The following is a 53531-nucleotide window of genomic DNA, read 5'->3' as shown; positions in this document are numbered from 1 at the left end:
CGGTCAGGGGCGAGATCGCATTCGAGGACGTGACCTTCCGCTATCCGGCGCGGCCCGAGGCTTCGGCGTTGAACGGCGTCAGCCTGCATGTCCGCCCCGGCGAGACGGTGGCGCTGGTCGGTCCTTCGGGCGCGGGCAAGACCACGATCCTGCAACTCCTGATGCGGTTCTACGATCCGCAGGCGGGCCGGATCACGCTGGACGGGCTGGCGCTGACCGATCTGGCGCGCGCCGACTTCCGCCAGTCCATCGCGCTGGTGCCGCAGGACCCGGTGATCTTCGCCACCTCGGCCCGCGAGAACATCCGTTTTGGCCGACTGGACGCGACCGATGCCGAGGTGGAGGCCGCCGCGAAGGCCGCTGCCGCGCATGACTTCCTGACGGGCTTGCCGCAGGGCTATGACAGCTATCTGGGCGAGCGCGGGGTGATGTTGTCAGGCGGGCAGAAGCAGCGGGTGGCGATTGCGCGGGCGATCCTGCGCGATGCGCCGATCCTGCTTCTGGACGAGGCGACTTCGGCGCTGGACGCGGAAAGCGAGCGGCTGGTGCAAGCGGCGGTGGAGAAGCTGGCCGAAACCCGGACGACGCTGGTCGTGGCGCATCGGCTGGCGACGGTCAAGCGCGCCGACCGGATCGTGGTCTTCGATCACGGCAAGATCGTCGCGCAGGGCACGCATGACGAGCTGGTCGCGGAAGATGGTCTTTATGCGCGCCTCGCCCGGCTTCAGTTCACCGAAGGCGCGGTCTGACGTCGCGTCCCGGCCGCCCTGGTCGGGAATAACCGGCTTCACAAACCCGTTTTCCACCCCCATCTTCGACGGAAGCCCGCGGCAACAGCGGGGCATGGGGGGAGGAACCGATGACCACTTTCGCAACCGCTGCGGACCTGAAGGCCATTGAAGCCGAGATGCTCTGGGCCGACCGGGGCCAGGCGCGGTCGATGTATGACTTCCTGACCCGGGCCAAGGCGGCGCATGGCGCGCGGCCTGCGGTCAGCTATCAGCTGCTGTCCGGGCCGGAGACGAAGAAGATCACGTTCACCTGGACCGAGTTGCACGGCAAGGTGACGCAGGCGGCTAACCTGTTTCGCAGCCTCGGCATCGGCGAGAAGGATGTGGTTGCCTTCATCCTGCCCAACGCGATGGAGACGGTGATCACGCTGCTGGCCGGGGCGGTGGCCGGGATCGTCAACCCGATCAACCCCTTGCTGGAACCCGACAAGATCAGCTCGATCCTGCGCGAAACCAATGCCAAGGTCGTCGTCACCCTGAAACCCTTTCCCAAGACCGACCTCGCGCAAAAGGTGGGCGAGGCGGTGCAATTCGCGCCGAACGTCAAGACCGTGCTGGAGGTCGATCTTGTGCCCTACCTTTCGGGGCTGAAGAAGCTGATCGTGCCCTTCGTCCGACCGAAGAACCCGGTGCGGCATACCGCCAATGTCAAGGACTTCAGGACCGAGATGGCGCGAATGCCCGCCGACAGGCTGACCTTCACCGATGGCCAGGACGACCGCGTTGCCGCCTATTTCCATACGGGCGGCACCACGGGAATGCCCAAGGTCGCCCAGCACAAGCTCAGCGGCATGGTCTACAACGGCTGGCTTGGTGCGACGCTGCTCTTCAGGCCGACCGACGTGGTGATCTGCCCGCTTCCGCTCTTCCATGTCTTCGCCTGCTATCCGATCCTGATGTCGATGATCGGCTCGGGCGCGCATGTCGTGTTCCCGACCCCGCAGGGCTATCGCGGCGAGGGGGTGTTCGACAATTTCTGGAAATTGGTCGAGCGTTACCGCGTCACCTACATGATCACCGTGCCAACGGCCCTTGCCGCCTTGATGCAGCGCCCGGTCAATGCCGACATTTCCAGCCTGAAGAACGCGTTCTCCGGGTCGTCCCCGCTGCCGGTCGAGCTGTACAACCGCTTCAAGAAAGAAACCGGGGTCGAGATCGTCGAGGGCTACGGGCTGACCGAAGCCACCTGCCTCGTCTCGGTCAACCCGCCCGACGGGGTGAAGAAGATCGGTTCGGTCGGCTTCATGTTCCCCTATTGCAACGTCCGCATCCTGACCCGGCAGGGGGCGACGGACTACCGCGAATGCGCGGTGGACGAGGTGGGCGAGATCTGCGTCTCGAACCCCGGCGTCTATGAGGGGTCGACCTATACCGAGGCCGACAAGAACCGCGAGCTCTTCGCCGATGGCCGCTTCCTGCGCACCGGCGACCTGGGGCGGATCGACGCGGAGGGCTATCTGTTCATCACCGGCCGCGCGAAGGACCTGATCATTCGCGGTGGCCACAACATCGACCCGGCGATCATCGAGGAGGCCCTGATGGGGCATGAGGCGGTGGGCTTCGTCGGCGCCATCGGCCAGCCCGATGCCCATGCGGGCGAATTGCCCTGCGCCTATGTCGAGCTGGTCAAGGGCGCGCAGGCCACGGTCGAGGAACTGATGGCCTATGCGGCCAAGCATATCAGCGAACGCGCGGCGGTGCCCAAGCATCTGGAAATCATGGCGGAACTGCCGAAGACGGCGGTGGGCAAGGTGTTCAAGCCCGACCTGCGGCGGATGGCGATCACCCGGACCTATGACGCGGCGCTGGCCGAGGCCGGCCTTCCCGTCCGGGTCGGCGCGGTGATCGAGGACAAGAAGCGCGGGCTGGTGGCGCAGGTGCAGAAATCGGCCACGGTCGAGGATGCGGCGGTGCAGGCGGTGCTGGGGCAGTTCTCGAACCCCTGGGAATGGGCACCCTGATCGCGCCACAGTCGCCGACTGTCGCTTGCGTGACAGCAAGTTTCATTTGCCTGAATCGCCCCGGGGCGCGAAAACCTTGTGAAAGGGCCTTGTTACGGGAAGGGACGATGAGCATTCGCATGGGGTTGGCCGCTGCATTGATCGCGGCATCGGCGGGGGTGGCAGGCGCGCAGGACTCGGAAGTCCTGTTCTCGCACAAGCATTGGCAGGTTTCGATTGTCGGCTGGGATGACGGCTCGGTCGGCTGCGTGGCCGAGGTGAAGGCGCCGGGAGAAAGCTTCAGTATCTGGACCTTCCCCGACGGCGCGGTGCAGTTGCAGTTCTATTCCACCGCCTGGGAATTCGGCGAAGGCCAGACCGCCGACCTGGGCGTACAGATCGACCGCCGCGCGCCGTGGAGCCTGACGGGGGCCGAGCTTTACCAGAATTCCGTGCTGTTCTACCTGCCCGACAGCCAGGCCGGGATCAACTTCGTCACCGAGGTCGCGCGCGGCAACCGGCTGTACCTGCGCGACAAGGACGGGGCGGACGTGCAGAACTATTCGCTGGCGGGGTCCAGCGCCTCGATCGGCGCGCTGGTCGACTGCGGCGACGTGATCACCAAGAAGACGCCGGGAAATCCGTTCAACTGATCAGGGCTGGTCGGTGTCCATCCAGATGGTCACGGGCCCGTCGTTCACCAGGCTGACCGCCATGTCGGCGCCGAACCGGCCAGTGGCGACCGGGACGCCTTCCTTTTCCAGCGACTGGGCGAAGTGGAGGTAAAGCCGCTCACCCTCGGCTGGCGGGGCGGCGGTGGAAAAGCCCGGCCGGTTGCCGCGCAGATCGGCGGCGAGGGTGAACTGGCTGACCACCAGCGCAGAACCGCCGATGTCGCGCACCGACAGGTTCATCTTGGCCTGATCGTCCTTGAAGACCCGCAGCTTGGCGACCTTGGCGGCAAGCTTTTCGGCCTGCACCTCGGTGTCGCCACCCATGGCGCAGACCAGGATCAGGAAGCCCTTGCCGGTCTCGCCGAGCAGCTCTCCATCCACCCGGACCTGCGCTTCGCTGACGCGCTGGAGGACCGCCCTCACAGCTCGTTCGCCCAGGGCGGGTTGGCCCCGGCGCGGCTGACGGTGACGGCGGCGGCGCGGGTGCCGAGCGAAAGCGCGGCGGTCAAAGTGGCATCGTCAAGCGCCGCTACCCCGGCCTTGGTCAGCGCGCCCGCCTGATGCAGCGCGGCCAGCACGCCCGCATTGAACGTGTCGCCCGCGCCGACGGTATCGACGACCGTGACCTTCTGCGCCGCAACGAAGATGTCCTGCGTCGCCGTCACCGCCCGCGCCCCCTTGGCGCCTTCGGTGATGAAGACGACCTTCGGTCCCTTGGCCAGGATGCCCCGCGCAAGCGCGGTCAGGTCGCCCTGCCCTTCCAGCCAGTGCAGGTCTTCATCCGACAGCTTCACGATGTCGGCCTTCGCCACCATCCGCTCGATCCGGGCGCGGTACTGGACTTCCTTCCCGGCGATGAAGCCTGGGCGGATGTTGGGGTCGACCATGGTGACGCGGGTTGCAGATTCGCGGGCCTGCAACGCCTCGTATGTGCTGGCCGCCGGGTCGTTGACCAGACTGATCCCGCCCAGGAAGAGCGTCGAGATGTCAGCGGGAAGCACCGGTAGGTCGGCGGTCGACAGCATCCGCCCCGCCGTCGCCTCGTCGTAGAAGGCATAGGTCGCCTGGCCGTTCACCAGCTTGACGAAGGCGACCGTGGTCGGCCGGTCCGACCGGGCCAGATACTGCGTGTCGACCTTCGAGGCGGTCAGGGTATCGGCCAGGATTTCCCCCAGCATGTCGTTGGAAACGCCCGAGAAGAACGCCGATGGCGCACCCAGCCGGCCAAGGGCGATGGCGGTGTTGAAGACGGCGCCCCCGGCATAGGGGGCAAAGCAGGCCTCGCCGTCGGTCGAAGTCCGCGGCAGCATGTCGATCAGCGCTTCGCCACAGCTGAGAATCATGGTCGTCCCCCCTTGGATTTCGTCACTGTTAGCGCAAACAGGTCAGGCCGTGAAGAACGGCGTCAGGTTGGTGCGGATGCGGTCAAGCACGGTGGCGCAGCTGGTATCCGGCACGAAGGTCTGCCCGGTGATCGCCTCGAAAGCGTCGATGTAGACCAGCGCGGTTTTCTCGATCATGTCCGGGGGGATATCCGGCACCTTGTCCTTGTAGGGATCGCAGCGCGCGACGACCCAGGAGCGAATGACATCCTTGTCGAAACTGGGGGGGCGGTCCCCGTTCTCGAAGGCCTTCGGGTAGCCCTCCGCGATCCAGTAGCGGCTGGAATCCGGAGTGTGGATTTCGTCGGCCAGCAGGATGTTGCCCTCGGCATCGGTGCCGAATTCGTACTTGGTGTCGGCGAGGATCAGGCCCCGCTCGGCCGCCATCTTTTGCCCCCTTGCGAACAGCGCCAGAGCCTTCTCGCTGACCTCGTCCCATTGCGCTTTCGTCAACAGGCCGGTGGCGATGATGTCCGCTGCCGTGAGCGGCTCGTCATGGCCACCGTCAAAGGCTTTTGACGTGGGCGTGATGATCGCTTGCGGCAGGGCCTGGTTGGGCTTCAAGCCGTCGGGAAGGGCATGGCCGTACATGCTGCGCGCGCCCTTGTTGTACTGCGTCAGGATCGAGGTCGAGGTGGTGCCCGCCAGGTAGCCGCGGACGACGATTTCGACGGGGAGGATGGTGAGCTTCTTTCCCAGGACGACATTCGGATCAGGGTAGGAGATGACGTGGTTCGGCGCGATATCCGATGTCTTTTCAAACCAGTAGCGGGCCAGCTGGGTCAGGACCTGTCCCTTCCAGGGGATCACCGCAAGGTTCAGGTCGAAAGCCGAGATCCGGTCGGAAGAGATCAGGAGCCGGGTGCCATCCGGCAGGTCGTAGCAGTCGCGGACCTTGCCGAAATAGGGGTCGGGAAGCTCGGGAATCCTGGCGTGCGGCAGGGTTCTGGAAAGGTCGATCTTCGGCATGGCAGGCCCCCGCGTTCGGTGCCTGCTTCTTGGCGTTTCAGGGGGCCAAGTCAAGCCGGGCAGTCGACCGACCCACGCATTTCGCCGCTGTCGCCTTGCAGGGTGTTCTCGCGCAAACGGCAGCCGGTGACGCGGGGGATCAGCTCGATCATCGTGGCGCGGATCTCCTGGTGCTCGCCGCGCCGGGCATAGCCGAGGCGGATGACTTCCACCCGCTCGCCCTTCTGGAAGACCGTGTAATCCCGGCCGTTCAGGGTGATGTCGGTGCGGGTGGCCCCCATGAATTCGGGGGCGGGAGAGGCACAGGCGGCGAGGAAGACAAGGGGGATGATGGCTTTCATGTGGTCAGCGTCGCAGGCATTGGTTAACGGCGGGTTAAGCCTCGTCCGTCGGTCTCTCTGCAGGGTGGCGCCTGCCCGGGGTGAATTCCATGCTGCAAGGCCCCGGAACGGGATGCGGTCTGGCGAGTTGGTGGAAACATACGCAACCAAGGACCTGACCCATGACCCGGACCCTAGCCCTTCTGGCCCTTCTGGGCATTTCCGGCTGTGAAACCATCGAAGGTGCCGGCCGCGACCTTGAGACCGCCGGAGAGGCGATCACCGAGGAAGCGCAGGAGACCCGGGCGGGGATGTAGGCAGACAACCGCCGGTTTCGCCGGTCTCCATGCGTGGAAGGCTGCCGAGCCGTCGGGGCGGGCCGCTTTGTCCGATGCGAAGGCCGCGGCGGGCGGGCAGGATCGGGTCCGTGAACCTGGAAGGATGACCGATGAAACTCGTGAAGCTGTCCGGCCTGATGGCCGTTGCCCTGGCCCTGTCGGGCTGCCTCGATACTGACACCGAACGCGGCCTTGCCGGAGCGGCAGGCGGCGCCGTGATCGCCGACGTGACCGGCGGGAACGCCGTGACCGGGGCGGTCGTCGGCGGGGCTGCCGGGGTGTTCTGCGACGACCTCGGGGTGTGCAAGTAGCACCTCTTGCGAGGAAGTCGGGGCGGGCCCCGACCTACGCGGGGCGGGAGACCGCCCCGTTTTTGCTGTACCGTTGATTTTTGTACGGATGTAACGCATGTTACATTTTGTACAAAACGGAGGCGGCGATGATCGAGGTCACCGTATCGGAGGCGCGGGAGCGGCTGGCGGACCTGCTGGGGCAGGTCGAGCATGCGCATGCGCAGGTGACGATCACCCGGCATGGCAAGCCCGTGGCGGCGATTGTCACGATGGAGGACCTCGCTTTCATGGAAAGCGCCGAGGATGCGTTCTGGCGCAAGCAACTGGATGAAGAGTATTCACGGCCGGACTATGACCCGAACGAGCGGTATTCGGCGGAAGAGGTGTTCGCGGAACTGGCCAAGGGTGAAGCCGCCGAATGACGCGGCGGACCGTGGAGTTCGACCGGCGGGGGAAGAAGGAGTTCCTCGCCATCAAGGACATGCGCCTGGCGCGGCGAATACGGGACGCGATCCTGCGACGAGCCGATGATCCGAGGCCGCCGGGATGCCGCAAGCTGGAAGGCCGGGAGAACGAATGGCGGGTCCGGGTCGGGACCTGGCGGGTGATCTACCAGATCGAGGAGGACCGGGTGGTGGTGCTGGTGGTGAGGGTCGCACCGAGGGGGGAGGTTTATTGGTAGGTCGAAAAAAAGGGTACGTACCCTACGCTTGCGGGTCGCCGCGTGCGGCATGCCATTCCGCGCGAAGACCGCAGTGGCGGTGGAGGAGGCGCACGAACGCGACGACGACGCGGACGGATTGCTTTGAGGGATGAAGGAGTTGGGTTGTAACCGACCCTGCGCTTGCTTCGAACGAACTACGGAGGCTCATTGGTTATGGCGTTCCAAAAACACCATAAATAAGACCCTGCGGTGAGCTACACTCACATTGCCATCCTACAGGCGCAGGAGAAGGGTACTGGCAATAACCAACCGGCGTGTAACAGGTGTAGCCGACATTCGACTGATTGCCACCGTTCATCGCTGCGGAGTTGACCGCGTTCGCCACAGTGCCGTTATTCTCAGTATTCCACTGGTAGGCTTCCGCTTCTAACGGATGTCCATTGTCTTGGCAGGCGCCACAGTCCAAATACTTACGTGTGTACTCACACTTGAAATTGTCTGTCCCTAAGTTACGATATTGCCTTACATGGATCATCTCGTGACCAAGAATTGTAGCAACTGAATATAAATCGTTGGAACCCAAGTAGTTCTCTGAAATGAATATTGTGTCCCTATCAGGGGCAATGCCCTCCGCAGTGATGCGTCCCCAACGAATCGATACACCATCAAATTCTCGTGCGCCAAAAAGTCCAGCTGCCACTAGCAGGCTCTTAGCATCATTCAAAAGGACTTCGCTTCCCGCAGCATAGCTGCCTTGAGATAAAATTACCGACTTTGTAATTACCTCAAACCCGGAAGCACAGGATGCGCGCAGGGCCTTTTCAACAAGCTCAATGGTATTCGGTGCGGCAACTGTTGGCAAAGCACCGCCTGAAAGCTTACAGGCGGACTTCGACGCCTCACAAGTGGTCTTGCACGCAGGCTCACAAACCGTATTCTTGTCCCATGGCGTAATCCTGATTGTTTGGCAGCACTCTGCATTGCAATCTTTTTCGCAGCTATCTGATGCAGCCATTTCTACAAAAGAAAAAAACAGAAAAAATCCTAGGACAGCCAATCGGATAGTCATAACGGACCTCTAACGATTGCTCTAGGCTAGTATACCTCCATTCCCAGAAACGCGCAAAGATTCTGTACTTGACGCCTCACCCATCCATCTTCAACGCCGCAATAAACGCCTCCTGCGGAATCTCCACCTTCCCGAACTGGCGCATCTTCTTCTTGCCCGCCTTCTGCTTCTCCAGGAGCTTCTTCTTCCGGGTCGCGTCGCCGCCGTAGCACTTCGCGGTCACGTCCTTGCGCATGGCGGAGAGGGTCTCGCGGGCGATCACGCGGCCGCCGATGGCCGCCTGGATCGGGATCTTGAACATGTGGCGGGGGATCAGGTCCTTCAGTTTCTCGACCATCGAACGCCCGCGCGCCTCGGCGCGGTCGCGGTGGACCATCATACTGAGAGCATCCACCGGTTCGTCGTTCACCAGGATCGACATCTTGACCAGGTTGTCCTCTCGGTATTCCGAGATGGAATAGTCGAAGCTGGCGTAGCCCTTCGTCACCGATTTCAGCCGGTCGTAGAAGTCGAAGACCACTTCGGCCAAGGGCAAGTCGTATTCGACCATCGCCCGCGACCCGGCATAGGTCAGGTTCAGCTGGATGCCGCGGCGGTCCTGGCAGAGTTTCAGGATGTCGCCGAGATAGTCGTCGGGGACCATGATCGTGGCCTTGATCCGCGGCTCCTGGATATGGTCGACGTAGGTGAGGTCGGGCATGTCGGCGGGGTTGTGCAGGTCGCGGACCTCGCCGTCCTTCATGTGCAGCTTGAAGACCACCGAAGGCGCGGTGGTGATCAGGTCGAGGTCGTATTCGCGTTCGAGGCGGTCGCGGACGACTTCCAGGTGGAGGAGGCCGAGGAAGCCCATGCGGAAGCCGAAGCCCAGGGCCGCGCTGGTCTCCATCTCGTAGGTGAAGCTGGCATCGTTCAGCGCCAGCTTCTCGATGGCGTCGCGGAGCGCCTCGAAATCGGCGGCGTCGACCGGGAAGAGGCCGCAGAAGACGACGGGGACCGAGGGTTTGAAGCCGGGGAGCGGTTCGGCGCAGGGCTTCTTCTCGTGGGTGATGGTATCGCCGACCTTGGTATCGCGGACCTGCTTGATCGAGGCAGTGAAGACGCCGATCTCGCCGGGGCCAAGCTCGGGGATGTCGACCATCTGGGGTTTCAGGACCGCCAGCTTGTCGATGCCGTAGACGGCGCCGGTCTGCATCATCTTGATACGGTCGCCCTTCTTCACCACGCCGTCGACGATGCGGATCATGACGACAACGCCGAGGTAGGCATCATACCAGCTGTCGACCAGCATCGCTTTCAACGGTGCATTGCGGTCGCCCTTGGGGGCGGGGAGGCGGTGGACGATGGCCTCCAGCACGTCGGGGATGCCGAGGCCGGTCTTGGCGCTGATCGGGATGGCGTCACTGGCGTCGAGACCGATCACGTCCTCGATGTTCTGCTTCACCCGCTCGGGTTCGGCGGCCGGAAGGTCGATCTTGTTGAGGACCGGGACGATCTCGTGCCCCGCGTCCAGCGCCTGGTAGACGTTGGCCAGCGTCTGCGCCTCGACCCCCTGCGAGGCGTCGACCACCAGCAGCGAGCCTTCGACGGCGCGCATCGAGCGGGAGACCTCATAGGCGAAGTCGACGTGGCCGGGGGTGTCGATCAGGTTCAGGATATAGGTCTTGCCGTCCTTGGCCGGATATTCGATGCGGACGGTGTTGGCCTTGATGGTGATGCCGCGTTCGCGCTCGATATCCATCGAGTCGAGCAGCTGGGCCTGCATGTCGCGTTCGGCGACCGTGCCCGTCGACTGGATCAGCCGGTCGGCCAGGGTGGATTTGCCGTGGTCGATATGCGCCACGATGGAGAAATTGCGGATGCGGTCGAGCGTGATCATGGGCTGGGCGTATAGCCTGCCCTGCAAGGCCGCGAAAGGGGCTCCTCGTTAGAGGTCACCTCCTCGTTGCGGGGCGCGAGGAATGACGACGTCATCGACGAGCCGAGGGGTCAGGATCAGCCGATGCTGTAGCCCTTGGCGTGATCGGGAACCGGCAGATCGGGGGCAAGGTCCGGGGCGGGCACGGGTTCGCCTACGATCAGGCGGATGGGGATGACCCCGGCCCAGACGGGCCAGGCGCAGTCCTCCGGCGGGTCGGTCGGAGGACCGGCGGAGATCTTGGCCGAGGCCTCGGTCAGGGGCAGCGAAAGGATTCGGGTAGCCTTCACCTCCTGCGCGGTGATCGGGCGAAGCTGGTCCCAGCGGCCGGGGAACATCTGGTCCATCATCGCGCGCAGATGGGCGGTCTTGGCCGCATCAGCCACCACCTCGGCCTGCCCGAAAACCATGACCGAGCGGTAGTTGACCGAATGTTCGAACCCGGAGCGGGCGAGGACCATGCCGTCGGTCAGGGTGACGGTCAGGCAGACCTGTTCCCGGGCGGCGCGCTTCTGCATCCGGCTGGCCGAGGAGCCGTGCCAGTAGACCCGGTCGCCCTCGCGCCATTGCAGGGTCGGGGTAACGACGGGGACACCGTCGACGACGTGGCCGACATGCGCGACAGGCATTGCGTCGAGAATCGCATTGATCACGGCCCGGTCGTAGGCGGCCTTGTCATGCAGGCGGCGGACGCGGGTCCGGGGGCTTGGGGCGGCATGCGGCATGGCGGCTCACGTTTTCGGGAGGTCCGGGCGGGACACGCCAAGTCCTACTGCATCTTGTGGCCCCGGCGCAAATGCCCCGCGAGAGATTGCGACGGTCGGCCAAAATCCGCCAAGTCACTGTCCGGCTTGAAAAAATCCCTTGGACGCGGCATGATGATCGGCAGAAAACGACCGGCGAGGGAGGCTGCATCGCGCGGCCCCGGGACCGGCAATGAGGCAGAGCGAATGAAATCCTACCTGTTTGCGGCCGCTGTGGCGGCGTCTTTTGCGGTGTTTTCGGGCGTGGCGGAAGCCGGCCCGATCGAAAAGGCCTGCATGGCCTCGGACCGGGGCGGCAACCGCTCGCTTTGCGGCTGCATCCAGCAGGCGGCGGACATGACGCTGTCGGGCGGCGACCAGCGCCGGGCAGCGAAGTTCTTCAAGGATCCGGAAGCGGCGCATGCGACCTGGGTGTCGCAATCCTCGTCGGACGATGCCTTCTGGGAGCGCTACAAGAGCTTTGGCCAGACCGCCGAGGCCTATTGCGGCGGGTGATCTGCCGCATCTATTGGTAGGGTGGCAATCTGCCCACGCATGGAACGTGGGCAGATTGCCACCCTACGATCCAATGACCAGCCGCAAGTCCGGCAGAAACGCGAAAGGCCCCGCCTTCCATCCGAAGGCGGGGCCTTTGTTTTCAGGTCAGCCGGATCAGGCCGCGGCTTGCGCCTTGGCGATGTCCTTCTTGATCTTCAGCGCGTTGGCCGACAGCTCTTCGTCCTTGGCCTTGGCCAGGTAGGCGTCGAGGCCCCCGCGATGGTCGACCGAGCGCAGCGCCGCAGCGGTGACGCGGAACTTGAACGACTGGCCGAGCACGTCGGAGATCAGCGTGACCTCGTTCAGGTTCGGAAGGAACCGGCGACGGCTCTTGTTGTTGGCGTGGCTGATCGTGTTGCCCGACATCGGCCCCTTGCCGGTAAGTTCGCAGACGCGCGACATTCTGGTGTTCCTTCGATTCGTCAAAAGCGGAAGAAGGCGGGGAATCCCCGACCCTCGAATTCGATTGGGGGCGTGTAAGGGGAATCCCCGGCGGCGTCAAGCGGTCAGGGGGCCGGATAGGCCAGGTCGAACCCGGCCCTGCCCTTCGCTGTGACAGTCAGGGCCCGGCTGCCTTCGCGGCGGCGCATCCAGCCCTCGGCCTCCATCCGCGCGAGGAGCAGGCGGCCCAGTCGCCCGCCAAGATGGCTTTGCCGTTCGGTCCAGTCGAGGCAGTCGCGGCAGAGGGGCGTGCGGGCGGAGGCGAGGTCGGCTTCGGCAAGCCAAGACCAAGGCAGAAGGCCTGACCTTCCGGGGTAAGGTCCAAACCGCCGGGGGTATGGGTGAGGAAGCCCCGCGCCGAAAGGCTGCGGTACAGACGGACACCAAGGCTGCCCGCGAGATGGTTATAACAGAGCCGGGCCTCGCGCAGGGCCGGGTCGCGGGGGCCGAAGACCCTGCCTTTGGCCGACGTGGGTCCCGCAAGCGCCATCATTGCTTCGATGAACCGGGCAACGGCAGGGCTGGCCAGCGCGAGATACTTGTGGCGGCCCTGTTTCTCGGCCCGCAGGAGCCCGGCCTCGACCAGCCTCGTGACCTGTTCGGAAGCGCTGGCCTTGCCAAGACCGGTGGCGGCGCCAAGTTCGGTCACGGTGCGCGCGCGGCCATCCATCAGAAGTGTGACCATATGCGCCCGGGCCGGATCGGCCAGCGGAGCGGCAAGGCGGGCAATGTTCGGGCTTTCGATCATGCCCGCAGCATGGCGCGGGCGTGGGGCGGCGTCCAGTAGGGATAGTTCGGAGATTGCCGAACCATCGTTCAGGCCAAACCGGGCAGGCTGACTTGCAGCGGCGGATGGCGCATGCGACCCATGGCCCCGAAGGAGACGACATGGCCTTTCCGATCCACGAGCTTGCGGCGCTCGGCACGGCGACCTGCTGGGCGACGACGGGGATCATCGCCTCGGACGCAATCCGGGCGCTGGGGGCGTTCCATTTCAACCTGATCCGGCAGGTTTTCGTGACGTTGATCCTGGCCGTGGTGGTCCTTGCTTCCGGCGGGTTGGCCCTGCCGGGCTGGCAGGCGGTGGCAGTGCTGGCGGTGTCGGGGGTGGTCGGCATCCTTCTGGGCGACACGCTGAACTTTGCCGCCGTCGGGCGGCTCGGGCCGCGTCGGGCGGGGGCGGTCTTCGCGCTGAACGCGCCAATGGCTGCCATTCTGGGCTGGCTGGTGCTGGACGAAAGGTTGGGGGGCCAGGCCTGGGCCGGGATCACTGCGACAGTCGCCGGAGTGGCGCTGGCGATCCTGGGTCGGCCCGCCTCTGGCGCGCACCGGCTGGAGCAGGTCTGGGGCGGGCTGGGGATCGGCGTGCTGTTCGGGCTGGGCGCGGCGCTGGGACAGGCGGCGGGAGCGCTGATCGCGCGGCCCTACATGGCGGGAGGCCTCGACCCCTATGTCGGTTCGCTGATTCGGGTGGGCGCGTCGGGGCTGGTGATGGGCGTGGCCGCCGCCCTGCCCTTCGCGCCGTCCCGGCCTCGGCAGGTGTCCGGCAAACTGTTGGCCCTGACCGCGCTGACGGCGCTGATCGGACTTTTGCTGGGGATGACGCTGTTCCTTTACGCGCTTCAGGGGTCGCAAACCGGCATCATTGCCACGCTGTCCGCGACCTCGCCGGTGATCATCCTGCCGCTTCTTTGGCTGCGGACCGGGCAAAGGCCGACGCTGACCAGCTGGGCGGGCGGAGCCCTGGCCGTCGCCGGCCTGGCACTGATCTTCACGCGGTAGGGATCAGGCCGGGCGGCCCAACAGGCGCAGCATCTCGGTCGCGGCGGCCTCGGGCGAGAGATCGCCGCTGGCCACGCGATCACCCAGGCTGGCCATCAGCCCCTTCTGCGGCTCGCGCGACAGGGCGGCAAGCAGGCCCTCGCGGACTTCGGCCTCGAACCAGTGGCGGGACTGGGTGGCGCGGGTGCGATTCCAATGGCCGTGATCCTTGCGCCACTGGATCAGGCTTTGCATGTCGGCCCAGGCCGCTGCCAATCCTTCGGCTTCCAGCGCCGAAACCGGCAGGGCCCTGGGGAAGCCTGTGGGGTCCTGCGGGCGGCGGCGGAGGAGATGGAGCGCCCCGGCATAGTCCGCCACGGTGCGCATTGCTGCGGGCTTCAGATCGCCGTCGGCCTTGTTGACGAGGATCAGGTCGGCCATTTCCATGATGCCGCGCTTGACCCCCTGAAGCTCGTCGCCGCCCGCCGGGGCGAGGAGCAGGAGGAAGAGGTCGGAAAGCTCGGCCACCACGGTCTCGGACTGGCCGACGCCGACCGTCTCGATCAGGACGATGTCGAAGCCCGCCGCCTCGCAGAGCGCCACGGCCTCGCGCGTGCGGCGGGCGACGCCGCCAAGCTGGCTCTGGCTGGGCGAGGGGCGGATGAAGGCGAGGGAATCGCGCGAGAGGCGTTCCATCCGCGTCTTGTCGCCAAGGATCGAACCGCCGGAGCGGGCGGAGGAAGGGTCTACGGCAAGGACGGCGACCTTGAGGCCCTGGCCGGTGAGCAGAAGGCCAAAGGCCTCGATGAAGGTGGACTTGCCGACGCCCGGCGTGCCGGACAGGCCGATGCGCAGTGCCTGCGGGCCATGGCGCAGCGCGCCGAGCAGGGCAAGGGCCTCGGCCCGGTGATCAGGACGCGCGCTCTCGACCAGCGTGATGGCGCGGGCAAGCGCCCGTCGGTCGCCGGATCGGATCAGTCGGGCGCGTTCCTGGGTGTCCATCGGGCCTCCGTTCCGGGCCTTTTTGCCGGAAGCGCGCGGGCTTGGCGAGGGGCGGCGCCAGAAAACTTCGTCATCGCGCGACCGGGTTCAGCCAAGGCGGACCAGGGTCTTGCCGAAATTCCGCCCCTCCAGCATGCCGATGAAGGCCGGGACCATGCTGTCAAGGCCCTGGCTGACATCCTCGCGGTATCGGATCGACCCGTCCGCGAGCCAGCGCGCCATGGCGGTCTCGAACTCGGCCGTATCGGCGCTGAAGTCGTCGACGATGAACCCGCGCACCAGAAGATGCCGGGTAAGGATAAGGCGCATGAATCCGGGCAGGCGATCGGGGCCGGACGGCGTGGCGGCGGCGTTGGTGCTGGCGATGGTGCCGCAGACCGGAATGCGGGCGAAGGGATTCAGAAACGGCAGCACCGCCGTCAGGACATCGCCGCCGGTCAGGTCGAAATAGACGTCGATGCCGTCGGGGCAGGCTTCGGCCAGACGCGCGTCAAGCCCCGGCGCATGGCGGTCCAGACAAGCGTCGAAGCCAAGCTCTTCGACGGCATGGCGGCATTTTTCCGCCCCGCCCGCAACGCCCACCACCCGCGCGCCCTGGAGCCGGGCAATCTGGCCCACCACGCTGCCAACCGCGCCGGTGGCGGCGCCAAGCACCACGGTCTCGCCCGCTTTCGGGCGGCCGATGTGCTTCAGGCCGGTGTAGGCCGTGAGGCCGGGCATGCCACGGACGCCGAGCACCGTCTGCACCGGGCCTTGCGACGGGTCGAGCTTGCGGCAGTCGGCGGCCTTGCGGACGGCGTGGTCGCGCCAGAAATCATGGACCAGAACCTGATCGCCCGGAGCGAGGCCCGGGTCGTTCGAGACGAGGACGCGGGCGATTCCCTCGCAGGGAAGCGGCTCTCCCAGTGCGGTGGGGGCGGCGTAGGACCGATCCTCGTTCATCCGGCCGCGCATGTAGGGGTCGAGCGAGAGCCAGACCATCTGCAAAAGAACCTCGCCAGGGCCGGGATCGGGAAGCGGGACCTCGCCCAGGCGAAAGTCGCCGGTCTTTGGCAGGCCCTGCGGGCGGGCAGCAAGCTGGATGGTACGGGAGATGAGGCTCATGGTTTCGGGTCTTTATCTGCGGTCGGCCACAAGCTTAGGATGGACCGGAGGCGCGGGGAAGCTTCGAGGCACTGGCCATGGCCGGGCTGCCGCGCGATAAGCGGGGGCATGGATGCCTTGCCCGTTACCGATGCCCTGCCCGCGTTGGCCGATGCCCTGGCGTCACGCGGCATGGCGGTGTTGCAGGCACCGCCGGGCGCGGGGAAGACGACGGTGGTGCCCCTGGACCTCTTGGCGCGGGGGCTTGCGGGCGGCCGCATCGTGATGCTGGAACCCCGGCGGCTGGCGGCACGGGCGGCGGCGGAGCGGATGGCCGAGACCCTGGGCGAGCCGGTGGGGCGGACGGTGGGTTACCGCATCCGGGGCGAGGCGAAGGTTTCGGCAGCGACGCGGATCGAGGTGGTGACCGAAGGCATCCTGACGCGGATGATCCAGTCGGACCCGGAGCTTTCGGGTGTCGGGCTTGTGATCTTCGACGAGTTTCACGAGCGGTCGCTGAATGCAGATCTCGGACTGGCCCTGTGCCTTGAGGTCCGGGGAGCGCTGCGCGAGGACCTGAAGCTCCTGGTCATGTCGGCGACGCTGGATGCCGAGCCGGTGGCGGCGCTGATGGGGGATGCGCCAGTCATCACCTCGGAAGGGCGGGCCTATCCGGTCGAGACGCGCTGGCTGCCCCGGCCCGCCGATACCTCGCTACGGCTGGAGGCCGTGGTCGCGGGCGCGGTGAAGGCGGCGCTTGAGGAGACGGAAGGCGGCATGCTGGTCTTCCTCCCGGGAGAGGGGGAGATCCGGCGGGTGGAGGGGTTGCTGCGCGACCTTCCGGGGGTGGCGGTGCGGCCCCTGTTCGGCGCGATGGACTTCGCCGCGCAGCGGGCGGCGCTGGCCCCGGCCGACGGGCGGAAGGTGGTGCTGGCCACCTCCATCGCCGAGACCTCGCTGACCCTGCCGGACATTCGCGTCGTGGTGGACGCAGGCCGGGCGCGGCGGGCGCGGTTCGATCCGAACTCGGGCATGTCGCGGCTGGTGACGGAACGGGTGACGAAGGCCGAGGCTGAACAGCGCCGCGGCCGGGCCGGACGGGTGGCCGCGGGCATATGCTACCGGCTCTGGACGAAGGGCGAGGAAGGAGGGCTGGCGAATTTCCCGCCTGCCGAGATCCAGGTGGCCGACCTTGCCGGACTGGCGCTGGAGCTGGCGCTGTGGGGCGGGGCGGAGCTTCCGTTCCTGACGCAGCCCCCGGCGGGCCAGCTGGCCGAGGCGCGGGCGCTGCTGATGGGCCTCGGGGCGCTGGATGATCGGGGCCACGTCACGGCGCATGGGCGGGCGCTGGCAGGGCTACCCCTGCATCCGCGGTTGGCGCACATGCTGGCTGTGGCGGGGCCGGAAGCAGCGGAACTGGCAGCACTTCTGGCCGAACGCGACCCGTTGCGCGGGGCGGGGCCGGACCTGACCCTGCGGATGCAGGCGATCCGGCGACCGGGGCCCGAGGCAGACCGGGGCGTCGTGGAACGCATCCGGGCCGAGGCGAAGCGGCTGGCATCCTCTGCGCCGAAGGGTGGCAAGCCGGGCCTGACCCTCGCGGAGATGGCGGCACTCGCCTATCCCGACCGGATCGGGCTGCGACGCAAGGGCGAGGCGCCGCGCTGGGTCCTGTCTGGCGGCAAGGGGGCGGCGATGGCGGCGGGGCTATCGCTGTCGGGGGCGCGGCTCATCGTGGCGACCCATCTCGACGGGGATGCCCGGGAGGCCGCGGTACGGCAGGCGGTTGCGATCAGCGAGGCCGAAGTGCGGGGGCTTTATTCCGACCGCATCCGTTGGGTCGAGGTCTGCGAGTGGTCGCGCCGCGAGGGCCGGGTGCTGGCGCGGCGGCAGGAGCGGCTGGGCGCATTGGTGCTGGACGACCGGCACTGGGACGCGCCGCCGGAAGTGGTGGCGAAGGCGGCGCTGGAAGGGTTGCGGGGGCTGGGCCTGCCATGGTCCCCGGCAGCGCGGCGGTTGCGCGCCCGGGCACGGCTGGCGCGGGGCGAGGACTGGCCCGATGTGGAGGACGCCGGGCTTCTCGCCAATGCCGAAGACTGGCTTCTGCCGCATCTGACGGGCGTGAAGACGGAAGCCGACATCCGGGGCGTCGACCTTCTGCCCGCCCTGCAAGGCCTTCTCGGCTGGGACCGGCTGGCCGAGATGGATCGGCTGGTGCCGGGCAGTTTCGAGACGCCGCTCGGGCGGAAGGTCCCGATCGACTATGAGGGCGACGTTCCCGCAATCGAGGTGCGGTTGCAGGAGATGTTCGGGGTAGCGGTGCATCCGGTGGTGGGCCAGTCGCGGATGCCGGTCCGGGTCACGCTTCTGTCGCCTGCCCACCGGCCGGTGCAGGTGACGACCGACCTGCCCCGGTTCTGGGCGACCTCCTATGGCGATGTGCGCAAGGACATGCGCGGGGCCTATCCGCGCCATCCCTGGCCCGAGGACCCGACGCAGGCCGAGCCGACGCTCAGGGCCAAGCCGCGCGGGACGTGAGGGTTTCGCCGCCCTCGACGCCGCATTCCATGCTATGATCCCTGCATTGTGCCGCGCATTGGCGGCGAAAGAAGGATTTCATGGAAACTTCAGGCTGACGTCCTGGAACATTGAACATGCCGACAAGCTGGTGACGGCGCTTGCCTCCGCCGACGGCACGACCCGCGCGAGGGCGGATCAGCGGGCCGACGCCATCGCCGAGGAAATCGCCGCCATCAACCCCGACATCCTGCTGGTTGTCGAGGGCCCGAAGGGTGAAGCCCGGGCGGGCGAGTTCCTGCAACGCGTGGCGCCGGGATATCGGCTGGTCCGGCGCGGTGGCGAGCCTCGGGACTACGGCACGCAGGGAACGCAGTGGATGTGGTTCGCCCTGCGCGACGGCTTGTCAGTGGCGGCCCAGCTGGTGCATCTGGACAGGTGGCGGGCCCTGACCGAGGCCTCCTCGGAAGGCGCGCACCGGGGCGGGCGCTGGGAGGTGTCCTATCCGATCCTCGACCCCGGCGCCCAGACGCTGCGCTTCTCGGTTCCGGAAAGCCATGGTCACTATCGTCATCCACAGGTGTTGCAACTGACCATCGGCAGCGCGCTGGTCGAGATCATCGGCTGCCATCTGAAAAGCAAGATCAACAGCATCCCGGTCCCCCCCGGCGCCGAGGCCCCGGACTTCTTCGACCGCAATCCGGCGCTGGTGGCCGATGTGATGATGTCGCGCACGAAACTGACGACGGAATGCGTCGACGTGCGGCACTACATTGACGGTCGGTTCCTGTCCGAGCCCGATGCCGCCATCATCGTGGCCGGGGACCTGAACGACGGGCCGGGCAAGGAGCGGGTGGAGCGGCGGTTCCTGTACCACGACCTGGTCGACAATCTGCAAGGCGACATCTTCTTTGCCCGGCGCTTCCTGAACCATGCGCTGTTCGACTTCGACGAGGCGGCCCGGTGGTCCTACGACCTGGGCCGAGACCGGCTTGACCCCGGACGGTCGCCCCGCATCCTTCTGGACCATATCCTGTTCACCCAGGCGCTGACTGGTCCGGATCGCCCGGGGGCAGCCGCCTATCGCGCTCGCGCGGGCGGCGGCAAGGTCGAGCATGACATCCACCATCGGGTAACGTCCGCCCGGCCGAAACATGCCGCGCCCAGTGATCACCGGCCGGTGACGATGGTTCTCGATCGGCGCCCCTTCCCGTCGCCTGATGCCCGCGCCGCCTCGCGCAGGGCCCGCTGGGCGGCCTGCATCTTTCAGCCTTGCAACACGGATTGATCGTCGCACCCTTTCGCCTGCCGGGCGCGCGGACTATGACACACGCTAACAATCGTGAGGCGGATCATGCAGGTGGAAGTTCAGGCGCGTCGCGCGCGGTGGGCGGTGGCGGCGATGTTCATGGCGAACGGATTCGTCATGGGGGCCTGGGCGCCGCAGATTCCGCTCCTGCTGACCCGCCACGAGATCGGCGAAAGCACGCTGGGCCTCCTGATCCTTGTCCTGGGCTTCGGTGCCGTCAGCGCCATGCTTTTCTCGGGCCGGTTGATCGCGAAGCTTGGCGGCCGCGCCGTGCTGACGATCTTCTCGCTGGCGGCGATCCCGGTCCTGCCGCTGGTGGTCTTCGCGCCGAACCTCTGGCTTCTGACGCCGATCCTGGCTGTGTTCGGCGCCGTGGTCGGCTGCATGGACGTGGCGATGAACGCGCAGGCGGTCGAGGTGGAGCGGCGCCTGCACCGGGCGATCATGTCCTCCAGCCACGGGTTCTGGAGCCTTGGCGGCTTCATCGGCGGCTCGGCTGGCAGCTATCTGATCGCTCACCTCGGGGCGGAACATCAGTCTCTGGTCGCCGCTGCGGTCGCCGCCACGCTGGTCTTCGGCGCAATGCCGTTCCTCTTGCCCACGGCCCCCGTGGCTGCAACGACTGAAGCCCCGGCCCGGCACCACCTGCTGCCCCGCGACCTGGGGCTCTGGCTTCTGGGCTTCATGGCCTTCTTCTCGATGGTGCCGGAGGGTGCGGTGCTCGACTGGGCGGCGATCTACCTGCAGAAGGAACTGGGATCGGACGTTTTCCGGTCGGGCCTGGCCTTTGCCTTCTTCGCCGGAGCCATGGCGGTGATGCGCTTCGCGGGCGACCATGCCCGCAACCGTTTCGGCGCCGTCAGGACGCTGCGGGTTTCGGGCCTTGTGGGCGCGGCGGGGCTGATGGGGGGCGCGCTGGCCCCGGCTGACTGGTTCGCCATCGTCAGCTTCGCGCTTGCGGGGCTTGGCGTCGCGAACATGGTGCCGATCATGTTCTCGGCGGCCGGAAACCGCCCCGGCGTCCCGTCTGCGGTAGGTATTTCGACCGTCACCATGGTCGGCTATTGCGGCATCCTGGTCGCTCCGGCCTCGATCGGTTTTGCGGCCGAGCATTTTGGCTACCGTCCGACCTACGCCGCCCTGTCGCTGCTTCTGGTCCTCGTGGCCCTTCTGGCCGCGAGGGCGGCAGATGCCGACGGATTGCGGCGCGAAGAGGGCCCCGTTCCGCTGCCCGTCTGATCCGGCGTCAGATCAGGGCGCGCCCATGTAGTCGCGCTTGCCCAGCTCCACCCCGTTCGCGCGCAGGATGTCGTAGGCGGTGGTGACGTGGAAGAAGAACTGCGGCAGGGAATAGAAGGACAGGAACTCGTCGCCCTTCAGCATCATGTCGCGGCCCCCGGCCTTGAAGTGCACCTCGCGGGCGTCCGCATGGGCGAAATCGGCCTTCTGGAAACTGCCCATGTAGCCGCGCGCCGCCGCGATGCGGTCCCTCAGCTCGGCAAAGCTGGTCTCGGTGTCGGGAAAGCCCTTCGGCTCTGCCCCGGCAAGCCGCGCCGCGCCGCGCGCGGCGAAATCGCAGGCCAACTGGACCTGGCGCGCCAGGGGAAACATGTCAGGGAAAAGCCGGGCGGCGAGGATGACCTCGGGCTTGATCTTCTTCGCCTCGCAATGCGCCTCGGCCTTGTCGAGGATCACGGCGAGGGCGGACAGGAAACGGTCGAAGACGGCGACGGAACGGCGGTGCATGGGGGCCTCCCTTTGGCGGTGCAGCCAAGGTGGCCGATGCGGGCGGGAATGCCAAGGGGGCGACTGCGGTGTCAGCAGCCCTGCAATGCCATACCATGGCGCAGGACTTCGTCGAGCAGAAGATCAAGGTCCTCGGGCCTCGTGCGGTGGTTGTTGATCGCCGCACGCAAGGAGTGGCGGCCGTGCAGGGTGGTGTCGGTCGGCATGGCGACGCCGCTTTCCTGGATGCGGAGCATGATCTCGGTGTTGAGCGCACGAAGCTCTGCCTCGCTGCCGACGGCCCCGCGATAGCGGAAACAGACGATGTTGATGGCGACGGGGGCCATCAGCTCCAGCCTGGGCTCCGCGGCAATGCGTTCGGCCATGGCCCGGGCCATGCCGATGTGCTGGTCGACCAGCGCGCCGAACCTTTCCACGCCATGTTCGCGCAGCGACATCCATAGCTTCAGTGCCTTGAAGCTGCGCGACAGTTCGAACCCGTAGTCGCCCAGGAATTCGGCGGCAGCGATGCCTCGCGCCTGCACCTGCAGGTAGTCGCCATGCAGGTTGAAGGTCTCGAACAGCTGGCGGCGGTCGCGGACGAGGGCGCAGCCGCACTCGAACGGCGTCTGCAACCATTTGTGCGGGTCGAGAGCAAGGCTATCGGCGAGATCGATCCCTTCGACGAGCTGGCGGTTTTCCGGCGCGATCCGCAGGAAGGCGCCGATGCAACCGTCGATGTGCAGCCACAGCCCCTCACGCCGGCAAAGCGCGGCGACGGCGGGCAGGTCGTCGATCGAGCCGGTGCTGGTCGTGCCAGCCGTGGCGATGACGCAGGCCGGGCGACGGCCCGCCGCCCGGTCCTCGGCGATCATCGCGGCGAGGGCGTTAACATCCATGCGGAACGCCGCATCCGTCGGCACCTGCCGCAGCGCCTTGTGGCCAAGGCCCAGCGCCTCGACCGCCTTCTGGTGCGCGGAATGCACCTGGTCGGAGGCGTAGAAGCGCAGCGGTTGCGGCAGGTCGGTGATCCCGTCCGCCCGAACGTCGACGCCCGCCATGGCGTTCCGTGCGACCGTCAGCCCTACCATGTTCGCCATCGACCCGCCCGAGGTCAGCGTGCCCCCCGCAGCATCGGGAAAGCCCATCATCTGCCGCAGCCAGTCAACCACCTGCCCGTCGGCCGCCGCTGCCGCGGTGTCGCCGCCGCCAAGGTTCGAGCCCTCGATGGCGGCAAGGAAATCGCCGAGTGCGCCGGTGAAGTTGCTGCCGCCCATGTACCAGGCGAAGAAGCGGGGATGAGTGTTGCCCATCGGATAGCGCAGGATCGTGGCGCCAAGGTCGTCGTAGATGTCGGCGAGAGGCGTCGGCTGCAACGGCACGGGCGACCGGAAGGTTTCGCGGACCGTGTCCGGCATTGGCTGCCAGACCGGGCGGTCGCGCAATCCGCCAAGCCCGGCAATCGCGTCATCGACGATGCGATGTGCAAGCGCCCGGGTTTCGGACCAGTCGTCGGGGTCAAGCGAAATGTGGGAACGGGTGTCCATGGGCGGCTCCGGCAAATGCAAGGGATCAAATGCCGGTAGGCTGCGCCCGGGGCGGTGCAAAGTCAAACGGGACCGCCCCGGACTACGCGGTCAGACGCCGAGGCACCAGCGCATGACGGCCTTCTGCGCGTGCAGGCGGTTTTCGGCCTCATCGAAGATCACTGAATGCGGGCCGTCCATCACTGCGCTCGTCGCCTCGTCGTTGCGATGCGCGGGCAGGCAATGCATGAACAGCGCGTCGGGCCTGGCCCGGCTCATCAGCTGCTCGTTCACCTGATAGGGCCGGAGCTGGTTGTGGCGGCGTTCCTTGGCGGATTCGGGATCGTGCATCGAGACCCAGGTGTCGGTGACCACCAGGTCGGCCCCTTCGACTGCGGTGAAGGGGTCGCGCTGGATGGTGATCTTCGAGCCCTTCCCGCGGGCGAAGGCGACGAACTTGTCCTCCGGGTCCAGGGTTTCCGGCCCAGTGAAGGTGAAGTCGAAGCCGAACTGCCCGGCGGCATGCAGGAAGCTGGCCGCGACGTTGTTGCCGTCGCCGCACCAGACCACCTTCTTGCCCTTGATCGGCCCGCGATGCTCCTCGTAGGTCATCACGTCGGCCATGATCTGGCAGGGATGGGTGCGGTTCGTGAGGCCGTTGATCACCGGGACGGTGGCGTGTTCGGCCATCTCCAGAAGGGTCGCTTCCTCGAAGGTGCGGATCATGATCAGGTCGACGTAGCGCGACAGGACGCGGGCCGTGTCGGCGATGGTCTCGCCGTGGCCGAGCTGCATCTCCTTGCCGGAGAGGACCATGGTCTCGCCGCCCATCTGGCGGACGCCCACGTCGAAACTGACGCGGGTGCGGGTCGAGGGTTTCTCGAAGATCAGCGCGACCATCTGCCCCTTCAGGGGCTGGTCATCGTCGGGCGTGCCCTTCGGGCGGCCGTTGCGGGCGGTCTTCATGGCCTGCGCGTTGTCGATCATGGCCCGCAGGTCAGCGGGGGTCGTTTTGTGGATGTCGAGGAAGTGGTTCATTTCGTTTCGCTTTTTGACTGACGGCCAGGGGCCTTGCCCCCGGACCCCCAGGATATTTGGACCAGTATGAATTCAGGCGGCTTGTTCCAGGGTGGTGGCCGTCCGGTCAAGGCGGGTGAGCGCCTCGGCGATTTCGGCGTCGGGGATGTTGAGCGCAGGCAGCAGGCGCAACACGTTGTCGGCTGCGGCCACTGTAAGGATGCCCGCGTCATAGCCCGCCTTCACCACGTCGGCAGGAGCGGGCTTGCACTTGAGGCCCAGCATCAGCCCCTCACCCCGCACCGCCTCGAACACAGTCGGATGGCCGGCGACCAGGCTTTCCAGCCCCTGGCGCATCAGCGCGCCCTTGCGGGCGACCTCGGCCAGGAAGGCGGGATCGGCGATGATCTCGGTCACTTTCGCGCCCACGGCACAGCCGAGGGGGTTGCCGCCATAGGTCGACCCATGCGTGCCAGCCGTCATGCCCGAAGCGGCGCGTTCGGTGGCCAGCACCGCGCCCAGGGGGAAGCCGCCGCCGATGCCCTTGGCGACCATCATGATGTCGGGGGTCACACCTGCCCATTCATGCGCGAAAAGGCGACCGGTCCGGCCCATGCCGCATTGCACCTCGTCGAAGATGAGGAGCGTGCCGGTTTCATCGCAGCGCTGGCGCAGGAGCTTCAGGAAGGCATCGTCGGCGCTGCGGATACCGCCCTCGCCCTGGATCGGCTCGATGATCACGGCGCAGGTCTGGTCGGTGATGTCGGCGCGGACTGCGGCGAGATCGGCCTCGGAGGCCGGCCATTTCAGCTGGACGAAACCGGGCATCAGGGGCCCGAAGCCCTTGACCATCTTTTCCGATCCCGCAGCCGCGATGGCGCCGGTGGAACGGCCGTGGAAGGCGCCCTCGAAGGCGACGATCCCGATCCGCTCGGGGTGGCCTGCGTCGTAGTGGAACTTGCGCGCCATCTTGATCGCCAGTTCGGCGGTCTCGGTGCCGGAATTGGTGAAGAACACCGTGTCGGCGAAGGTGTTTTCGGTCAGAAGCTGCGCCAGGCGCTCCTGCTCGGGGATCGTGTAGACATTCGAGACATGCCAGAGCTTGCCTGCCTGTTCGGTCAGCGTCGCGACGAGAGCCGGATGGGCGTGACCCAGCGCGTTCACCGCGATACCCGAGCCGAGGTCGAGGTATCGGCGCCCGTCTTCCGCCCAGAGCCAGCTGCCCTCGCCCCTGATGAAGGCGATGGGCGCGCGGTTGTAGGTCGGCAGGACAGAGGGGATCATGGAACAGGGTCCTTGCATGGTGAAAGCCAATGGGTGCCCGAGGGCAGGCAGGGAGTCAACTTGGGGAGAGGACAGGCGCAATTGCGCCCATGACGGCGGGACAGGCGTCAGGCGCGACGGCGTCGGCGCGAGGCAGGAATATGGCGGGGTCCAGCGGTCATGGGGCGTGAGTAGCGGGAATGCGCGCCTTGGTAAAGCGGTTTTCCGCGGGGCCGCGCACCCGGGCCGGGGCCTGCCGTTTTTTTCTGGCAATGACCTGTAAACGCTGGCAAGGCAGGATCGGGGAAGGTGCGCGCGGTTCCCGCCGGGGCGCAGGCCGCGGACAGCCGAGGGTTCTGGACAGGGCATGGTTTCTGAGCGCATCACTGTCGGCGTCCATGCGCTGGACCAGATGATCATGTCGAGGCCGACAGTCTCGAAGGGCTGGCAAGCGCGGCTGGCGGAGGCGGCGCCGGTGCTGCGGGCTGGCGCTGAGCCTGTCGCGTTGGCCCTGATCGAGGGGCCGGATGGTCTGGTCTTGGCCGATGCGGCCGACCTGTCGGGCGCGCTCCATCCGGCGGGGACACGGGTTACTGTCGATCGGGTTGCCGGGCGACCGGGCCTGTTCCTGATCCGCTGTTCCGGCAAGGCGACAGCCCTGGCGAGCGCGCAACCCTGGACCGGCGGCAGCGCTTACTCGTCAGCCGGCGCCGACCTGACAGAGGATCTCACTGGATTTGTCCGCGGCACTCTGATCGACACGCCCGATGGTCCGCGCCCGGCAGAGGACCTGGCGGCGGGTGACGCGGTGACGACACTCGCCAACGGCTCGCGCCCTTTGCGCTGGGTCGGGCGGCGGCGGGTGGAACTGATCGAGATGCTGGCACATCCCGGATTGCGGCCAGTGGTATTTGCACCCGGGACCATCGGAAACGGGCGCGCACTGTCGGTCTCGCCGCAGCAGCGGATGCTGATCGACGACTGGCGGGCCGAGGTTTTTTTTGGCGAGGATCGGGTGCTTGTGGCCGCGCTTGCGCTGGTCGACGATCAGGGCGCGCGTATGGTGCTGCCCGCCAGTGGCGTGGAGTATGTGCTTCTTCTGTGCGACCGGCATGAGGTCATTCTGGCGGAGCACGCGCTCTCGGAAAGCTTCCATCCCGGCAGCACCGGGCTCGGGGCGCTGGATCCGGCGCAGCGGGTCGGGCTTGCCGCTGTCGTTCCCGAGGAAGAGTTGCTTCGGCGCCGGGCGGCCTTCCCGATCGTGCGCCATGCCGAGGCGCGGGCCTTGCGGCTGCCACGCTAGATCATGTCGAAGCAACCAGAAGCGCCAGACAAGCCCTCGCTTTGCCGTGATCGCCTGCCTTTCGAAAAAACCGGTGTCCCCCGCTGTCGGACGGGCTCCAGCCTGCGCTGTATCCGGCCGGCATCGGCACAAGGGGAGACAGGGTCAAAGTCGGCCCGAAAAGAGCCACCCTTGCGGCCCCCTGCCCCGGACGGATAGTATGCCCGGGCAATCAAGACAGGCGGAGATCAGGATGTCCTGGACGGACGAGCGCGTCGAGACGCTGAAGCGGATGTGGAACGAGGGCCAGTCGGCCAGCCAGATCGCCAAGGAACTGGGCGGCGTGACCCGCAATGCGGTGATCGGCAAGGTGCATCGGCTGGGCCTGTCGAACCGGGTGGGCGGCAAGGAGGACGAGGACGAGGCCGCACCAGCCCTCGCCCCTTCCGCAGCGGCTGCAAAACCCGAACCGGCGCCCCGGCCCGATCCCGCCCCGCGCGCCGAGACCCCGCGTCCCGCGGCAACGCCTGCGGCAGCGGCAGCCCCGGCTTCGAACGTGACGCCGTTGCCGGTCCGCAAGGCGATCATCCCGGCCGGCCAGCCGCTGCCGCCGCAACCCAGCCTGAACGAGATCAGCCCCGAGGCGCTGGCTTCGGTCCGCGAAGTGGAAAAACGCGCGCGGAAGCTGACCCTGATGGAGCTGACCGAGCGGACCTGCAAATGGCCCATCGGCGACCCGGCGACCGAGGATTTCTGGTTCTGCGGCCTGCCGAGCCTGCCCGGAAAGCCCTATTGCGAAGCCCATGTCGGCGTGGCCTTCCAGCCGATGAGTGCCCGGCGCGACCGGCGGCGGTAAGGTCGGGCCTGCAATCCCTGCCAAGGCGCGCGGCTGTCGGCCGCGCGTTCTCATTTCACGACGTGCAATCCCTCAGTTGCCGTTCAGGATATCTTCCAGCGCCTTGCGGGCCTGGTCCTCCAATGCGTCGGTCGCGCCGCGCTGCGCGGCATCGCCGAGCGATTCGTCCGGGGCCACCTCGACCCCCAGTTCTTCCTTCAGCCGCTGTTCCAGCTCGGCCTTTGCCGCCGCCTCTGCGGCCTTGGCTTCCTCTTCCAGCCGGGCAGCTGCGGCCTTCGCCTCGGACTCCATCTTCTCGCGGGCGATCGATTCCAGATCCAGCCGGAACTTCGGATCGGCCCAGGTCCCGGTGATCAGAAGCGGCACCATCACCCCGCCGGTCCCGTCCTCGGCGGCAAGGGCGGTGGGCCGCAGGCGATAGTTCAACGTCCGCGCGCCCAGCCCGATCTCGCCCGTGCCGGAGGCAGTGACATAGGGGGCCACCAGCTTCAGGTCACCGTTCGACAATACCCCACCGGCGATGGTGTAGGTTCCCGCCAGCCCGTCGAAGATCGTCTTCTGCCCCTCGCCGACATAGTTCAGGTCCAGGTTCTTCAGCATCCCGGCGATATCGAGGCCCCGCAGCTCACCCTGCCCCAACTCCAGCGCCCCCTTGCCCTTCAGGCTTTTCATGATCGCGTCGATTGAATTGCCGACACCCAGGAACTCCAGCTCGAAGTCCCCGGTCGACACGAGGCGGTCCCAGCCCGCAAGGTCCATCAGCAGCGGCTGGGTCTTCAGGCCCGCAAAATTCAGCCGCCCGCCAACCGACAGGCCGCCACGGCCGTTGACGACGAAATCCCCGGTGATCTGGCCCTCGTAGGCCTGCATCTCGCGGATGTCGATCACGGAGCGGGCCCGGTCGATGGTGATAAGCGCGCGTGCCTGGCCCAGCTTCAGCACGCCAAGATCGACCGAAGGCGCCGCAAAGGCGATCTCGGCATCCAGTGCGCCAAGGGCGGACACGTCGATCTCGCCCGTGGGCCAGCCCTCCGCCTCCATCCCGCCTGCCTGGCCTCCGCCCATCTCGCCTTCCGGGCCGGTGCCGATGGTGATCGGTCCGGCGCTGAGTTGTCCCTTCAGCTTGTAGCGCGCCTCGCCCGGCAGAAGATCGAGGTCGCCCTTGACCTGGTTCTGGTCCGCCACGATCTCTGCCCCGCGCAGGAAGGCGGCGCCCGTTCCGTCCATCGTGAGGGTGCCGCCGATCTGCAACTTGTCATGGCCCAGGCCCGCGTTCGGGCGCGACAGCTCTGCCCCCATCAGCGCGCCCAGCGCTGGAAGGTCCGCCAGGTTCGCCGTAAATGCACCTTCCGCCGCAACCGGGGCATAGCCACCGCGACCGTCGAAGGCCAGGCTGGACCCGCCCGCCGTCAAGTTTGCGGTCAGGGGCACCACCCGGCCCATCGCGAAGGCCGAGAACGCCCCGCCCTTCAGGTCCAGCGCCACCGCCTGCCCGCCCGAAAGTGCGGTTGCGGTCAGCGTGAACGGGCCGGAGAAATCGGGGATCGAAAGGCTTGCGTCCACATCGTCCAGCGCGATCTGGCGCCCCGCCTGCCGGTCGTTGAACCGGATGGAACCGCCCGTAATTGAGCCCTGGTCCAGCGTGAACCCGGTTGCAGCCGCAGGAACACCGCCCTCTTCGCCTACGGACGAGGCCGCAAAGACCCAGTTCGCCTGCCCCTGCTCGTCGCGTTCGAGGTTGATCTCGGGCTGGTCGGCGGACAGGCCGAGGATCTTCACCTCGCCCCCCATCAGCGCCCCAAGGTTCACGTCGATCGACAGGCTTTCGGCGCGGAAGAGCGGTTGGTCGCTCTCTGCCCAGTCGGCATTGGCAATGCTGACCGGCCCGGTCGTCACCCCGAGCGAAGGCCATAGTCGAGGCTTCACCTCGCCGACAAGCGTCATCTTGCGGCCCGTCATCGCCTCGAACTGGGCCGATACCGCCTGGGCGATCCGTTCAGAGGGGACCATGGCCATCAGGCCGACCGCCACGAGGACGATCCCCGCCAGCATTACCCCGACCCGGACGATCCAGCGCATGCCCGCCTCCATGGATTTTCTTGTTTTGCCGAAGTTTATGCCGCCGCGCGGCGGGTTGCCAAGTCGGGGGGACCGGACTGGCATCAATTAGCCGAGAGGCCCCTGCGTCCGGAGGCTTTCCAGAGGGCAGCGCGCGCGCTATAGGCGGCGCATGTCCGGAAACCCGCCGATCCTTCGCCCCGACCTTGCCCGCGCCCTCGTCCCCGACCTGCGGCGCGAGGGCCAGCCGACCATCGGCATGGTTTCGCTCGGTTGCCCGAAAGCGCTGGTCGACTCCGAGCGTATCCTCACCCGGCTTCGCGCCGAAGGCTACGCGATCAGCCCCGACTACAAGGGCGCCGATGCGGTGATCGTGAACACCTGCGGCTTCCTCGACAGCGCCAAGGCGGAAAGCCTGGAAGCCATCGGCGAAGCGTTGCAGGAGAACGGCCGGGTGATCGTGACCGGCTGCCTTGGCGCCGAGCCCGACTACATCACCGGCGCGCATCCCAAGGTGCTGGCAGTCACGGGTCCGCACCAATACGAGGCGGTGCTGGACGCCGTCCACGGCGCGGTGCCCCCGGCGCCCGATCCGTTCATCGATCTCTTGCCCGCGACCGGCGTCAGCCTGACCCCTCGCCACTACAGTTATCTCAAGATTTCAGAAGGTTGCAACCACCACTGCAAGTTCTGCATCATCCCCGACATGCGCGGCCGCCTTGTCTCACGCCCCGCCCACGCCGTACTGCGCGAGGCGGAAAAGCTGGTCGAGGCCGGGGTCAAGGAGTTGCTGGTGATCTCGCAGGACACCTCTGCCTACGGCGTGGACCGCAAGCACGACCTGTCGCCGTGGAAGGGTGGCGAGGTGCGCGCGCATATCACTGATCTCGCTCGGGAAATGGGCAAACTCGGCGCCTGGGTGCGGCTGCATTACGTCTACCCCTACCCGCATGTCCGCGACCTGATTCCCCTCATGGCAGACGGCCTTGTGCTGCCCTATCTCGACATCCCTTTCCAGCACGCCCACCCCGACACGCTGAAGCGCATGGCTCGCCCGGCGGCGGCGGCGAGGACCTTGGACGAAATCGCCGCCTGGCGGTCGGTCTGCCCCGACCTGACCCTGCGCTCGACCTTCATCGTCGGTTATCCGGGCGAGACCGAGGCCGAGTTCCAGACCCTCCTCGACTGGCTGGACGAGGCGCAACTGGATCGTGTCGGCTGCTTCCAGTACGAAAACGTCGCCGGTGCCCGGTCGAACGACCTGCCGGACCATGTTGCGCCAGAGGTGAAGCAAGACCGCTGGGATCGCTTTATGGAAAAGGCACAGGCGATTTCTGCGGCAAAACTGGCCGCCAAGGTTGGAAAAGTGCTCGAAGTGATTGTCGACGAGGTCGACGAGGACGGCGCCACCTGCCGCACCAAGGCCGACGCGCCGGAGATCGACGGCAACCTGTTCATCGACGAGGGCTTCGAGGGGCTAGCGCCGGGCGACATCATCCGCGTCGAGGTGGACGAGGCGGGCGACTATGACCTCTGGGGGCAGTTGGTCGCGAAAATCCCGGCCCGCTGACGGGCCGGGGCAGCGGGCCTACATCCAGTAGGGCAGGACGCCGTAGTAATCGTAATTGCGGCGATGGTAGTCCCGGTCGTCGAACCAGGTTTCGGTCAGAGAGGGCGCACCGGTCAGCTGTTCCCGCGACACATCGGTAACGAAGCCGCCGATGGCCTTGTCGAAGCGGAACTTCTTCCAGGGCAGCGGATACATGCCTTCGCCAAGGCCAAGGAAGCCGCCGAATGTCATCACAGCATAGGCAATCTGGCCGGAAACCTTGTCGATCACCAAGTGGTCGATCCGACCCAGATGTTCGCCTGCGGGGTTGTAGACTTCGGTCCCGTTGACGTCGGAACTGGAAACCATGGCGTGGCCCGGTTGGTCTGACGCGGGTGTGGAAGGGGTGTCTTGCATCCGAACCTCCGTTGCGATGTCGGGTCGTGAACCAACACCGATCCCGGCCAATGGTTCCTTCCCGGCCTACCCCACCAGCACCACGACCCAGGCCACCCCAGCCGCAATCGCCGTCAGGGCCACGCAGGCTGACCCGCAATCCTTGGCCTTCTTCGCGCGGGGATCCGGGCCGGGGGAGATATGGTCGACCACCTCCTCGACGGCGGTGTTGATCAGTTCGGCCGCCAGCACCAGAAGCCCCAGCGCCAGGATCAGGGCGCGTTCGCCGGGCGTCAGGTCCAGGCTGAAGGCCAGCGCGGCGGACAGGACATTGGCGATCGTCCACTGCCGCAGGGTCTTTTCCGTGGCCCAGGCGGCGCGGAAGCCATCCCAGGACCAGATCACCGTATTGGCCAGCCGCCGTGCCTCGGCCGCAAGCATGTCGCGCATCGGTTTGTCTCCTGCCCCTGCCCCTTCGGAAGGTTAGCCCCGGACTCCCTGCGCGTCGAGACGTCCGGGGACCGCAACCTCAGGCGTGACGCAGGACGTTCACCAACCACAGGACCGCCCCCAGAAGGACCGCCCCTTCCAGCACCGGAAAGGCGGGGCCGATCGTGGCCTCGGCCACCCGGCCCGTCATGAGCAGGAACAGGGCCAGCAGAAGCAGCAGCGATCCCACCTGGTGCAGCCAGAAATGCACTTTCGGCAAGGTTCCTTCGGCAAGGCCCGGAATCAGGCGGTAGCCGATGCCGAAGACCGTCATCAGCGTGAAGCCAAGCAGGTTGATATGGGCATGGATCGGCGCGAGCGTGTGGTCGCCGCTGCCCCCCATGTAGGCACCGAACACAATGCCAACCACAAGATATATAGCGCCCATCACGATGAAACCACGAGATATGGACATGTCTGTTCCCCGTTCGCCGGGCTCTATCGGCCCGGTGCGACAAAAGGTAGCAGGTCCGCCCCGCAGCACCAAGGATTTCATGCAATCATGCGAATGCGTTTACGGCTTTCGGCCCGCCGCCTCGCGCAGGGCCTGCAGAGCGGCCCGGGTGCAGGTGACGATATGCGCGAAGCGGTCGCCCCCGAGATGGACGCCGCCATACCAGCGCGTGACGACGACGATGCGGTCCGGCACAGCCTCTCGCTCCAGCATCTTCAGGATCACCGCGCCGGCCCCGGCCTCGCCGTCGTCGTTCTTCAGCGGCCCGCCATCCGCCAGAAGCGCTGCCCAACTGTGATGGGTGGCCTTGGCGAACTTGCGGCGCTGGCGCAGGGACAGCAGAAACGCGTCGATCTCGGACCGACTTGTCACGCAGCCCGTGGCGACAGCATAGCGCGACCCGCGGTCGCGCAAGATGTCATCCAGAACGATCATGGGCCGCAGCCTAGGCGATCCGCGGACCCCGGACCAGACGCGGCGCGCGCTGCCCCGGCCGTCAGCCCAGCGCCTCGATCTCGGCCTTGTTCGGGCAGAAGTCCGGCATCGACTGTGCCGCACCGGAGCAGATCAGCCAGCGTTCGCATTCCGGCGCGCGCCCGCAGGCGGCACAGCGAGAGATCAGGTCCTCCAGCTCGTCGCGCTGCAGCCAGCCTTCCACCACCGCGCGCGGCAGGTTCACGCCCGAAATCCGTGCCATGCCGCGGGTGAGCCACCAGGCTTTCGGTGCCTCGGGATACCCGATCATTGTCATGCCCTCCCGGCTATCCTGATGCAGGATGCGCTGCGACCGGGTCGCCTGCCTTGACCCAGATCAAGACCCCTGGAGCCGCCGAACCGTTGCCAGGACCACCGCCTTGCGCTGGCCGTTCGGCGGATGGCTGCCGAGGAACTTGTCGCCCGGATCGGGCAGGCGGTCGAAGAACCCGGTTCCACGCACCGGATCATAGCCCGCGACCAGCGCGATCTCGGCGCCGAGCGCGTCAGCCTCCAGCTCGAAGGACTTGGAATAGCTGCGCGCCGCAGCCTCTGCCCCCAGGTTCTGCGCAGCCCTCACCTCTTCAGGTGACAACCCGCTTGCCTGCGCCAGGACACCCGCCAGAATTGCGCCGGACATCGCCTGGTCCTGACGCTTCGGGATATGACCCTCGATGTGGTGCGAGGCCTCATGCCCCAGGACAAACGCCAGCTCGTCCGGGTTCCGCGCATCGGCGATCAGGGCCAGGGTGAACCCGATCACCGGGCGGTTGAAACTGTCGAGCGTCTGGAAGGCGTTCGGCGGCTGACCGGGCCGGTCGTCGATGACGATGCGGAAGTCGCAGTTCCGCGCCACACCCCGATCCCGGCAGTAGCGCTCGGCCACCGGCTCGACCCGCGCGATCACGGTCAGGAAGTTCTCGGCCGCCGCCCGCGCAGGCTGGACCGGGGCGGTTGCCTTCGTCGGCACGGCCGGGGGGACCGAGTAGGTGGAGACGCAACCGCCCAAGGCGAGGGACAGCGCGAGAAGCAGGGGAAGACGCATGCGAAACCTCGACCGTGGCGGGCAAACCTAGCAAATCCATGGCCAAGCGAAAGGGTGGCTCACAAAGCTGTCAGGACATCGAATCCGTTGCCGGGGCGCGGACAGGCGGCTAGCCTGCGCATATGTTCACCATCGAGCACGAATTCGACGCCACCGTGATCACGCTCGTAGACGAAGGCGGCGATCTTCCGCTTCTCGACGACATCGTGATCAACGCCTTCGAGGATTGCGTGACGGTCGAGCAGGTCGATCCGCAGACGGACGAGGTTTTGCGCATCACCTTGTCGATGACGCAGCTCCGCGATCTTGCCGCCGCGCTGAACCTGCCGGAAGGCAGCTACAGGCTGGAGCGGAAGACCTAGTCCAGCCGGAACAGCTTGTCCCGCGCCGTTGCTCCCCGGACGAGCTTCAGTCGCGTCTTGGCCACGCCCATCGCCTTCGCCAGCGCCGCGCGGGCGGCTTCCGTGGCCTTGCCGCCTTCCGGCGTCTCCGTGACGGCGACGCGGATCTGGCCCTCGACCAGGTCCACCCCGGCCCGGCGGGCATTCGGGGTGACACGAACGGCAATGGCGGCGCCGGGTTGGGCAAGGTGGGTCAGGTCGGTCATGCGCCTTTGAATGCCATGCGCTCGCGCCGGGCAAGAGGCCAAGTCCCTTCGCAGAGATTTGTCCCCCGGTGCCGCACCCCCGCCACTGGCCAAGCTGCCCCGCCGTCCCTACTGTCGACGGACCTGCAGGAGACGCGACCGATGAAAACCGCCTTCTTCTCCGACGAACGCTGCTTCTGGCATGGCGGCGGCAACTATGCGTTCACCCTGCCAGTTGCGGGCCTGGTCCAGCCCGTCACCGGCGGCTTGCCCGAAAACCCGGAAACCAAGCGGCGCCTGCGGAACCTGATCGAGGTCACGGGCCTGACCCGCCACCTGTCGATGCGCGGGGCAGAGGCAGCCACGAAGGAAGACCTCCTCCGTGTCCACCCCGACAGCTACCTGTCGGCCTTCAAGGCGGCCTCCGACGCGGGCGGCGGCGAACTCGGGTTGCGCACGCCGTTCGGCGCGGGCGGCTACGAAATCGCCGCACTGTCGGCCGGACTGGCGAAGACCGCCCTTCGCTCAGTTCTGACAGGAGAGGCGCGGAACGCCTATTCCCTGTCCCGCCCGCCGGGACATCATTGCACGGCGGATTTTCCGAACGGCTTCTGCCTTCTGAACAACATCGCCGTGGCAATCCGTGCAGCGCAGGCCGAGGGGCTGGTCCGGCGCGTCGCGGTGATCGACTGGGACGTCCACCATGGCAACGGCACCGAGGCGATCTTCTGGGAAGACCCCGACGTGCTGACGATCAGCCTGCATCAGGAGAGAAACTATCCGCTGGATACCGGCGGGATCGAGGCGCAGGGTGCAGGTGCGGGCAAGGGCCTCAACCTCAACCTGCCTCTGCCCCCAGGCACCGGCCACGCCAGCTATCTTTACGCGATGGAGCGGGTGGTCCTGCCCGCGCTCGACCGCTTCCAACCGCAAGCGATCATCGTCGCCTGCGGCTTCGACGCGGCGGCGGTCGATCCGCTGGGGCGGATGCTCTGCACCGCCGAAACCTTCCGTGAGATGACCCGCATGGTCATGCAGGCCGCCGACCGGCTCTGTGACGGCAAGCTGACCCTCGTCCACGAAGGCGGCTATTCCGAGGTCTATGTCCCGTTCTGCGGCCATGCCGTGCTGGAGGAGCTGTCGGGCGCCCCTGTCACCGCCCCCGACCCTCTCGCCGCAACGCTGGCCAAGCGGCAGCCCGACGCGCGGTTCGACGCCTTCGCGCGCGGCTGGATCGACGAAGCGGCAATAGCACTCGGCCTTTAGCGCTCCGGGGGGCGACACATCGCTGTTGCCGGGCCTCACCGCCTGGTAGCGATCAGCTCGCCTTGACCAGCGTATCGATGAAACGGGCGAACAACTCCCCCTGCGAACCGATGCCAAGCTTGGCATAGATGTTGCGCCGGTGGATGCGCACCGTGCCGGAGGATATGTTCAGGATCTGGCTGATCGCTTCCGCCGAGTATCCCTTCAGCGTATACTCGGCGACCTCGCGTTCGCGTGGGGTCAACAACCCCTCACCGAACCGCTGAAAGCTGCGTTCGATCTGCGGGCCTGCCGTGCCCGCACCCCTCGCATCGGTCGTGTCAAACCGGGCCGAAAGGTCGTTCCAATGCCGTCGGACGGCAGCCTCGACCACTGGCCACGCGGTGCGCAGCGTCGCGATTTCCCGTGCCGAGAACACCTTGTCGGACCGCATGAGCGACAGGACGATCATCGCGCCGGGTTCCGTTTCGACGAAGAAGCCGATCTCCTCGGCCAAGCCGGTCCGCGCGTAGTAGCTGCGGAAGTACTCACCCTGATAGAACCGGTCGGGCGCCAGATCGCGCAAGCGGTACAGACCTGCCGCGACCGGCCTCGTTGCGGCAAGGTAGAAGGGGTCAAGCAGATAGGGGCCAGCCTGATAGTCGGTCACGAAGATCGCGTGCTTGCTGCGCGGAAAGTCGTCGTAAAGGTCCAGCGGCCGCGCCGTGCCGCGATAGCCGAAGATGACGGTGAAGTCATGATGCGCTATGCTGCGAAGGAAATCTGCCAGGCAGCGGGGAAACTCGGGCAACCCTTCGGCCGCGATCATGCGGCCGATCTGCTCGAACTGACGCTCTATGCTCATTTCCCGGTCTTTTCGCGAACCTATGCATTTTGTGATATATACATCCATTCGCGCCATTTCTACGATTCCTGTGTTTCCAAGGCATAGGCATGGCTGCAGGACGTGTGACGCAAGTGGATGACTCTCCCATCGCAGAGCTTCGCGGCACCACCAAGCGTTTTGGCTCGGTTGTCGCGGCACGGAACCTGAACCTCGCCATCCGCCCGGGCGAGTTCCTGTCGTTCCTCGGCCCCTCCGGCTGCGGCAAGACGACGGCCCTGCGCATGTTGGCCGGGTTCGAAACGCCGTCCGAAGGCGCCGTGTTCCTGGACGGGCGCCAGATGAACGACGTGCCTGCGCATCGCCGCCCGGTCAACATGGTGTTCCAGCACTATGCCCTGTTCCCGCACCTGACCGTGGCCGAGAACATCTCCTACGGGCTGAGGCAGCGCCGCCCGAAACCTTCGAAAGCGCAGATCGACGCCGCTGTCGAACGCGCGCTGGAAACCATGCGCCTGCCGGGCTTCGGGCCCCGGCGCATCTGGGAAATGTCCGGCGGCCAGCAACAGCGCGTGGCACTTGCCCGGGCGATCGTCAACGAGCCGAAAGTGCTTCTTCTCGATGAGCCGATGGCAGCCTTGGACAAGAAGCTGCGCCATGACATGCAGATCGAACTGCAGACCCTCCAGCGGCAACTGGGCATCACCTTCGTGCTGGTGACGCACGACCAGGAGGAAGCGCTGTCGATGTCGGACCGGATCTGCATCATGCGCGACGGCGAGATCGCCCAGGTCGGCAGCCCCCGCGACCTGTATGACCGCCCGACAAGCCGCTACGTTGCAGATTTTGTCGGCAAGTCCAACTTCTTCGATGGCCGCATCGAGCGGCTTGACGGTTCCACGGCAAAGCTCGTCGGACCCGGAGGCACGATCTTTGTCGGCCACGCCAATGAAGGGCTGGGCAGCGACCAGCCTGCGACAGCCAGCCTTCGCCCCGAACAGATCAGCCTGACACGCGACGCGGGCGGCCTGCCCGTCACCGTCGTCAACCGCATCTTCCTGGGCGAGCACACCGAATACCTGGTGAGGAACCCTGACCTCGGTCCGTTCCTCGTGCTTGCCTCGCGCCAGGCCGAAGCGGGCACCCACAATTTCGAACCGGGAGAAACCGGATATGCAAGCTGGCGCGAGGGCGCGGCCCTTATCCTCAGCAAAGACTGAAAACCAACGGGGAGACTGAACATGACCGACCGGAATGACTTCATCTCACGCGAAAGATTCATGGCCGAGCTTTACCGCTACAAGAAGGGCTCGGTCACGCGCCGGCATTTCCTGGGCGTGACGGGGCTTGGCGCCGCGACGGCAGTCCTGGGTGCGGCGATGCCGGGCCTGCGTTCCGCCGCCTGGGCGCAAGGCGCAATCGGCGACCGTGTCGCGCTGGCGACCTGGCCCAACTACCACGACCCGGCCAACTTCGAGGCCTTCACCGCCGCAACCGGCGCCGCCGTCGAGGTCAACGTCTTCGGCTCGAACGAAGAGATGCTGGCCAAACTGCAGGCCGGCGGATCGGGCTGGGATGTCTTCGTGCCGACGAACTACACGATCACGACCTATGTCGGCGAAGACCTGATCGAACCCTTGGACCTTGCCAAGATCCCGAACTACGACCCCGCCGCGTTCAACCAGCGCTTCGCCGGGCCGGGCACGGTGGACGGCAAGGTCTATGCCGTGTCCAAGAACTGGGGCACCACCGGCTTTGCCGTGAACACCTCGAACCTTGGCGACAAACCCAAGCCGACCACCTGGAAAGAATTCTGGGACCTGACCATGACCGACTTCAGCGGACGGACCATGGTGCATGACTATCAGCTGACCACCATCGGCAACGCGCTGAAATATTTCGGCTATTCGTTCAACTCGATCGACCCCAAGGAACTGGCCGATGCCGAGAAGCTGCTCTTGGACGCCAAGCCGCATCTCTTCGCCATCTCGTCGGACTACCAGCCGTCGATGCGGTCGGGCGATGCCTGGATGACGATCTGCTGGACCGGCGACGGCAAGCAGATGAACCGCGACATGCCGGAAATCGAGTATGTCCTCGGCAAGGAAGGCGGCGAACTGTGGTCGGACTTCTATGCCATCCCGAAAGGCGCGCCGCATATGGATGCCGCCTATGCGCTGATCAACTTCCTGCTCGACCCGGCGGTGAACGCCAAGGAAGCCCTGTTCCACGGCTATCCCACCGCAGACAGCCGGGTGGATGCGCTGATGCCGCCCGAGGTTCTGGCAGACCCGATCCTCTACCCGGCGAAAGAGCTTCTGGATGCGCTGGAATTCGGCGCAGCCGTCACGCTGACCGACCCCAATCGCGCCGAACTGATGGCGCGCTTCAAGTCGGCCTGACCTGATGACGCCAAGGCTGAGGACAGGACTCCTGCTCGCGCCCGCCGCGCTCTGGCTTCTGGCCATGCTCGTGCTGCCGCTGGTGGTCGTCCTTGTCTTCAGCTTTGGCGAACGCGCGGCGGCGGGTGGGTATTCCGCCGCCTTCACGCTGGAGAACTTCGCCAATCTCGGCACCCGGTGGGCGGCGTTCAAGAACACCCTGATGCTCGCCCCGGTCGGCACGTTCCTCTGCCTGCTGATCGCCTATCCGCTGGCCTACTACCTTGCGGTCAAGGCGGACCGGAAATGGCGAACGCTGCTCCTGATCCTGGTGATCGTGCCCTTCTGGACCTCGATCCTGATCCGCTCCTACGCCTGGATCTACCTCCTGGGCGGCCAGGGCATCCCAAGGCTGTTCGACAGCCTCGGCCTTGGCAATCCGCGCCTGATCAATACACCCTTCGCCGTGCTGACCGGCATCGTCTACGGCTATCTGCCGCTGATGGTCTTCCCGATCTTTGTCAGCCTGGAACGGCTGGACAAGCGCCTCCTCGAAGCCTCCGCCGACCTCGGCAGCCCGCCCTGGCGCAGCTTCCTGCAAGTCACGCTCCCGCTCTCCATGCCGGGGGTCGCCACCGGCTGCATGCTGGTCTTCATCCTGCTGATGGGGGAATTCCTGATCCCGGCGATGCTCGGGGGCGGCAAGGTGTTCTTTGTCGGCAATGCACTGGTCGATCTTTTCCTGCAATCGCGCAACTGGCCCTTCGGGGCGGCGGTCGCGGTCGCGCTTGTCGTCATCATGCTTGTCACCGTCACCGGCTACATGCGCGCCACGCGCAAGTGGTCCGGCGGCCGCGACGACGTTTCGCTGATGTGAGGGCGCGATGAGGCTCTACGCGCTTGCCGTCTATCTGTTCCTCTATGTCCCGATCGGGGTCATCGCGGTCTTTTCCTTCAACGCCGGGCGGCACGCGGCACAACTTCAGGGCTTCTCGACCCAGTGGTATGGCAAGGCCCTGTCAAACCCCTTCGTGATGGAGGCGCTGCAGACCAGCGCCATCGTCGCCGGCGCCTCCGCCGCGCTGGCCACCATCGCGGGCACGCTTGCCGCCCTGGCCCTTCAGGGGGTGGGCGGCAAGCCCAGGGCGATCTTCGACGCGCTTCTCTACATTGCGGTCATGGTGCCGGGCATCGTGATCGGCATCGCGACCCTGATCGCACTGGTCACGCTCTTTGACTGGGTCAACCCGGTCCTTGCCGCGCTATGGCCCCTTGCCGATCAGGCGCCGCAACTTCACCTCGGCAAGGGCTCCCTCATTGCCGCACACGGGCTCTTCGCCATGGCGCTGGTCGTCATCATCGTGCGGGCGCGCGTTGCGGGCATGGACCGCAGCCTTGTCGAAGCCTCGGCGGATCTCGGCGCCACGCCCTGGGGTACCTTCCGCCAGGTCACTTTGCCGCAAATCTTCCCCGCCATCCTCGCCGGGTTCCTGCTCTCCTTCACCTTCAGTTTCGATGACTTCATCATCGCCTTCTTCGTCGCCGGGTCCGAGACGACGCTGCCGATCTACGTCTTCTCCTCGATCCGCCGGGGCGTGACGCCCGAGATCAACGCCATAGGCACGATGGTCCTTGCCGTCTCGCTCGTGACCCTCGTCGTCGCCCAGTCGATCCTGCAGCGCGGCCGCGGCCGTGGCGCGGCCTGAACAAAGGAACCCCCGGTGCTTCTGAAGGATCGCGTGGCATTTTTGACTGGGGCCGGCGCAGGCATTGGCCGGGCCGGGGCACTGGCTCTCGCCAGGAACGGTGCGCGCGTCGTGGTAAGCGACCTTGATCCAGCCCGGGCCCATGCCGTCGCCGATGCGATTGTCGCATCGGGTGGCCAGGCCGAGGCCCTGGGTCTGGACGTGACCATCGACACCGACCTGGAAGACGCGATCATCGGAACCGAGCGCCGCTTCGGGCGACTCGACATCCTGCATTCCCACGCGGGAATTCAGATCCCCGGCGGTCTTGAGGACGTAAGCGCAGCCGACATGGACCTGTCCTGGCGGCTGAATGTCCGCGCGCATTTCGTCGCCGCCCGTGCCGCAATGACGATGATGAAACCTCGGCGGACAGGGTCGATCATCATCACCTCCTCGAACTCGGGCGTCCAATATGACCGCGAGATGATCGCCTACTGCACGACGAAGCACGCGGTTGTGGCGATGGTCCGGCAGATCGCCGTGGACTACGCGCGCCACGGCATCCGCTGCAACGCGCTCTGTCCCGGTTTCGTGGATACCGTGTTCAATGCGGGGTTTGAAACCCAGATGGGCGGGCGCGCGGCGCTTGAAACCTACGTTTCCGACGCCATTCCGATGGGGCGCTGGGGCAGTGCAGAGGAAATTGCCGAAAGCATCGTCTATCTCGCCTCGGACCAGTCCTCCTTCATGACGGGGCACGCGCTGGTGATCGACGGGGCGGAATCGATCTAGGTCCCATGACCCCGGAACGCTGCGCCTGGAACGGACGCCGTCCAGGGACCGGTCACTTCAGCTTGATGCAGAAGTGCTTGCGGACCGGCTTTTCGATCTTCCAGGTGCCTTTGAACCCCGGTTCGACCACGAAGGCATCGCCCGGACGCAGGGTCACGGGTGCCGCACCCTCCGGCGTGATGGTGATCTGGCCATCGATCAGATGCACGAATTCGTAGAACTTGTAGGCCGCGTGCCAGGTGCCAAGTGTGGCCTCCCATGTCCCGCTGATCACGCTGCCGTCGATCGAGGTATGCTGCACCCAGGTTTTCATCGTGGGGGTGCCCTCGATCTTGGTCCAGCCTTCCAGGTCGGTCAGCATCGGCTCGGGGCCGGGGGCGGGGAAGCGGAAAACCATGTCGCTCATGTCAGTCGTTCCTTGAATTGGCGTCATCCCGATTGGTAGGGCGGGCCCGACGGCCTGTCCATAGGCCGTGCAGGGAAACGGATTTCTCCACCGGGAAAGCCTGCCAATGCGCAGACGAATGGTCTATGTCTGCCGCGACTCAAACGGAAGGAACCGCAATGTCGATCCGTGCAGCCAGGGCGACCGACGCCGACCATCTGACGCGCTTCATCAACATGGCGGCCGACGACCTGCCCCTGCACTTCTGGAAACGGTCGGTCGGGACCGAAGGCGACCCCTGGGCCTACGGCCGGGAACGGGCTGCGCGCGAGACGGGCAACTTCTCCTACCGCAACGCCTGGCTTGCGGAAGCCGACGGCGAGGTGGCCGCCTGCCTTCTGGGCTACGCCGCCGACCCCGAGCCCACGCCCATCGACCCCGACACCCCGCCGATCTTCGTGCCGCTCCTGCAGCTGGAGGCGCTGGCGCCGGGGTCCTGGTATCTGAACGTACTGGCGACCTACGCTGCCCACCGCGGCAAGGGCCTCGCCTCCGCCCTTCTGGCCAAGGCCGAAGATGTCGCCCGCCAGGGCGGCCACCAGACCATCAGCCTGATCGCCGAGGATACCCACCAGGACGCCCTGCGCCTCTACCGCGCCAAGGGCTTCCGCGAAATCGCCCGTCGGCCGCTCGTCAAGGGCGACTGGCAGGTCGATGCGACGGAGTGGATCCTGTTCGTGAAGCCGCTCTGAAGGCTTAGTGCCCCAGGATCTGGCTCAGGAACAGCTTCGTCCGCTCGCTCTTCGGATTGTTGAAGAACTCCTTCGGCTCGTTCTGCTCGACGATCTGGCCCTGGTCCATGAAGATCACCCGGTTCGCCACCGCCTGAGCGAAGCCCATCTCGTGCGTCACGCACAGCATGGTCATGCCTTCCTTGGCCAGCTCGATCATGGTGTCGAGCACCTCCTTGATCATCTCGGGGTCAAGGGCCGAGGTCGGCTCGTCGAACAGCATGATCCGCGGCTTCATGCACAAGGAGCGCGCGATCGCCACCCGCTGCTGCTGGCCGCCGGACAACTGGCCGGGATACTTGTGCGCCTGCTCCGGGATCTTCACCTTCTGCAGGAAATACATCGCCGTTTCCTCGGCTTCGCGCTTCGGCACCTTGCGCACCCAGATCGGCGCCAGCGTGAGGTTTTCGAGGATCGTCAGATGCGGGAACAGGTTGAAGTGCTGGAACACCATGCCCACTTCCGACCGCACCTTGTCGATGTTCTTCAGGTCGTTGGTCAGCTCGGTCCCGTCGACGATGATATGGCCCTGCTGGTGTTCCTCCAGCCGGTTGATGCAGCGGATCAGCGTCGATTTGCCCGACCCCGACGGCCCGCAGATCACGATCCGCTCGCCCCGCTGCACCGTCATGTTGATGTCGCGCAGGACGTGGAACTGCCCGTACCACTTGTTCATGCCGGTGATCTGGATCGCGACTTCGTCCGAAACCTGCATTTTTGCTGCTTCTGCCATGATGTGCCCTTAGCGATGATCGGTCTTCAGCTTGCGTTCCAGGTACATGGAATAGCGCGACATGCTGAAGCAGATGAGGAAGAAGATGACGCCGACAAAGATGTAGGGCTCCCAGTAGATGCCCTTCCAGGCGATGTCGGCACGGACGATCTGCGTGACCCCCTTCAGAGGGTCCATCAGGCCCACGAAGGCCACCAGTGTGGTATCCTTGAAAAGCCCGATGAAGGTGGACACGATGGCCGGGATCGACACCTTCAGCGCCTGCGGCAGGATGATCAGCCGCTGCGCCCGCCAGTAGTCCAGCCCCAGCGCATCCGCCGCCTCGTACTGGCCCCGCGGCAGGGCGGCAAGGCCCCCCCGGATCACCTCGGCCAGATAGGCGGCAGCGAAGAAGGTCACAAGGATGATCACCCGCAGGATGATGTCGAAATTGGTGCCCGGCGGCAGGAAGTACTGCAACAGCAGCGAGGCGGTGAAGAGGAGCGTGATCAGCGGCACGCCGCGGATGAACTCGATGAACCCGACCGACAGCGACTTGACGATCAGCATGTCCGACTGGCGGCCAAGCGCCAGCAGGATGCCGATGGGCAAAGAGAAGGTGATGCCGGTCACGCCGATGACGATGGCCAGGAGGAAGCCGCCGAACTGGTCGGAGTTGATGCTCTGCAGGAAAATGGGAAACGCGCCATGCAGCGCCGAAACGACGGGCGCCTCGGCGTAAAGCCACCAGAGCACAGCCGCGACGATCCCGGCCCCAGCCGCCGGTGCCAGCCCGATCAGGGGCGAGGCCAGGCGGAATACGGCGTAAAGGACGCCAAAGCCCGCCATCGCCACGATGGGCGACCAGATCGACCCGCCCCACAACAGCCAGAAGCACAGCGCCGGATAGATCAGGGTGAACCACAGCAGTCTGCCCGGCATCATCTGCGCCAGGGCCAGAAGCCCCCCGATCAGGACAAGCGCGAGGACAAAGGGCAGCCCCGGCGCCGAGGCGAGGTACAGCGTCACCAGGAGGTAGGCCGCCACGACGCCAAGGATGATGGACAGGTTGCGCTTCTGCCCGGCGAACAGCACCGGGGCGAGGGCCGCGAACAACAGCCCGAAGGACAGTACCGGCCGCCACCACTGGGCGGGCGGATAGAAGCCGAACAGGAACTGGTGCCAGCGCTCGCGGATCATCGCCCAGCAGGCCCCGGTTGCGCCTTCGCCGGCATTGGCCGCGACGATCTGGCGGCACTCGCCCAGCGACGAGGCATTCCAGACCGAATTCAACCACCAGGGTAGAGAGGCGGTGACAAGCCACCAGATCGCCCCCAACCCGGCCACGGTCAGCGCGATGTTCAGGGGCGTGGAGAACAGGTTCTCGCGCAGCCATTTCACCGCCCCGCGTTCGCCCACGGGGGGCAGGACGGGCGGCAGCATTGTGTCGCGAACGAAGGTGACGGTTTCAGCGTGGGTCTCGCTCATCTCAGCGCACCTTCAGCTGGACGGATCGGTTGTACATGTTCATCAGCGTGGAAATCGTCAGGCTGATGGTCAGATAGATCAGCATCATCAACAACATGCACTCCAGCTCTCTCCCCGTCTGGTTCAGCGTGATGCCCCCCAGCGTGCCGCGCAGGTCCAGATAGCTGACCGCGATCCCCAGCGAGGTGTTCTTGGTCAGGTTCAGGTACTGGCTGATCAGCGGCGGAATGATCACCCGCAGCGCCTGCGGCAGGATGATCAGGCTCATGGTGCGGTTCGGCCGCAAGCCCAGCGCGAAGGCGGCCTCGCTTTGCCCGCGGCTGATCGCCATGATCCCCGCCCGCACGATCTCGGCGATGAAGGCGGCGGTGTAAAGCGTCAGGGCGATCAGAAGCGCGGTAAAGCTGTGCGCGACCAGGATGCCACCCTGGAAGTTGAACCCCTTCAGCGCCGGAATCTCCAGATGGAAGCCCAAGGCGACCAGAAGCGCGATGACCGGGGCGAACAGCACCAGAAGCGACTTCCACCAGGTCACGGGCCGAACGCCGGTGGATTCCTGCGTCGCCCGCGCCGAAGCAACGATGCGGTGGTTGACCCAGATCGACGCGGCGATCAGCGCCGCGATGGCCCAGAAGGTCAGGTTCAGCGACATGAACCCAAGGTCGAGCGTCCCAAGCCCCCGCTCGAACAGCGGCGCGGGGATGTTCGTGCCGCGGTTCGTGACGGCAATCGAGTCGAACAGCATCATGGACGCCTTCGGCGCCTCTCCCGCCGCGATCATCTCGTCCGTGACCTTGAAGTCCTTCGGCAGCGGGGTCACTTCGGACAGGATCACATAGGACAAGAGGATCCAGAGAAGCAGCGGCACGTTGCGGAAGGTCTCGACATAGACCGTCATCAACCGGCTGACGAGCCAGTTCCTCGACAGGCGCAGGACACCGACGACCACACCCAGGATGGTCGCGAAGATGCAGCCGAAGAAGGCGACGACGGCGGTGTTCAGAAGCCCGACCAGAAGCGCCCGGAAGTGGTTGTCGTCATTGGTATAGGGGATCAGGTGCTGGCCGATGTCGTAGCCGGCACGCTGCCAGAGGAAGCCGTAGTTGAATTCCTTGCCGCGCAAGGCCAGGTTGTGGACTGTGTTGTTCAAGAGCCAGGCCACCGCCATGGCGAAAAGAACCAGCACGACCAGCTGGATCGTGTAGGACCGGTAGCGCGTATCGTAGATAAGCATCGAGAGCCGAAAGCCCTCTTTCGGCACGTCCGTTGCCATTGCCATGGCTTCCCCCTGTCTCCTGCGGGCAGCCCCGATTTTCCGGTGGCGGTGAGGTCAGGCCTCGATCCTTGCAGGCATCTTGCTTCGAAAAAGACGGGGGCGCCCATAGGCGCCCCCAAGGATCCGGATCAACGGAAGGGCGGGGCGTATTGCAGGCCGCCCTGGGTCCACAGCGCGTTCAGGCCGCGGGCCAGGTTGATGGTCGTGCCTTCGCCGATGTTGCGCGAGAAGATCTCGCCATAGTTGCCGACGGCAGCGATGGCATTCTTGAAGGCCGCGTTGTCGAGCCCGAACTTCGCCCCCATGTCGCCCGAGGCGCCGAGCAGACGCTTGACTTCCTCGTCCGTGGTCGAGGCCAGCACTTCCTCGACGTTGGCCTTGGTGATGCCCTTCTCTTCGGCGATCAGCAGGGCGTAGTAGGTCCAGCGGACGATGTCGCCCCAGTTGTTGTCGCCATGGCGGACGACCGGGCCGAGCGGCTCTTTCGAGATGATCTCGGGCAGGATGATGTGGTTGTCGGCATCCGGCATGGTCGCGCGGCTGGCGGCCAGGCCCGAGGCGTCGGTGGTGTAGGTATCGCAGGCGCCGGCCAGGTACTGGCGCTGCGCCTCCGAATCGTCCGCCACCGTGACGGGCTGATAGGTGATGTTGTTCTGCTTGAAGAAGTCGGCGAGGTTCAGTTCCGTGGTGGTGCCGGTCTGGATGCAGACGGTGGCGCCATCAAGCTCTTTCGCCGAGGAAACGCCCAGGTCCTTCTTCACCATGAAGCCCTGGCCGTCGTAGTAGTTCACCGCCACGAAATCCAGCGCCAGCTCGCTGTCGCGCGAGGCGGTCCAGGTCGAGTTGCGGGCCAGGAGGTCAACCTCCCCCGACTGGAGCGCGGTAAAGCGGGTCTCGCCGGTGGTCGGGATGAACTTCACCTTGTTCGGGTCGCCCAGAACCGCAGCCGCCACGGCGCGGCACAGGTCGACGTCGAAGCCGGTCCAGTTGCCGCTGGCATCCGGATTGCCGAAGCCGGTCAGGCCGGTGTTCGACCCGCACAGAAGCTCGCCGCGCGCCTTGACGTCGTCAAGCGTACCGGCCAGCGCCACTCCCGAGACCAGCGTCGTGGCCGCGAGCGCGCCGAAGAATACGGATTTTTTCATTCTTACCTCTTCCTGAGTAGACGGCCCTTCCACGGGCCATGTTTTTTGTTGGTGCGAGCAGATCGCACCTGGGTTTTTGCAGAGGGCTCGGCCCCCCACTGCTGCCAGTTTCGGCGAAAGCGCTTTTGCAGGTCAAGCGGCCTCTGAGGCTTTCAGGAAAATCGCTTGTTTTCCCGGCGAGAAAGAGGGCGATTGGCCTTCCCGCCCTGCATTGCGCAGAGTTTGGGCAAGAATGTTACCCACACAATCCATAGAATCGGTCAGCTTGCAGGAAGGCAGAGCGTTTGCGGGCGGCAACATCGGCCGCTTCCTCATCCTCGCCCCAGAGCGCGATCTCCCAATCCTCGTCGATGCGCGACAGGATCCAGGCGGCCTCGGCATCCAGCCGCTTCCGCGTCACCGCCAGAGCCAGGACCAGCGAGCCGGAGATTGCGACAAGGTCATGGAAGGCCGAAAGCTGGAAGGGCGACATCGCCTCGACCAGGTCCGCAAGCCGGGCGATGCTGTCCGGGTCCTGGTCGACGGGCATGACGCCGGAGGTGACGGCCAGCGGGGCATCCAGCTCTTCCGCCGCCCAGAGCAAGAGCGGATCCCACGCCGCCGCCTGCCGTTCGACCAGCTCGACCGGGTCCTCTGCGCGGTAGCACAACAGATCGCTTTCACCGTAGGCCGCAAGCATCGCGGCCACGGCCCCGAACTGCGGCGCCACCTTGTCGATCGCCGAATTCGCCGTGCGCGTGAACGGCATCGCCTCGGGGTCGACCTTGGCCGCCTGCGCCTGCCATTCCGCGGCCACGGCCTCGGCCAGCGCCAGCGTCGGCAGGATCAACGGCGCTTTCAACGGCGTGCGCACCGGTCGCGCGTCCAGTTGCACGGTGAAGCCGCCCTCGGCAGGCACGACAGTCTCGGTCTTCCAGAATCGCCGGGCAGACCAGACGCTCACCGGATCACCTCGAACGGGTCGGCGGGAACATCGTCCACCTTCCAGTCCAGAAGCTTCCAGGTCCGGGCCATATGCTCCGGCAAGGGCGCCACGAAGGTCATTTCCTTCTTCAGGATCGGATGTTCGATTGTCAGGCTGCGCGCGTGCAGGTGCAGCTTCTTCGACAGATCGCCGCCCGCGCCCGCGCCCCAGCCGTCACCCATGTTCTCGGTCTCGCCGCCGCCATACTTGCCGTCGCCCAGGATCGGATGCCCGATCTCGGCCATATGCGCGCGCAGCTGGTGCGTGCGGCCCGTCACTGGCTCCAGTGCCATCCAGGACAGTCGCGTGCCCAGGAACCAGAGGGTGAAGTAATCGGTATGCGCCCGTTTCGCATCCGGGTGCTCGGCCAGCTTCGCCGGGTGGACGCAGAGCATCTTCTCGCCCTCGCCCCCCCTGCCCCGGCCCGGTGCCTTCTCCAACGCGAACTTGATCGAGCCCTGCTTCGGGTGCGGCACACCCGCGACCACCGCCCAATAGATCTTCCGGGCAGCCCGGTGCCGCAGCGCCTCGGACAGCGCCCGGGCCACCCGGTCGGTGCGGGCCAGCATCAGGACGCCGGACGTGTCCTTGTCCAGCCGGTGAACCAGCTTCGGCTTGTCCTTGTAGCCGAACTTCAGCGCCTCGGCCAATCCGTCGACATGGCGGTCGCCCTGCCCCGACCCACCCTGCGACGGCAGGCCCGCAGGCTTGTTCAAGACGATGAGGTGCTCGTCCTTGAACAGGACCGCCGCCTGGATCATCCGCGCATCCGCCGCCGAAACGCCCTGCACCCGGGCCTCGGTCCTTGGCGCGGCATCGGGCAGCGGCGGCACCCGCACGGTCTGCCCCGGCACCACCCGGTCGGACGCCTTGACGCGCCCGCTGTCGACGCGGATCTGTCCCGTGCGGCACAGCTTCTCCACCGCGACCTGGTTCAGTTGGGGAAACCGTCGGCGCAGCCACTTGTCCAGCCGCTGCTCGCCCTCGTCTTCGGTCACGGTCAGGGTCTGGACGGTCATGTCAGGCTCCGGGCAAGGGCCACGCCAAGCGCGACAGCGATCAGGGACAGGGCGACCGAGATCAGGACATAGGACGCAGCCTGCAGGGTGTGGCCCTGTTCCACCAGCTTCAGCGTGTCCAGCGAAAAGGCGGAAAAGGTGGTGAAGCCGCCAAGCGCCCCGGTCATCAGGAACAGCTGCCAGCCGGCGCGGGCGTCCAGAAGGATGAACAGCGCCCCGATCACGAAGCTGCCCAGCACGTTGACCGCAGCCACACCCCAGGGCGCGCCGATGGCCGAGACCATCAGGTAGCGCAGGACAGAGCCCACAGCGCCGCCAAGCGCGATCAGGGGAAGGGTCAGGGACATTGCCGTCCTTTGCGGCGAGGCGGGCGGTTTGTCAATGCGGCGGCAGTGGAACTGGCCGCCGCCGATTCGCCGCGCATGGTTAACGGCTTTGCAGCCATACGCGCGTAGAGACGGAAGGAAGACGGTTTCCACACCGAAAGAAGACGGTGGGAATGTTCGAAAAGTGCAAGGGTTAAGCCAACGTTTCAAGGCGTTTCGCTGTCCTGCCCCGGGGTGTTGCGTGCCTTGTTGCCGAACCCGCTTCACCCATCGTTAACCAGGATCAGCCTTCGTGCCGCTTCGCCCGAAGCTTCGCGAAATACTCTACCCGCTTCTTCAGCTCGCGCTCGAACCCCCGCTCGGGTGGCAGATACCAGACCGGTCGCTTCATCCCCTCGGGGAAATAGTTCTGCCCCGAAAACCCGTCCTCGGCGTCGTGGTCATAGGCATAGCCCGACCCATAGCCCTGCTCCTTCATCATCCGCGTCGGAGCATTCAGGATATGCTTCGGCGGCATCAGGCTCCCCGTCTCCCTCGCCGCCGCCCGCGCTGCCTTGTAGGCCGTGTAGACCGCGTTCGACTTCGGCGCGAGCGCCAGGTAGACCACCGCCTGCGCCAGCGCCAGCTCCCCTTCGGGCGAGCCCAGCCGCTCGTAAGTCTGCCATCCGTCAAGACAAACCGCCTCGGCCTGCGGGTCGGCAAGGCCGATATCCTCCACCGCCATCCGGGTGATCCGCCGGGCCAGGAACCTGGGATCCTCGCCCCCCTCCAGCATCCGGGCGAACCAGTAAAGCGCCGCGTCAGGATCGCTACCCCGCACCGATTTGTGCAGCGCCGAGATCAGGTTGTAATGCTCGTCCCCCGACTTGTCGTATTTCGCCGCCCGCCGCATCAGCCGCTGCGCCACCTGGTCGCGAGTCAGCGTGCCTTCCACCTTCCACGCCGCCACCTGCTCGATCAGGTTCAGAAGCGCCCGCCCGTCGCCGTCCGCCATCTCCAGCATCGCTTCGCGCGCCTCGCCCTTCAGCGGCAGGGGGCGGCCCAACTCCTGCTCGGCCCTTTGCGCCAGACGCTCCAGATCGGCCAGGGAAAGCCGTTCCAGGACAATGACTTGCGCCCGCGATAACAGCGCCGCATTCAGTTCGAAGCTGGGGTTTTCGGTGGTCGCCCCGACCAGAAGGATCGTCCCGTCCTCCATATGTGGCAGGAAGCCGTCCTGCTGTGCCTTGTTGAATCGATGGATCTCGTCGACGAAAAGAAGCGTCCCCTTGCCGTTCGTCCGCCGAAGCTTCGCCGCCTCGAACACCTTCCGCAGCTCGGGCACCCCGGTGAAGATCGCGCTGACCTGAACAAAGGCAAGGTCGGTCTCATCCGCCAGCAACCTGGCAATGGTGGTCTTGCCGACCCCCGGCGGCCCCCAGAGGATGAGCGAGGACAGCGATCCCGCCGCCAGCATTGCCCCAAGAGGACCGTTGGGTGACAGGACCTTCTCCTGCCCGATCACCTCCGACAATGACTTTGGCCGCAGCCGGTCGGCGAGCGGACGGGGTCCGCCGTCGCGGGACTGGGAGGATGGGGTGTCGAACAGATCGGCCATGGCGCAACTCTAGCCCTGCGGCGCGTCGGACAGAAGCCAGAAGCGCACGCCCGCACCTGCGGGCTTCGGGCAGGACGCCGAGACGCGCCGACCGGGCGAAACCTGCAATCCTGCGCAACTCGGTCCCATCACTGGCCACGGTGGCGCCAAAGTTCAATCCGAACTGCGCCGCTTCCTTGACATGGCAATTGGGTTCCGGAGTGCCGGATCACTTCACCTGATCCGGCCGGTGCGGGAATAGCCCCAAGCCGTCATCGGGTCACGCAGGACATATCCGTTCTCGGAATAATGTTCGACCCTGCGCTGGTCATGGTCTGGAAAACGAAAAGCTGCGAGCTGAAGTGAATACGCAGGCCAATGAAATAACCTGCAGGAGCAATTGGTGCGATCTCACCCAACTCGACGTCGATATGCGCCCAGATACTCATCTTCAATCTTCACTCGACATGAATCACGCGCCGCGCAGCGCCATGGCTTCGGAAACAACGTTCCAATCCCAAGTCGCGCTAGCCGCGGGAAGACGTGGCGGCGAAATGTCGCGTTCAATGCAGCTTCGTCGCCATGCTGATCGTGACGCAGACGGAACGGCTTCCGCCCGTGTCCATCACCGGACCCGAAGGAATGCAGTCCAGACCGACGCGACGTGCCAGGCGTGGCGAATTCTCGGGGATGATGCCCAGAAGCGTGGTTGCGCCCAGGTTGCGCGCCGAGACGACCATCTCGTGGATCAGCTGCATCTGCACCCGCAGACGCTCGGCGGCCGGAACCTCGTTCGCGACGAAGACGCGGCTCGATTCCCAGATATTGGGGTCGACCGGCGCCTCGAAATTCAAGAGATCGCGCGGAATGGTTTCCAGAAGGCCACGCTGCGCATCGCGGATCATGTAGGTGTAGATGCCGCAGCGGTGCGTCGTCGGCGTCAGACGGACACCGGCCATGACTTCGCCATCCTTGTGAACGCAGACCCACCGGCTGGCCGGCGTGTCATACTGGTCGAACTCCATTCCGTTGGCTTCCGGCAGATCCCATTTGGCGTTCTGGATGAAGGTCCGGTGCCGGGCCCGAAACATGTTCGCGAACAGCTCGCCATGATTGTGGAGGTTGTCATATGACAACGTCGTAGCTTCCATTCCTCACTCTCCTTCTTCTGGTCCGTCAAACCTTCGAAGGGGACAGCCTGACTCAAAGCAGCCGATATTCCCGGGCCTTCCGGATCGCTTCCGAGGCTGTCCGCGCCTCCAGCCGGATACGAGCCGACTGAACGCGCGCCTTGAAGGCGCTTTCCGTGATGCCAAGTTTTTCCGCCGCCGCAGCATGCCGGTCCCCATTGGCAAGGCATTGCAACGCCTCGATCTGCGCTTTCGTCAGGTCGGAGGGTGGCTTTGCCTCTATGTGCAGCTGAATAGTCACTTCCTTGAGATGGCCTATTTCCTCGTCAGTGAATTCACGGTCAGAGCGGCTGACGCCGACAATCGAGCGCGAAGTTATCGGACCGTAAGAAGAAACAGCGCCGTACTTGAGCCCGTGGCTCGCAGCTTTCTTCATCACACCGAACGGGTCGGGTAGGGGTATCGCGCTCCACCGCGTGGTGCCTTCGACGCCGACGCCCCAGAACACCAGCGGGTCGCGAAGGTAGTAGGAATGGCTGTTGTAGTGGTCGACCCAGGCGGCGGGATACGAGCTCTTGTAGATCAACGGGGTCGCAAATCGGATATGCAGCCCGACGGTGTAGCCCATGGGGGCCAGCCTATCGAGCTGTTCAAGCAGCACAGCTATCGCCTTCCGTTCGGACATTCCCGATCACATCCTTACTCGCACCTTGATTCTACTGAAAATTGATCTTGGTCCTTACGGATTTCTTTTCAAGCTAGCACTTGCATGGCGGAAAGAAGTTAAGAATTCAACCTTTTCAATGAAGAAGGCCCGCCGGTCGGCGGGCCATCTGCGGTTGAGTGACTTAGTTGCCTCAGGCTTCGGCAGCTTCTGACCGCGCGCGGTCCGCAGCACCCTTGGCCGAAGAATCCCGGTCGACGAATTCGATGATCGCCATCGGCGCCATGTCGCCATAGCGGAAACCGGCCTTCAGGATACGGACATACCCGCCCTGGCGGTCCTTGTAGCGGGGCCCGAGGATCTCGAACAGGCGCGCGACATGCTTGTCTTCCTTGAGCTGGGCATCGGCCTGGCGACGGGCATGCAGGTCGCCCCGCTTGGCCAGCGTGATCAGCTTCTCGACGATCGGGCGAAGTTCCTTGGCCTTGGGCAGGGTGGTCTTGATCTGCTCGTGCTCGATCAGCGAGCCGGCCATGTTGGCGAACAGCGCCTTGCGGTGTTCGTGGGTACGGTTCAGGCGGCGGTAGCCGCGGGCGTGACGCATGATGGTCTCCTA

59 protein-coding genes (1 of these 59 running past the window's edge) are annotated in these 53531 nt (G+C 65.9%); 23 read left to right on the top strand and 36 right to left on the bottom strand.

What is annotated here, in order from left to right:
• The 3 genes from JNL31_RS13490 to JNL31_RS13480 all read left to right on the top strand — a co-directional run.
• Positions 1–749: the end of an ABC transporter transmembrane domain-containing protein gene (locus tag JNL31_RS13490; RefSeq protein ID WP_294974103.1), read on the top strand. 1033 nt of this gene lie to the left of the window's left edge; the window shows 749 of its 1782 coding nt (coding positions 1034–1782); its start codon lies beyond the left edge, outside the window; its stop codon occupies positions 747–749.
• A 110-nt stretch (positions 750–859) separates the two neighbouring features.
• Positions 860–2752, top strand: a complete 1893-nt coding sequence (locus JNL31_RS13485; RefSeq protein WP_294974100.1) for an acyl-CoA synthetase — start codon at positions 860–862, stop codon at positions 2750–2752.
• Positions 2753–2859: 107 nt separating this feature from the next.
• Positions 2860–3384 (top strand): hypothetical protein, encoded by a 525-nt coding sequence (locus JNL31_RS13480; protein WP_294974098.1) that lies wholly within the window; start codon positions 2860–2862, stop codon positions 3382–3384.
• Here the strand turns inward: JNL31_RS13480 and dtd are convergent, their stop codons facing one another.
• Genes dtd through JNL31_RS13460 form a run of 4 tightly spaced genes read right to left on the bottom strand, consistent with a single transcriptional unit; the run spans position 3385 to position 6097 of the window.
• Positions 3385–3828, bottom strand: coding sequence for a D-aminoacyl-tRNA deacylase (gene dtd, locus JNL31_RS13475; protein WP_294974095.1), 444 nt, complete (start codon positions 3826–3828; stop codon positions 3385–3387).
• Entirely contained in the window at positions 3825–4748 is a 924-nt protein-coding gene (locus tag JNL31_RS13470) for a carbohydrate kinase (protein WP_294974093.1), read from the bottom strand. The genes dtd and JNL31_RS13470 overlap by 4 nt, the downstream gene beginning before the upstream one ends.
• A 42-nt stretch (positions 4749–4790) precedes the next feature.
• Entirely contained in the window at positions 4791–5756 is a 966-nt protein-coding gene (locus tag JNL31_RS13465; RefSeq protein WP_294974091.1) for a phosphoribosylaminoimidazolesuccinocarboxamide synthase, read from the bottom strand.
• A 50-nt stretch (positions 5757–5806) separates the two neighbouring features.
• Positions 5807–6097, bottom strand: coding sequence for a hypothetical protein (locus JNL31_RS13460; protein WP_294974088.1), 291 nt, complete (start codon positions 6095–6097; stop codon positions 5807–5809).
• Between the two features lie 161 nt (positions 6098–6258).
• On the opposite strand from JNL31_RS13460, the gene JNL31_RS13455 reads away from it, so the two are divergent.
• The 4 genes from JNL31_RS13455 to JNL31_RS13440 all read left to right on the top strand — a co-directional run bounded on the left by JNL31_RS13455 (position 6259) and on the right by JNL31_RS13440 (position 7389).
• Positions 6259–6393: an entericidin A/B family lipoprotein gene (locus JNL31_RS13455; RefSeq protein ID WP_294974086.1), complete on the top strand. Its 135-nt coding sequence runs from the start codon at positions 6259–6261 to the stop codon at positions 6391–6393.
• A gap of 131 nt (positions 6394–6524) precedes the next feature.
• Entirely contained in the window at positions 6525–6725 is a 201-nt protein-coding gene (locus JNL31_RS13450) for a hypothetical protein (protein WP_294974083.1), read from the top strand.
• A 128-nt stretch (positions 6726–6853) separates the two neighbouring features.
• The gene (locus tag JNL31_RS13445) at positions 6854–7129 is read left to right on the top strand and encodes a type II toxin-antitoxin system Phd/YefM family antitoxin (protein ID WP_294974081.1); all 276 of its coding nucleotides are present in this window, start codon (positions 6854–6856) and stop codon (positions 7127–7129) included.
• Positions 7126–7389: a type II toxin-antitoxin system RelE/ParE family toxin gene (locus JNL31_RS13440; RefSeq protein ID WP_294974079.1), complete on the top strand. Its 264-nt coding sequence runs from the start codon at positions 7126–7128 to the stop codon at positions 7387–7389. The genes JNL31_RS13445 and JNL31_RS13440 overlap by 4 nt, the downstream gene beginning before the upstream one ends.
• A gap of 193 nt (positions 7390–7582) precedes the next feature.
• Here the strand turns inward: JNL31_RS13440 and JNL31_RS13435 are convergent, their stop codons facing one another.
• From JNL31_RS13435 to JNL31_RS13425, 3 genes are all read right to left on the bottom strand, one after another.
• Entirely contained in the window at positions 7583–8386 is an 804-nt protein-coding gene (locus JNL31_RS13435; RefSeq protein WP_294974078.1) for a hypothetical protein, read from the bottom strand.
• A 130-nt stretch (positions 8387–8516) separates the two neighbouring features.
• Positions 8517–10316: a translation elongation factor 4 gene (lepA, locus tag JNL31_RS13430; RefSeq protein WP_294974075.1), complete on the bottom strand. Its 1800-nt coding sequence runs from the start codon at positions 10314–10316 to the stop codon at positions 8517–8519.
• Positions 10317–10432: 116 nt separating this feature from the next.
• Positions 10433–11080 carry a pyridoxamine 5'-phosphate oxidase family protein gene (locus JNL31_RS13425; RefSeq protein ID WP_294974072.1) on the bottom strand — a complete coding sequence of 216 codons (648 nt, stop codon included), beginning with the start codon at positions 11078–11080 and terminating at the stop codon, positions 10433–10435.
• A 225-nt stretch (positions 11081–11305) separates the two neighbouring features.
• Between JNL31_RS13425 and JNL31_RS13420 the strand changes: the two genes are divergently transcribed.
• Positions 11306–11614: a hypothetical protein gene (locus tag JNL31_RS13420; protein ID WP_294974071.1), complete on the top strand. Its 309-nt coding sequence runs from the start codon at positions 11306–11308 to the stop codon at positions 11612–11614.
• A 156-nt stretch (positions 11615–11770) separates the two neighbouring features.
• Here the strand turns inward: JNL31_RS13420 and rpmB are convergent, their stop codons facing one another.
• On the bottom strand, positions 11771–12058 hold the full coding sequence (gene rpmB, locus JNL31_RS13415; RefSeq protein WP_294974069.1) for a 50S ribosomal protein L28: 288 nt from the start codon (positions 12056–12058) through the stop codon (positions 11771–11773).
• 157 nt (positions 12059–12215) lie between these two features.
• Complete coding sequence (locus JNL31_RS13410) at positions 12216–12845, bottom strand: helix-turn-helix transcriptional regulator (protein WP_294974066.1); 630 nt, start codon at positions 12843–12845, stop codon at positions 12216–12218.
• 140 nt (positions 12846–12985) lie between these two features.
• Here JNL31_RS13410 and JNL31_RS13405 point away from each other — a divergent pair, with 140 nt between their 5' ends.
• Positions 12986–13879, top strand: coding sequence for a DMT family transporter (locus tag JNL31_RS13405; protein ID WP_294974063.1), 894 nt, complete (start codon positions 12986–12988; stop codon positions 13877–13879).
• Positions 13880–13882: 3 nt separating this feature from the next.
• On the opposite strand, the gene meaB is transcribed toward JNL31_RS13405, so the two are convergent.
• Positions 13883–14860 (bottom strand): methylmalonyl Co-A mutase-associated GTPase MeaB, encoded by a 978-nt coding sequence (meaB, locus tag JNL31_RS13400; protein WP_294974062.1) that lies wholly within the window; start codon positions 14858–14860, stop codon positions 13883–13885.
• An 87-nt stretch (positions 14861–14947) separates the two neighbouring features.
• Positions 14948–15964 (bottom strand): NADP-dependent oxidoreductase, encoded by a 1017-nt coding sequence (locus JNL31_RS13395; RefSeq protein WP_294974060.1) that lies wholly within the window; start codon positions 15962–15964, stop codon positions 14948–14950.
• Between the two features lie 108 nt (positions 15965–16072).
• Here JNL31_RS13395 and hrpB point away from each other — a divergent pair, with 108 nt between their 5' ends.
• The 3 genes from hrpB (at position 16073) to JNL31_RS13380 (ending at position 21008) form a co-directional block, all read left to right on the top strand.
• Positions 16073–18481, top strand: coding sequence for an ATP-dependent helicase HrpB (hrpB, locus tag JNL31_RS13390; protein ID WP_294974058.1), 2409 nt, complete (start codon positions 16073–16075; stop codon positions 18479–18481).
• A gap of 130 nt (positions 18482–18611) precedes the next feature.
• On the top strand, positions 18612–19748 hold the full coding sequence (locus JNL31_RS13385; RefSeq protein ID WP_294974056.1) for an endonuclease/exonuclease/phosphatase: 1137 nt from the start codon (positions 18612–18614) through the stop codon (positions 19746–19748).
• 66 nt (positions 19749–19814) lie between these two features.
• On the top strand, positions 19815–21008 hold the full coding sequence (locus JNL31_RS13380; RefSeq protein ID WP_294974055.1) for an MFS transporter: 1194 nt from the start codon (positions 19815–19817) through the stop codon (positions 21006–21008).
• A gap of 12 nt (positions 21009–21020) precedes the next feature.
• On the opposite strand, the gene JNL31_RS13375 is transcribed toward JNL31_RS13380, so the two are convergent.
• The 4 genes from JNL31_RS13375 to JNL31_RS13360 all read right to left on the bottom strand — a co-directional run bounded on the left by JNL31_RS13375 (position 21021) and on the right by JNL31_RS13360 (position 25321).
• Positions 21021–21515, bottom strand: a complete 495-nt coding sequence (locus JNL31_RS13375; protein ID WP_294974054.1) for a DUF1993 family protein — start codon at positions 21513–21515, stop codon at positions 21021–21023.
• A 71-nt stretch (positions 21516–21586) separates the two neighbouring features.
• Positions 21587–23041, bottom strand: coding sequence for a pyridoxal-dependent decarboxylase (locus tag JNL31_RS13370; protein WP_294974052.1), 1455 nt, complete (start codon positions 23039–23041; stop codon positions 21587–21589).
• A gap of 90 nt (positions 23042–23131) precedes the next feature.
• The gene (argF, locus tag JNL31_RS13365; protein ID WP_294974050.1) at positions 23132–24058 is read right to left on the bottom strand and encodes an ornithine carbamoyltransferase; all 927 of its coding nucleotides are present in this window, start codon (positions 24056–24058) and stop codon (positions 23132–23134) included.
• A gap of 72 nt (positions 24059–24130) precedes the next feature.
• On the bottom strand, positions 24131–25321 hold the full coding sequence (locus tag JNL31_RS13360; RefSeq protein WP_294974048.1) for an aspartate aminotransferase family protein: 1191 nt from the start codon (positions 25319–25321) through the stop codon (positions 24131–24133).
• 346 nt (positions 25322–25667) lie between these two features.
• Between JNL31_RS13360 and JNL31_RS13355 the strand changes: the two genes are divergently transcribed.
• Positions 25668–26603, top strand: coding sequence for a Hint domain-containing protein (locus JNL31_RS13355; RefSeq protein WP_294974046.1), 936 nt, complete (start codon positions 25668–25670; stop codon positions 26601–26603).
• A 232-nt stretch (positions 26604–26835) separates the two neighbouring features.
• Positions 26836–27438, top strand: a complete 603-nt coding sequence (locus JNL31_RS13350; protein WP_294974043.1) for a GcrA family cell cycle regulator — start codon at positions 26836–26838, stop codon at positions 27436–27438.
• A gap of 72 nt (positions 27439–27510) precedes the next feature.
• Here the strand turns inward: JNL31_RS13350 and JNL31_RS13345 are convergent, their stop codons facing one another.
• Positions 27511–29517, bottom strand: coding sequence for an AsmA family protein (locus JNL31_RS13345; RefSeq protein WP_294974040.1), 2007 nt, complete (start codon positions 29515–29517; stop codon positions 27511–27513).
• A gap of 151 nt (positions 29518–29668) precedes the next feature.
• Between JNL31_RS13345 and rimO the strand changes: the two genes are divergently transcribed.
• Positions 29669–31066: a 30S ribosomal protein S12 methylthiotransferase RimO gene (gene rimO, locus JNL31_RS13340; RefSeq protein ID WP_294974037.1), complete on the top strand. Its 1398-nt coding sequence runs from the start codon at positions 29669–29671 to the stop codon at positions 31064–31066.
• 18 nt (positions 31067–31084) lie between these two features.
• Here the strand turns inward: rimO and JNL31_RS13335 are convergent, their stop codons facing one another.
• The 6 genes from JNL31_RS13335 to JNL31_RS13310 all read right to left on the bottom strand — a co-directional run bounded on the left by JNL31_RS13335 (position 31085) and on the right by JNL31_RS13310 (position 33903).
• Positions 31085–31414, bottom strand: coding sequence for a PRC-barrel domain-containing protein (locus JNL31_RS13335; RefSeq protein WP_294974035.1), 330 nt, complete (start codon positions 31412–31414; stop codon positions 31085–31087).
• Between the two features lie 114 nt (positions 31415–31528).
• On the bottom strand, positions 31529–31891 hold the full coding sequence (locus tag JNL31_RS13330) for a diacylglycerol kinase (protein WP_294974034.1): 363 nt from the start codon (positions 31889–31891) through the stop codon (positions 31529–31531).
• Positions 31892–31970: 79 nt separating this feature from the next.
• Positions 31971–32345: a hypothetical protein gene (locus tag JNL31_RS13325; protein WP_294974031.1), complete on the bottom strand. Its 375-nt coding sequence runs from the start codon at positions 32343–32345 to the stop codon at positions 31971–31973.
• 99 nt (positions 32346–32444) lie between these two features.
• A complete protein-coding gene (locus JNL31_RS13320; RefSeq protein ID WP_294974027.1) occupies positions 32445–32819 on the bottom strand; it encodes a YigZ family protein in 375 nt (124 codons plus the stop codon).
• A 61-nt stretch (positions 32820–32880) separates the two neighbouring features.
• On the bottom strand, positions 32881–33135 hold the full coding sequence (locus tag JNL31_RS13315) for a DUF6455 family protein (RefSeq protein ID WP_294974025.1): 255 nt from the start codon (positions 33133–33135) through the stop codon (positions 32881–32883).
• A 60-nt stretch (positions 33136–33195) separates the two neighbouring features.
• Entirely contained in the window at positions 33196–33903 is a 708-nt protein-coding gene (locus JNL31_RS13310; RefSeq protein ID WP_294974024.1) for a M48 family metallopeptidase, read from the bottom strand.
• Positions 33904–34025: 122 nt separating this feature from the next.
• Here JNL31_RS13310 and JNL31_RS13305 point away from each other — a divergent pair, with 122 nt between their 5' ends.
• Positions 34026–34265, top strand: a complete 240-nt coding sequence (locus tag JNL31_RS13305) for a hypothetical protein (protein WP_294974022.1) — start codon at positions 34026–34028, stop codon at positions 34263–34265.
• Here JNL31_RS13305 and JNL31_RS13300 read toward each other — a convergent pair.
• Complete coding sequence (locus JNL31_RS13300) at positions 34262–34510, bottom strand: DUF167 domain-containing protein (protein ID WP_294974020.1); 249 nt, start codon at positions 34508–34510, stop codon at positions 34262–34264. The two genes, JNL31_RS13305 and JNL31_RS13300, sit on opposite strands and share 4 nt — an antisense overlap.
• A gap of 141 nt (positions 34511–34651) precedes the next feature.
• Here JNL31_RS13300 and JNL31_RS13295 point away from each other — a divergent pair, with 141 nt between their 5' ends.
• Positions 34652–35755: a class II histone deacetylase gene (locus JNL31_RS13295; protein WP_294974018.1), complete on the top strand. Its 1104-nt coding sequence runs from the start codon at positions 34652–34654 to the stop codon at positions 35753–35755.
• A 52-nt stretch (positions 35756–35807) separates the two neighbouring features.
• On the opposite strand, the gene JNL31_RS13290 is transcribed toward JNL31_RS13295, so the two are convergent.
• The gene (locus tag JNL31_RS13290) at positions 35808–36599 is read right to left on the bottom strand and encodes a helix-turn-helix transcriptional regulator (RefSeq protein WP_294974015.1); all 792 of its coding nucleotides are present in this window, start codon (positions 36597–36599) and stop codon (positions 35808–35810) included.
• Between the two features lie 89 nt (positions 36600–36688).
• Here JNL31_RS13290 and JNL31_RS13285 point away from each other — a divergent pair, with 89 nt between their 5' ends.
• From JNL31_RS13285 to JNL31_RS13265, 5 genes are read left to right on the top strand one after another with little or no spacing between them, the layout of a single operon-like run.
• Positions 36689–37798 (top strand): ABC transporter ATP-binding protein, encoded by a 1110-nt coding sequence (locus tag JNL31_RS13285; protein ID WP_294974012.1) that lies wholly within the window; start codon positions 36689–36691, stop codon positions 37796–37798.
• 21 nt (positions 37799–37819) lie between these two features.
• Complete coding sequence (locus tag JNL31_RS13280) at positions 37820–38980, top strand: spermidine/putrescine ABC transporter substrate-binding protein (RefSeq protein ID WP_294974010.1); 1161 nt, start codon at positions 37820–37822, stop codon at positions 38978–38980.
• A 4-nt stretch (positions 38981–38984) separates the two neighbouring features.
• A complete protein-coding gene (locus tag JNL31_RS13275) occupies positions 38985–39836 on the top strand; it encodes an ABC transporter permease (RefSeq protein WP_294974008.1) in 852 nt (283 codons plus the stop codon).
• Between the two features lie 7 nt (positions 39837–39843).
• Positions 39844–40665, top strand: a complete 822-nt coding sequence (locus JNL31_RS13270; RefSeq protein ID WP_294974006.1) for an ABC transporter permease — start codon at positions 39844–39846, stop codon at positions 40663–40665.
• Positions 40666–40680: 15 nt separating this feature from the next.
• Complete coding sequence (locus tag JNL31_RS13265) at positions 40681–41439, top strand: SDR family oxidoreductase (protein WP_294974004.1); 759 nt, start codon at positions 40681–40683, stop codon at positions 41437–41439.
• Between the two features lie 52 nt (positions 41440–41491).
• On the opposite strand, the gene JNL31_RS13260 is transcribed toward JNL31_RS13265, so the two are convergent.
• Complete coding sequence (locus JNL31_RS13260; RefSeq protein ID WP_294974001.1) at positions 41492–41845, bottom strand: cupin domain-containing protein; 354 nt, start codon at positions 41843–41845, stop codon at positions 41492–41494.
• Positions 41846–42003: 158 nt separating this feature from the next.
• On the opposite strand from JNL31_RS13260, the gene JNL31_RS13255 reads away from it, so the two are divergent.
• Entirely contained in the window at positions 42004–42576 is a 573-nt protein-coding gene (locus JNL31_RS13255) for a GNAT family N-acetyltransferase (RefSeq protein ID WP_294973998.1), read from the top strand.
• 4 nt (positions 42577–42580) lie between these two features.
• On the opposite strand, the gene JNL31_RS13250 is transcribed toward JNL31_RS13255, so the two are convergent.
• The 11 genes from JNL31_RS13250 to rplQ form a co-directional block, all read right to left on the bottom strand.
• The gene (locus JNL31_RS13250) at positions 42581–43348 is read right to left on the bottom strand and encodes an amino acid ABC transporter ATP-binding protein (protein WP_294973995.1); all 768 of its coding nucleotides are present in this window, start codon (positions 43346–43348) and stop codon (positions 42581–42583) included.
• A gap of 9 nt (positions 43349–43357) precedes the next feature.
• Positions 43358–44815 (bottom strand): amino acid ABC transporter permease, encoded by a 1458-nt coding sequence (locus JNL31_RS13245; RefSeq protein ID WP_294973992.1) that lies wholly within the window; start codon positions 44813–44815, stop codon positions 43358–43360.
• A 1-nt stretch (position 44816) separates the two neighbouring features.
• Entirely contained in the window at positions 44817–46094 is a 1278-nt protein-coding gene (locus JNL31_RS13240; RefSeq protein ID WP_294973990.1) for an ABC transporter permease subunit, read from the bottom strand.
• A 125-nt stretch (positions 46095–46219) separates the two neighbouring features.
• Positions 46220–47236 (bottom strand): amino acid ABC transporter substrate-binding protein, encoded by a 1017-nt coding sequence (locus tag JNL31_RS13235; RefSeq protein ID WP_294973987.1) that lies wholly within the window; start codon positions 47234–47236, stop codon positions 46220–46222.
• Positions 47237–47471: 235 nt separating this feature from the next.
• The gene (locus JNL31_RS13230) at positions 47472–48179 is read right to left on the bottom strand and encodes an ATP12 family chaperone protein (RefSeq protein ID WP_294973985.1); all 708 of its coding nucleotides are present in this window, start codon (positions 48177–48179) and stop codon (positions 47472–47474) included.
• Entirely contained in the window at positions 48176–49219 is a 1044-nt protein-coding gene (locus JNL31_RS13225; RefSeq protein WP_294973982.1) for an RluA family pseudouridine synthase, read from the bottom strand. The genes JNL31_RS13230 and JNL31_RS13225 overlap by 4 nt, the downstream gene beginning before the upstream one ends.
• Positions 49216–49566 carry a fluoride efflux transporter CrcB gene (gene crcB / locus JNL31_RS13220; RefSeq protein ID WP_294973980.1) on the bottom strand — a complete coding sequence of 117 codons (351 nt, stop codon included), beginning with the start codon at positions 49564–49566 and terminating at the stop codon, positions 49216–49218. The genes JNL31_RS13225 and crcB overlap by 4 nt, the downstream gene beginning before the upstream one ends.
• Positions 49567–49828: 262 nt before the next feature.
• Positions 49829–51142 carry a replication-associated recombination protein A gene (locus tag JNL31_RS13215; RefSeq protein ID WP_294973978.1) on the bottom strand — a complete coding sequence of 438 codons (1314 nt, stop codon included), beginning with the start codon at positions 51140–51142 and terminating at the stop codon, positions 49829–49831.
• Between the two features lie 542 nt (positions 51143–51684).
• Positions 51685–52272, bottom strand: a complete 588-nt coding sequence (locus JNL31_RS13210; RefSeq protein WP_294973975.1) for an acyl-homoserine-lactone synthase — start codon at positions 52270–52272, stop codon at positions 51685–51687.
• A 52-nt stretch (positions 52273–52324) separates the two neighbouring features.
• Positions 52325–52879: an autoinducer binding domain-containing protein gene (locus JNL31_RS13205; protein WP_366928947.1), complete on the bottom strand. Its 555-nt coding sequence runs from the start codon at positions 52877–52879 to the stop codon at positions 52325–52327.
• Between the two features lie 229 nt (positions 52880–53108).
• Complete coding sequence (gene rplQ, locus JNL31_RS13200) at positions 53109–53519, bottom strand: 50S ribosomal protein L17 (protein ID WP_294973970.1); 411 nt, start codon at positions 53517–53519, stop codon at positions 53109–53111.
• Positions 53520–53531 lie beyond the last annotated feature (12 nt).

The organism is Tabrizicola sp., from assembly GCF_016792905.1.
Classification (GTDB): domain Bacteria; phylum Pseudomonadota; class Alphaproteobacteria; order Rhodobacterales; family Rhodobacteraceae; genus Tabrizicola.
The sequence above is the reverse complement of the archived record's forward strand: the minus strand, read 5'-3'. Positions and strand labels throughout refer to the sequence as shown.

What these genes read in the sequence shown, in the direction of transcription:
- JNL31_RS13250 (WP_294973995.1), bottom strand. Translation starts at nt 43,348, where the DNA reads ATGGCAGAAGCAGCAAAAATGCAGGTTTCGGACGAAGTCGCGATCCAG.
- JNL31_RS13330 (WP_294974034.1), bottom strand. Translation starts at nt 31,891, where the DNA reads ATGCGCGACATGCTTGCGGCCGAGGCACGGCGGCTGGCCAATACGGTG.
- crcB (WP_294973980.1), bottom strand. Translation starts at nt 49,566, where the DNA reads ATGTCCCTGACCCTTCCCCTGATCGCGCTTGGCGGCGCTGTGGGCTCT.
- JNL31_RS13420 (WP_294974071.1), top strand. Translation starts at nt 11,306, where the DNA reads ATGAAATCCTACCTGTTTGCGGCCGCTGTGGCGGCGTCTTTTGCGGTG.
- JNL31_RS13235 (WP_294973987.1), bottom strand. Translation starts at nt 47,236, where the DNA reads ATGAAAAAATCCGTATTCTTCGGCGCGCTCGCGGCCACGACGCTGGTC.
- JNL31_RS13280 (WP_294974010.1), top strand. Translation starts at nt 37,820, where the DNA reads ATGACCGACCGGAATGACTTCATCTCACGCGAAAGATTCATGGCCGAG.
- JNL31_RS13360 (WP_294974048.1), bottom strand. Translation starts at nt 25,321, where the DNA reads ATGATCCCCTCTGTCCTGCCGACCTACAACCGCGCGCCCATCGCCTTC.
- JNL31_RS13460 (WP_294974088.1), bottom strand. Translation starts at nt 6,097, where the DNA reads ATGAAAGCCATCATCCCCCTTGTCTTCCTCGCCGCCTGTGCCTCTCCC.
- JNL31_RS13425 (WP_294974072.1), bottom strand. Translation starts at nt 11,080, where the DNA reads ATGCCGCATGCCGCCCCAAGCCCCCGGACCCGCGTCCGCCGCCTGCAT.
- JNL31_RS13315 (WP_294974025.1), bottom strand. Translation starts at nt 33,135, where the DNA reads ATGACAATGATCGGGTATCCCGAGGCACCGAAAGCCTGGTGGCTCACC.
- JNL31_RS13410 (WP_294974066.1), bottom strand. Translation starts at nt 12,845, where the DNA reads ATGATCGAAAGCCCGAACATTGCCCGCCTTGCCGCTCCGCTGGCCGAT.
- JNL31_RS13210 (WP_294973975.1), bottom strand. Translation starts at nt 52,272, where the DNA reads ATGGAAGCTACGACGTTGTCATATGACAACCTCCACAATCATGGCGAG.
- JNL31_RS13480 (WP_294974098.1), top strand. Translation starts at nt 2,860, where the DNA reads ATGAGCATTCGCATGGGGTTGGCCGCTGCATTGATCGCGGCATCGGCG.
- JNL31_RS13435 (WP_294974078.1), bottom strand. Translation starts at nt 8,386, where the DNA reads ATGGCTGCATCAGATAGCTGCGAAAAAGATTGCAATGCAGAGTGCTGC.
- JNL31_RS13225 (WP_294973982.1), bottom strand. Translation starts at nt 49,219, where the DNA reads ATGACCGTCCAGACCCTGACCGTGACCGAAGACGAGGGCGAGCAGCGG.
- JNL31_RS13305 (WP_294974022.1), top strand. Translation starts at nt 34,026, where the DNA reads ATGTTCACCATCGAGCACGAATTCGACGCCACCGTGATCACGCTCGTA.
- argF (WP_294974050.1), bottom strand. Translation starts at nt 24,058, where the DNA reads ATGAACCACTTCCTCGACATCCACAAAACGACCCCCGCTGACCTGCGG.
- JNL31_RS13310 (WP_294974024.1), bottom strand. Translation starts at nt 33,903, where the DNA reads ATGCGTCTTCCCCTGCTTCTCGCGCTGTCCCTCGCCTTGGGCGGTTGC.
- JNL31_RS13320 (WP_294974027.1), bottom strand. Translation starts at nt 32,819, where the DNA reads ATGATCGTTCTGGATGACATCTTGCGCGACCGCGGGTCGCGCTATGCT.
- JNL31_RS13300 (WP_294974020.1), bottom strand. Translation starts at nt 34,510, where the DNA reads ATGACCGACCTGACCCACCTTGCCCAACCCGGCGCCGCCATTGCCGTT.
- JNL31_RS13350 (WP_294974043.1), top strand. Translation starts at nt 26,836, where the DNA reads ATGTCCTGGACGGACGAGCGCGTCGAGACGCTGAAGCGGATGTGGAAC.
- JNL31_RS13405 (WP_294974063.1), top strand. Translation starts at nt 12,986, where the DNA reads ATGGCCTTTCCGATCCACGAGCTTGCGGCGCTCGGCACGGCGACCTGC.
- JNL31_RS13395 (WP_294974060.1), bottom strand. Translation starts at nt 15,964, where the DNA reads ATGAGCCTCATCTCCCGTACCATCCAGCTTGCTGCCCGCCCGCAGGGC.
- JNL31_RS13345 (WP_294974040.1), bottom strand. Translation starts at nt 29,517, where the DNA reads ATGCGCTGGATCGTCCGGGTCGGGGTAATGCTGGCGGGGATCGTCCTC.
- JNL31_RS13205 (WP_366928947.1), bottom strand. Translation starts at nt 52,879, where the DNA reads ATGGGCTACACCGTCGGGCTGCATATCCGATTTGCGACCCCGTTGATC.
- JNL31_RS13440 (WP_294974079.1), top strand. Translation starts at nt 7,126, where the DNA reads ATGACGCGGCGGACCGTGGAGTTCGACCGGCGGGGGAAGAAGGAGTTC.
- JNL31_RS13380 (WP_294974055.1), top strand. Translation starts at nt 19,815, where the DNA reads ATGCAGGTGGAAGTTCAGGCGCGTCGCGCGCGGTGGGCGGTGGCGGCG.
- JNL31_RS13240 (WP_294973990.1), bottom strand. Translation starts at nt 46,094, where the DNA reads ATGGCAATGGCAACGGACGTGCCGAAAGAGGGCTTTCGGCTCTCGATG.
- hrpB (WP_294974058.1), top strand. Translation starts at nt 16,073, where the DNA reads ATGGATGCCTTGCCCGTTACCGATGCCCTGCCCGCGTTGGCCGATGCC.
- JNL31_RS13245 (WP_294973992.1), bottom strand. Translation starts at nt 44,815, where the DNA reads ATGAGCGAGACCCACGCTGAAACCGTCACCTTCGTTCGCGACACAATG.
- JNL31_RS13275 (WP_294974008.1), top strand. Translation starts at nt 38,985, where the DNA reads ATGACGCCAAGGCTGAGGACAGGACTCCTGCTCGCGCCCGCCGCGCTC.
- lepA (WP_294974075.1), bottom strand. Translation starts at nt 10,316, where the DNA reads ATGATCACGCTCGACCGCATCCGCAATTTCTCCATCGTGGCGCATATC.
- JNL31_RS13355 (WP_294974046.1), top strand. Translation starts at nt 25,668, where the DNA reads ATGGTTTCTGAGCGCATCACTGTCGGCGTCCATGCGCTGGACCAGATG.
- JNL31_RS13285 (WP_294974012.1), top strand. Translation starts at nt 36,689, where the DNA reads ATGGCTGCAGGACGTGTGACGCAAGTGGATGACTCTCCCATCGCAGAG.
- JNL31_RS13450 (WP_294974083.1), top strand. Translation starts at nt 6,525, where the DNA reads ATGAAACTCGTGAAGCTGTCCGGCCTGATGGCCGTTGCCCTGGCCCTG.
- JNL31_RS13270 (WP_294974006.1), top strand. Translation starts at nt 39,844, where the DNA reads ATGAGGCTCTACGCGCTTGCCGTCTATCTGTTCCTCTATGTCCCGATC.
- rimO (WP_294974037.1), top strand. Translation starts at nt 29,669, where the DNA reads ATGTCCGGAAACCCGCCGATCCTTCGCCCCGACCTTGCCCGCGCCCTC.
- JNL31_RS13485 (WP_294974100.1), top strand. Translation starts at nt 860, where the DNA reads ATGACCACTTTCGCAACCGCTGCGGACCTGAAGGCCATTGAAGCCGAG.
- rpmB (WP_294974069.1), bottom strand. Translation starts at nt 12,058, where the DNA reads ATGTCGCGCGTCTGCGAACTTACCGGCAAGGGGCCGATGTCGGGCAAC.
- JNL31_RS13470 (WP_294974093.1), bottom strand. Translation starts at nt 4,748, where the DNA reads ATGATTCTCAGCTGTGGCGAAGCGCTGATCGACATGCTGCCGCGGACT.
- rplQ (WP_294973970.1), bottom strand. Translation starts at nt 53,519, where the DNA reads ATGCGTCACGCCCGCGGCTACCGCCGCCTGAACCGTACCCACGAACAC.
- JNL31_RS13255 (WP_294973998.1), top strand. Translation starts at nt 42,004, where the DNA reads ATGTCGATCCGTGCAGCCAGGGCGACCGACGCCGACCATCTGACGCGC.
- JNL31_RS13375 (WP_294974054.1), bottom strand. Translation starts at nt 21,515, where the DNA reads ATGCACCGCCGTTCCGTCGCCGTCTTCGACCGTTTCCTGTCCGCCCTC.
- JNL31_RS13215 (WP_294973978.1), bottom strand. Translation starts at nt 51,142, where the DNA reads ATGGCCGATCTGTTCGACACCCCATCCTCCCAGTCCCGCGACGGCGGA.
- JNL31_RS13370 (WP_294974052.1), bottom strand. Translation starts at nt 23,041, where the DNA reads ATGGACACCCGTTCCCACATTTCGCTTGACCCCGACGACTGGTCCGAA.
- JNL31_RS13295 (WP_294974018.1), top strand. Translation starts at nt 34,652, where the DNA reads ATGAAAACCGCCTTCTTCTCCGACGAACGCTGCTTCTGGCATGGCGGC.
- JNL31_RS13455 (WP_294974086.1), top strand. Translation starts at nt 6,259, where the DNA reads ATGACCCGGACCCTAGCCCTTCTGGCCCTTCTGGGCATTTCCGGCTGT.
- JNL31_RS13325 (WP_294974031.1), bottom strand. Translation starts at nt 32,345, where the DNA reads ATGTCCATATCTCGTGGTTTCATCGTGATGGGCGCTATATATCTTGTG.
- JNL31_RS13260 (WP_294974001.1), bottom strand. Translation starts at nt 41,845, where the DNA reads ATGAGCGACATGGTTTTCCGCTTCCCCGCCCCCGGCCCCGAGCCGATG.
- JNL31_RS13335 (WP_294974035.1), bottom strand. Translation starts at nt 31,414, where the DNA reads ATGGTTTCCAGTTCCGACGTCAACGGGACCGAAGTCTACAACCCCGCA.
- JNL31_RS13465 (WP_294974091.1), bottom strand. Translation starts at nt 5,756, where the DNA reads ATGCCGAAGATCGACCTTTCCAGAACCCTGCCGCACGCCAGGATTCCC.
- JNL31_RS13290 (WP_294974015.1), bottom strand. Translation starts at nt 36,599, where the DNA reads ATGAGCATAGAGCGTCAGTTCGAGCAGATCGGCCGCATGATCGCGGCC.
- meaB (WP_294974062.1), bottom strand. Translation starts at nt 14,860, where the DNA reads ATGGACACCCAGGAACGCGCCCGACTGATCCGATCCGGCGACCGACGG.
- JNL31_RS13445 (WP_294974081.1), top strand. Translation starts at nt 6,854, where the DNA reads ATGATCGAGGTCACCGTATCGGAGGCGCGGGAGCGGCTGGCGGACCTG.